42 protein-coding genes and 1 tRNA gene are annotated in these 52,845 nt (G+C 47.8%); 26 read left to right on the plus strand and 17 right to left on the minus strand.

The window, feature by feature from the left end; all coding sequences use genetic code 11:
* Window positions 1-635: 635 nt before the first annotated feature.
* Window positions 636-1,061: a hypothetical protein gene (locus GF401_18330; GenBank protein ID MBD3347016.1), complete on the minus strand. Its 426-nt coding sequence runs from the start codon at window positions 1,059-1,061 to the stop codon at window positions 636-638.
* 564 nt (window positions 1,062-1,625) lie between these two features.
* Here GF401_18330 and GF401_18335 point away from each other — a divergent pair.
* From GF401_18335 to GF401_18355, 5 genes are all read left to right on the plus strand, one after another.
* Complete coding sequence (locus GF401_18335) at window positions 1,626-1,970, plus strand: hypothetical protein (protein MBD3347017.1); 345 nt, start codon at window positions 1,626-1,628, stop codon at window positions 1,968-1,970.
* The gene (locus GF401_18340) at window positions 1,967-2,323 is read left to right on the plus strand and encodes a hypothetical protein (protein ID MBD3347018.1); all 357 of its coding nucleotides are present in this window, start codon (window positions 1,967-1,969) and stop codon (window positions 2,321-2,323) included. Before GF401_18335 ends, GF401_18340 begins: the two co-directional genes overlap by 4 nt.
* A gap of 21 nt (window positions 2,324-2,344) precedes the next feature.
* On the plus strand, window positions 2,345-3,178 hold the full coding sequence (locus GF401_18345) for a hypothetical protein (GenBank protein MBD3347019.1): 834 nt from the start codon (window positions 2,345-2,347) through the stop codon (window positions 3,176-3,178).
* A gap of 247 nt (window positions 3,179-3,425) precedes the next feature.
* Window positions 3,426-4,532, plus strand: a complete 1,107-nt coding sequence (locus GF401_18350; protein MBD3347020.1) for a hypothetical protein — start codon at window positions 3,426-3,428, stop codon at window positions 4,530-4,532.
* Complete coding sequence (locus GF401_18355; GenBank protein MBD3347021.1) at window positions 4,427-5,446, plus strand: hypothetical protein; 1,020 nt, start codon at window positions 4,427-4,429, stop codon at window positions 5,444-5,446. The genes GF401_18350 and GF401_18355 overlap by 106 nt, the downstream gene beginning before the upstream one ends.
* Before the next feature lie 157 nt (window positions 5,447-5,603).
* Here the strand turns inward: GF401_18355 and GF401_18360 are convergent, their stop codons facing one another.
* The 3 genes from GF401_18360 to GF401_18370 form a co-directional block, all read right to left on the minus strand.
* The gene (locus GF401_18360; GenBank protein ID MBD3347022.1) at window positions 5,604-6,134 is read right to left on the minus strand and encodes a cyclic nucleotide-binding domain-containing protein; all 531 of its coding nucleotides are present in this window, start codon (window positions 6,132-6,134) and stop codon (window positions 5,604-5,606) included.
* On the minus strand, window positions 6,131-7,321 hold the full coding sequence (locus GF401_18365; GenBank protein MBD3347023.1) for a transporter: 1,191 nt from the start codon (window positions 7,319-7,321) through the stop codon (window positions 6,131-6,133). The genes GF401_18360 and GF401_18365 overlap by 4 nt, the downstream gene beginning before the upstream one ends.
* A gap of 111 nt (window positions 7,322-7,432) precedes the next feature.
* Window positions 7,433-7,660, minus strand: coding sequence for a hypothetical protein (locus GF401_18370; GenBank protein ID MBD3347024.1), 228 nt, complete (start codon window positions 7,658-7,660; stop codon window positions 7,433-7,435).
* Window positions 7,661-8,119: 459 nt separating this feature from the next.
* Between GF401_18370 and GF401_18375 the strand changes: the two genes are divergently transcribed.
* Window positions 8,120-9,304, plus strand: a complete 1,185-nt coding sequence (locus tag GF401_18375) for an HD domain-containing protein (protein MBD3347025.1) — start codon at window positions 8,120-8,122, stop codon at window positions 9,302-9,304.
* A 116-nt stretch (window positions 9,305-9,420) separates the two neighbouring features.
* On the opposite strand, the gene trpS is transcribed toward GF401_18375, so the two are convergent.
* Entirely contained in the window at window positions 9,421-10,416 is a 996-nt protein-coding gene (trpS, locus tag GF401_18380; protein ID MBD3347026.1) for a tryptophan--tRNA ligase, read from the minus strand.
* A gap of 169 nt (window positions 10,417-10,585) precedes the next feature.
* On the opposite strand from trpS, the gene GF401_18385 reads away from it, so the two are divergent.
* Both GF401_18385 and GF401_18390 read left to right on the plus strand, forming a co-directional pair.
* Window positions 10,586-12,349, plus strand: a complete 1,764-nt coding sequence (locus GF401_18385) for a phospho-sugar mutase (protein ID MBD3347027.1) — start codon at window positions 10,586-10,588, stop codon at window positions 12,347-12,349.
* Window positions 12,342-14,018 (plus strand): protein kinase, encoded by a 1,677-nt coding sequence (locus tag GF401_18390; GenBank protein MBD3347028.1) that lies wholly within the window; start codon window positions 12,342-12,344, stop codon window positions 14,016-14,018. The genes GF401_18385 and GF401_18390 overlap by 8 nt, the downstream gene beginning before the upstream one ends.
* A 14-nt stretch (window positions 14,019-14,032) precedes the next feature.
* On the opposite strand, the gene GF401_18395 is transcribed toward GF401_18390, so the two are convergent.
* Genes GF401_18395 through GF401_18415 form a run of 5 tightly spaced genes read right to left on the minus strand, consistent with a single transcriptional unit; the run spans window position 14,033 to window position 20,046 of the window.
* Window positions 14,033-15,853: a hypothetical protein gene (locus GF401_18395; GenBank protein ID MBD3347029.1), complete on the minus strand. Its 1,821-nt coding sequence runs from the start codon at window positions 15,851-15,853 to the stop codon at window positions 14,033-14,035.
* Complete coding sequence (gene aroB, locus GF401_18400) at window positions 15,846-16,943, minus strand: 3-dehydroquinate synthase (protein ID MBD3347030.1); 1,098 nt, start codon at window positions 16,941-16,943, stop codon at window positions 15,846-15,848. The genes GF401_18395 and aroB overlap by 8 nt, the downstream gene beginning before the upstream one ends.
* A gap of 4 nt (window positions 16,944-16,947) precedes the next feature.
* Entirely contained in the window at window positions 16,948-18,228 is a 1,281-nt protein-coding gene (gene aroA / locus GF401_18405; protein ID MBD3347031.1) for a 3-phosphoshikimate 1-carboxyvinyltransferase, read from the minus strand.
* Complete coding sequence (aroE, locus tag GF401_18410) at window positions 18,225-19,187, minus strand: shikimate dehydrogenase (protein ID MBD3347032.1); 963 nt, start codon at window positions 19,185-19,187, stop codon at window positions 18,225-18,227. Before aroE ends, aroA begins: the two co-directional genes overlap by 4 nt.
* On the minus strand, window positions 19,105-20,046 hold the full coding sequence (locus tag GF401_18415; GenBank protein MBD3347033.1) for a diguanylate cyclase: 942 nt from the start codon (window positions 20,044-20,046) through the stop codon (window positions 19,105-19,107). The genes aroE and GF401_18415 overlap by 83 nt, the downstream gene beginning before the upstream one ends.
* 130 nt (window positions 20,047-20,176) lie before the next feature.
* Here GF401_18415 and GF401_18420 point away from each other — a divergent pair, with 130 nt between their 5' ends.
* The 3 genes from GF401_18420 (at window position 20,177) to GF401_18430 (ending at window position 22,712) form a co-directional block, all read left to right on the plus strand.
* Window positions 20,177-20,773: a helix-turn-helix domain-containing protein gene (locus tag GF401_18420; protein MBD3347034.1), complete on the plus strand. Its 597-nt coding sequence runs from the start codon at window positions 20,177-20,179 to the stop codon at window positions 20,771-20,773.
* 95 nt (window positions 20,774-20,868) lie between these two features.
* Entirely contained in the window at window positions 20,869-22,158 is a 1,290-nt protein-coding gene (locus GF401_18425) for a homoaconitate hydratase family protein (protein MBD3347035.1), read from the plus strand.
* Window positions 22,159-22,181: 23 nt separating this feature from the next.
* Complete coding sequence (locus GF401_18430; protein MBD3347036.1) at window positions 22,182-22,712, plus strand: 3-isopropylmalate dehydratase small subunit; 531 nt, start codon at window positions 22,182-22,184, stop codon at window positions 22,710-22,712.
* A 245-nt stretch (window positions 22,713-22,957) separates the two neighbouring features.
* Here GF401_18430 and GF401_18435 read toward each other — a convergent pair whose 3' ends face one another.
* Entirely contained in the window at window positions 22,958-24,061 is a 1,104-nt protein-coding gene (locus GF401_18435) for a mechanosensitive ion channel (GenBank protein MBD3347037.1), read from the minus strand.
* A gap of 205 nt (window positions 24,062-24,266) precedes the next feature.
* On the opposite strand from GF401_18435, the gene GF401_18440 reads away from it, so the two are divergent.
* The 5 genes from GF401_18440 (at window position 24,267) to GF401_18460 (ending at window position 28,860) form a co-directional block, all read left to right on the plus strand.
* The gene (locus GF401_18440) at window positions 24,267-24,995 is read left to right on the plus strand and encodes a glycosyltransferase (GenBank protein ID MBD3347038.1); all 729 of its coding nucleotides are present in this window, start codon (window positions 24,267-24,269) and stop codon (window positions 24,993-24,995) included.
* Window positions 24,996-26,627, plus strand: coding sequence for a glycosyltransferase (locus GF401_18445; GenBank protein MBD3347039.1), 1,632 nt, complete (start codon window positions 24,996-24,998; stop codon window positions 26,625-26,627).
* 97 nt (window positions 26,628-26,724) lie between these two features.
* Complete coding sequence (locus GF401_18450; GenBank protein ID MBD3347040.1) at window positions 26,725-27,531, plus strand: DUF616 domain-containing protein; 807 nt, start codon at window positions 26,725-26,727, stop codon at window positions 27,529-27,531.
* Window positions 27,522-28,160, plus strand: coding sequence for a hypothetical protein (locus GF401_18455; GenBank protein MBD3347041.1), 639 nt, complete (start codon window positions 27,522-27,524; stop codon window positions 28,158-28,160). Before GF401_18450 ends, GF401_18455 begins: the two co-directional genes overlap by 10 nt.
* A 127-nt stretch (window positions 28,161-28,287) precedes the next feature.
* Entirely contained in the window at window positions 28,288-28,860 is a 573-nt protein-coding gene (locus GF401_18460) for a methyltransferase (GenBank protein ID MBD3347042.1), read from the plus strand.
* 70 nt (window positions 28,861-28,930) lie between these two features.
* Here the strand turns inward: GF401_18460 and GF401_18465 are convergent, their stop codons facing one another.
* The 3 genes from GF401_18465 to GF401_18475 form a co-directional block, all read right to left on the minus strand.
* The gene (locus GF401_18465; GenBank protein MBD3347043.1) at window positions 28,931-29,875 is read right to left on the minus strand and encodes a hypothetical protein; all 945 of its coding nucleotides are present in this window, start codon (window positions 29,873-29,875) and stop codon (window positions 28,931-28,933) included.
* A gap of 126 nt (window positions 29,876-30,001) precedes the next feature.
* Window positions 30,002-31,981, minus strand: coding sequence for an NAD-dependent DNA ligase LigA (ligA, locus tag GF401_18470; protein MBD3347044.1), 1,980 nt, complete (start codon window positions 31,979-31,981; stop codon window positions 30,002-30,004).
* Complete coding sequence (locus tag GF401_18475) at window positions 31,974-32,960, minus strand: ROK family protein (protein ID MBD3347045.1); 987 nt, start codon at window positions 32,958-32,960, stop codon at window positions 31,974-31,976. The genes ligA and GF401_18475 overlap by 8 nt, the downstream gene beginning before the upstream one ends.
* An 86-nt stretch (window positions 32,961-33,046) precedes the next feature.
* Between GF401_18475 and GF401_18480 the strand changes: the two genes are divergently transcribed.
* From GF401_18480 to GF401_18520, 9 genes are all read left to right on the plus strand, one after another.
* Complete coding sequence (locus GF401_18480) at window positions 33,047-33,877, plus strand: hypothetical protein (GenBank protein ID MBD3347046.1); 831 nt, start codon at window positions 33,047-33,049, stop codon at window positions 33,875-33,877.
* Window positions 33,878-33,970: 93 nt separating this feature from the next.
* A complete protein-coding gene (locus tag GF401_18485; protein MBD3347047.1) occupies window positions 33,971-35,773 on the plus strand; it encodes an ABC transporter substrate-binding protein in 1,803 nt (600 codons plus the stop codon).
* Complete coding sequence (locus tag GF401_18490; protein MBD3347048.1) at window positions 35,773-36,753, plus strand: ABC transporter permease subunit; 981 nt, start codon at window positions 35,773-35,775, stop codon at window positions 36,751-36,753. The genes GF401_18485 and GF401_18490 overlap by 1 nt, the downstream gene beginning before the upstream one ends.
* Entirely contained in the window at window positions 36,750-37,826 is a 1,077-nt protein-coding gene (locus tag GF401_18495; protein ID MBD3347049.1) for an ABC transporter permease subunit, read from the plus strand. Before GF401_18490 ends, GF401_18495 begins: the two co-directional genes overlap by 4 nt.
* 103 nt (window positions 37,827-37,929) lie before the next feature.
* Window positions 37,930-38,020, plus strand: a tRNA-Sec gene (locus tag GF401_18500).
* A 144-nt stretch (window positions 38,021-38,164) separates the two neighbouring features.
* A complete protein-coding gene (gene selA / locus GF401_18505; protein MBD3347050.1) occupies window positions 38,165-39,616 on the plus strand; it encodes an L-seryl-tRNA(Sec) selenium transferase in 1,452 nt (483 codons plus the stop codon).
* Window positions 39,601-41,559, plus strand: a complete 1,959-nt coding sequence (gene selB, locus GF401_18510) for a selenocysteine-specific translation elongation factor (GenBank protein MBD3347051.1) — start codon at window positions 39,601-39,603, stop codon at window positions 41,557-41,559. The genes selA and selB overlap by 16 nt, the downstream gene beginning before the upstream one ends.
* A 26-nt stretch (window positions 41,560-41,585) precedes the next feature.
* Window positions 41,586-43,880: a hypothetical protein gene (locus GF401_18515; GenBank protein ID MBD3347052.1), complete on the plus strand. Its 2,295-nt coding sequence runs from the start codon at window positions 41,586-41,588 to the stop codon at window positions 43,878-43,880.
* Between the two features lie 117 nt (window positions 43,881-43,997).
* Window positions 43,998-46,241, plus strand: coding sequence for a hypothetical protein (locus GF401_18520; GenBank protein MBD3347053.1), 2,244 nt, complete (start codon window positions 43,998-44,000; stop codon window positions 46,239-46,241).
* Between the two features lie 49 nt (window positions 46,242-46,290).
* Here the strand turns inward: GF401_18520 and GF401_18525 are convergent, their stop codons facing one another.
* Window positions 46,291-48,429: a response regulator gene (locus tag GF401_18525; protein MBD3347054.1), complete on the minus strand. Its 2,139-nt coding sequence runs from the start codon at window positions 48,427-48,429 to the stop codon at window positions 46,291-46,293.
* A gap of 231 nt (window positions 48,430-48,660) precedes the next feature.
* Between GF401_18525 and GF401_18530 the strand changes: the two genes are divergently transcribed.
* Window positions 48,661-49,185 carry a hypothetical protein gene (locus GF401_18530; protein ID MBD3347055.1) on the plus strand — a complete coding sequence of 175 codons (525 nt, stop codon included), beginning with the start codon at window positions 48,661-48,663 and terminating at the stop codon, window positions 49,183-49,185.
* Window positions 49,186-49,262: 77 nt separating this feature from the next.
* On the opposite strand, the gene GF401_18535 is transcribed toward GF401_18530, so the two are convergent.
* Both GF401_18535 and GF401_18540 read right to left on the minus strand, forming a co-directional pair.
* Window positions 49,263-51,863, minus strand: a complete 2,601-nt coding sequence (locus GF401_18535; GenBank protein ID MBD3347056.1) for a tetratricopeptide repeat protein — start codon at window positions 51,861-51,863, stop codon at window positions 49,263-49,265.
* Window positions 51,854-52,645 carry an alpha/beta fold hydrolase gene (locus GF401_18540; protein ID MBD3347057.1) on the minus strand — a complete coding sequence of 264 codons (792 nt, stop codon included), beginning with the start codon at window positions 52,643-52,645 and terminating at the stop codon, window positions 51,854-51,856. Before GF401_18540 ends, GF401_18535 begins: the two co-directional genes overlap by 10 nt.
* Window positions 52,646-52,845 lie beyond the last annotated feature (200 nt).

Consider the following 52,845-nt stretch of genomic DNA (forward strand, 5'->3'; position numbering starts at 1 on the left):
CAGGGAGTTTCGTGTTGAGTTAGAGCAGGTGCTGAAGCGGGGGCGGGGAGATATTCGCTCTTTTGCGCGTGCGTCATTTTGCCAAAAGGCAGTCCGGCAGCATTATTATACTCTCAGGGAAGTCGCCGCATATCTTGGCGTGAACGCATCGTCGGTACTCAAGATGTGCAGGAGACAGGAGACTTAAGGCAATAAAGGCAACTCCGTCCCCAAAGCTCGTCCCCAAAGCTCTCGTCCCCAAGTCTCCTCCGTGCCGAAGATCTTCCTATGCCGATTTTTTCGGCATAGATTATAATCAAGCATTTTCCTTAGAAGGGATACAAAGCGATGGAATCCCTTTCCATATAAAGAAATTCCATACTTCGTTAAATCCAGGGGCGGAGTTAAATAATTGAATTAAGGATTTACTGTTTCATAAGAAAAGACATTACTGCCCTGCGGCAATGGATTTGGCGGTGTTTGTCTTTATCTCGGGCTCTTCTTTCAGGGAAGTCACCCCGTATCCCGATATGAACGCATCGTCGGTGCGCAAAATGTGCAGGCGACAGGAGGCTTAAGGAAATAAAGCAACCCCGTCCCTAATGCGTCCCTAATGCAAATAAATACCTTTCCATATAAAGAAATTCGGTCGCTTCTCAGCCCTTCCATGAAATAACCGTGATATTTCGCCGCCCGGGGTCCCCCTTAAACCGTCCTTTCACCTCCACTTTCTTTCCCGCTAGCCTGCTGATCGCTTTCCCGTTTTTGTTCGGAACAATAGTATATTCAACTGTTTTTCCATGCTGATCGGAAACAATCAGGCGAAAAGCACTCCTTTTTTCTGAATCCTGTAGGCTTTCTATGGTTCCGGTAACTGTAATTAGTTGTTTTTTGGTATGATACGATGATAACGTCCAGGTCCACAGGGCGATACTGCACAAAAGAAAAATTGCGACCGCTTTCATTGAGGTCGTAACGGAAGAATCGCCGTTTCGATTTTTCGATCTAAGTGATTGCTTATTAGCAGGATAAGTGCTCTTTGCAGTTGCTCCGGAACCGGCATTCTCTGCTTGAGAATTCATGGCGAACTCCTTGGTTAAGTTATTTAATTTCAGCAAGAAACTGGAATCTGGATGCTGTATGCTGGATACCGGATGCAGAATGCCGGTTGCTAAATCCATTTTCCTGCCCCACTTTCCTAATCCATTAATCCATTTTCCTGATCTATTTCCTTAATCTATTTTCCTTTTTCTTGCCCTCGCTTACTGCAAATCAAATGCCATTGTAATCAATCCCTAATCTTTGCGATAGCGGATGATTGAACAGGTTTTGATAGGCATTAATTCCGAATAGCGGCTGAAACAGGACTTAAAAGTTCCGATTTTCTGTTGATTAAATTCCGATAAGGGCGAAATACCGCAATCCCTTCCTCATCAATCACCACTAGTCCGGTCTCAATCGCGCTATGCTGAATTCCACAGTTGAATCCACCACACAACCGCTTGGTGCAGCGGTCAGCAAAAAAAAAGCAAATTCCGGATTTTCAGGCTTCAGCAAGCTCGGGACAGGAGAACTGTTGTGGTCCCTGCCGGTTTCAGAGTACAATCTACTTGACCCATCTGCCGGCTGAATCTAATTTTTAGCCTATGGAAATAGTAAAAGAAAAAATTGCAATTGCACAGTTGAAAGAAATGTCGCAAAAGATGTTCGGAAATTTAGTGAAGGCTGTGGTTGATGTAAATCGCCGGAAAATTGCCGTAGACGCCGATTTGCATTCCGATCAAGAAGCGCTGCTGCTAGAGGATGGCTCAAAACAGCAAGACATATGGGGAATAAATATTTATCCCGAATTAGATCTCACCGATCCAGGCTTTATTGAGTTCGATTCAATGATTAATTTAAGGCCATCGCAGGGAAATCGCAGTCGAGGTGTAGAAAATCCTGAAATGCAGGAAAAAATAATCAGAATTGTCCGGGATTGGATTAAATGAGCATGCAACATAAAGGGTTAATTTCCGGACGATGGTTTGAAATGCCGTTTATCGAACAGATGGCCAATATCGGCAGTGAAATTGAACGTACAATAAACTGGAAAGATAAGGGCAACCAAGAGTATTCCAATCTGGCTTTTGATCGCGTGCTCGAGCTCCTGGATTTAACTATAGCAGATCCCAAAAACGTCTCCCGTTTAAAAGAACTCGTACGGACCCGTGAAGCTCTTGCCGATTATTTTGTTTTCGATAATGAATATAACAGCACTGCACAAATCTGGAAAAATTACTTTTTCGCTTTTTCCTGGGCAGCCGCTCTCAGGCGGGAAAAGGCTTCTCAATCAGAGAGATAACTCATTGATATAAGATCAATTATGCAGGAACTCTCAAGATATGCGGGCGACGGGGGCCTTAAGGCAAAAAAGGCAACTCCGTTCCGATTGGATCTTCCTGAAGGCATCCTCACCTTTGAAACAAGCCTTCCGGCCGCGCCCGCACGAGTCAGTCATATCGTACGGAACCTGTTTCCATTCTGCGATAGGGTGAATGAGTTGGGCGCCGGTATTGCAGCGCAATTCGGGAAAAAAATCTCCTGCGGTCCCGGATGTGGCGTGTGCTGCCGGCAGATGGTCCCTCTGTCGCCGCCCGAAGCCGTGCATGTGGCCGAGGTCCTGCAATCGCTTCCCGACAAAAGAAAAGAAATTATCAGTGAACGATTTACCGCTGCCCGCACGCTGCTGAAGCAAAACGGCCTTATCGAAAAAATCATGAAACTCTATATGTGCAGCGCGTCCGATGAAGAAATCCTTGCGGTCAACCGGGAGTATTTCGACCTTCATATCACTTGCCCGTTCCTGGAAAACGGCTCCTGCAGCATTTATCACGAGCGGCCGTCACGATGCAGAGAGTATTCGGTGCTCTCGCCGCAATCTCTCTGTGAAGACCCTTTCGATACACGAATCAGGCGGCTCCCGGTCACAGTCAGACTCTGTGAATCGATTACTTATATCTGGGCCTCGCTCACCGGTAAACCACCCCGGATCATTCCGCTGATCGACGCTCCCTTCTGGATCGAGAATAATCAGGATGATCTCATGCTCACGGTGGATAATCCCGAACCGCTTATGAAAGCTGTCCTGGAGCACGCCTGCTATGGCGCAAACAAACGTGCAAAGGCCAAAATGGCGAAAATGAAATCAGGCGAATGACACTTTCGCTACAGCAGCACATAATGGCCGGTTGTATTGTTCTGCATTTTTTTGTTGATTGCATCGCTTAGTTTGCATATCTTATAATATTGTACCCACTCAAGTCCATAAGGATGATTTCTGGAGTCATTCCGGCGAAAGCTGGAATGACGAGGCGGATCCCCCTGAGTAGTTACATAACTTTTTGATATTCCGGTCCTATCAGCTATTTTTCATGATCTGTTCGATCAAGCGAAGGGATTTTTTGATGAGCAAGCGGTGCGTTGTTTTTCTGGCGATCTTAATCCTGTTTAAAGTGTCATATCCCGAAAAGAGGATTCCCGCCTTTCCCGGCGCAGAGGGATTCGGCATGTATGCAAAAGGCGGAAGGGGCGGCAAGGTCCTTTGTGTGACCAGTCTCGACGATTACGATCCCGAAAAAGAGGATACTATCCCCGGCACGTTCCGGTGGGCCTGCGAGCAGCCGGGGCCCCGTATCGTGATATTCAAAGTCAGCGGCACGATCGAATTAAAAGCACCAATCTGTATCTCGGAATCCTATATAACGATCGCGGGCCAGAGCGCTCCCGGTGACGGCGTCTGCCTGAAAAACAGCACCCTGGCGCTTCTGGGCGACCGGGAAAAAGAGGTGACCGATGTGATTGTCCGGTATTTGCGGGTCCGTCCGGGCGACAACCGCGCGTTTATCGGCGATACCACCGCCCCGGTCCGCACCGACCGCGCAACAAACGGCAATGACGGCGTCACGTTCCGCAATGTCCATAACTCGATTATCGACCACTGCTCGGTCTCCTGGGGTGTCGATGAAAATATTGAGTGCATTTGGCACAGCAAAGATGTCACGATCCAGTGGTGTATCAGCGCTGAAGGCCTCCATAAGAGCACCAATCGCAAAGGCGCGCACAGCAAAGGACTCATGGTCGGCTATCACACCACCAATGTCACGCTTCACCATAACCTGATCGCTCACTGTGTCGACCGGAACCCGTATCTTCCGGCAGACAACGAGTATCCTCATACAATCGATGTTGTCAATAATCTTGTCTACAACTGGTGGGTACGGGCCGGAATCGCCTACCCGAAAACGAACCACAACGGCAATGTCAATTTTGTGGGCAACTATTATATCATGGGCCCAACTCATGGAAAAAACCCTGCCTTACCCTCTGCGTTGACACGCGGGTTTTTGCACGAGGCAATATCGGCCCGTACCGGGTATGCGAGGACCAGGATGAATACGATGCAGTCGTGTGGGCCGGACCGCAGCAGCGCGACAGCCTGCAATATCCTGGCCGGTTCGATGCCCCCGAAGTTTCAACGCAGCATTATCTCGAGGCGTATGAATCTATCCTGAACAATGCCGGCGCAACCCTTCCACGGAGAGACTCCCACGATCATCGGGTTATCCAGGAGGTCAAACTCCGCAGCGGAAAAATTATCAGCCATCCCTCGGAAGTCAACTGGTGGCCCGTGCTCAGGCCCGCAGCGCCTCCCACAGATTCAGACAATGACGGCATGCCTGATGAATGGGAGAAAAAGCATGGCCTGAATCCGCAGGACCCCAGGGATGCCTCCGGGGACAGGAACAAGGACGGCTATACCAATATTGAAGAATGGTTGAACGGCATTGTCGAAAAACCATTTAGGTCGGAAACAAATGCAAAAATTGCGGGCAATGGGACCGATAAGAATCCGATTATTATACCACGGGCAAAAAGCGAAATGACTGTCGACGGGTATGTTGACGAGTGGAAAAAGACGCCCTCCATGCCGCTTCCGTTGCAGAAAAAGCAGACCAGCCCGTTCTATTTTGCCTGGAATGAAAAAGGATTGTACGGCGCGGCGGTGCTCGATGATTCCATTCTGCATTTGTACGATGGTGACCCGTATCTCGGCGACTGTATCGAGCTGTTTATCGACCGGAACACCGCAACCACAAAGGATACGATCTACGATGACGCTGTTCAGATAATGTTTCTCCCGACCGAAAACCTGATCGCCGGTCCTTGCTATATACATATTCCTTACAAATGGAACCAGCGTGACAAAGAGTTGCTGCAGGCCCATTGGAACTGGCATAAAGATGGTTACACGATCGAATTTTTTATCCCTGCCGGATTTTTGGAGCCGGCTAAATTAAAGAAAGGCTCAACCTTCCGTCTCAATTTCAACCGTACCCAGGATGGCGAAGCCAGGGAGCAGTTTTTCGGAGAAAACAGCAAGGTGTGCTTTTTCCCGAAACAGTGGGCGCTGTGCAGGTTGGAATGAGAGGAGCGGGAGAAGATTATTCGCAACAAGCGCTCAACGAATCCGGGAAAGAGGAAGAATGAAAAGCTAAGGATTTAGAGATTTGGGTTCCGCTCGTTCGTTCGTGCGCTCACTCTTCTTTCGTCGCGTCACCGCGTCGTCGCGTCGTTTCACGACATTACCGCTCACCCATCCCTTCACTCTCGGCCATTTCCTCAACCAGGGCATCGAAGAGGGTAATAATATCGCTGTTTGCTTTGCGGATTCTGTTACAGACAATGCGGGTTAATTCCCTTGTGACATGAAGGCCGATAGGGGGGGATTCATCGCCGAGCTTGATGAATTTTTCCCGGCTGAGAACATAGAATTCACAGTCGGTTTTGCAGATGACAGTCGCGGAGCGTTTGTCGGGATCCAAAAGGGCAATTTCACCAAAGAAGACGTTGTCTTCGGCTTTCAGTTCGATGACCGTGTAGGAGTCCCCCTGCATGGTCTTTTTTTCGATAATAACGGTCCCCGATTTAATCACATAGAGTTCATCCCCCTCTTCGCCTTCGGCAATGACGACATGATCTTTTCCTACAGAGACCGTGGTAAAGAGTTGTGCGATTTTCTCCATGGCCTCGGTGCTGTCGGCAAAGGCTTTGAACAGGGCGATGTTTTTGAGGCGGTCAATCTTTTTCTGAAAATCTTTTGATTGTGCCATCATGCATGTTCCGGTGAAGGTGAATAGGTTGTTCCCCAAATGGCGATCGCTTTGGTATATCTTTTAATATCGTAATCGTGCGGTGGATTGATTACCGGTTCATTGGCGATAAGCCCTTTGACATTTCTGAGGTCGGGGACCAGTTTGGATATGTCGGGATTTTTCTGTGCTTCCCGCAAAGCTTCTTTTTTCCGGAGCATGATATTGCCGGTGTTTTCGAGAAGTCCCACTACTTGGAGCGTATGGTTCTTTTTGAAATGTTCGATTAAATCGCCGTAGGTTTTACCGATAAGCGACTCGGGCAGATCGACTGTTTTGATACGTGCCTTGCTCTGTTTTGATAAGAGTGATTTAACAACATGAGAAAGACCTTCGCCCGAGGAGGCCGAGGCGAGCATAAAACGGGAAAACTCCCGGGAAAGCAGGATCTCATCACAATGGGAAATCTTGAGATACTTTTCGAATTTGGTGTCCAGGAGTTCGGCACACACATAGGCCTTTTTGTTGAGATTTTTAATCGACATTACTGCCATGACTGTTTTTGAATCTATCTGCTGAAGGTCGCCTTCGGTATAAAAATCGGCCATGACAAGAATCTTTGCAGCGCCCTTGATACCGGCCCGTATCAGCACCCGTTCTTCGATAAAATCCCCGTGAACATAATGGATACCTTTGAAAAAAGGTTCGCTTCGAATAGCATTGATCTCTTCGAGCGGAGCACGGTTTAGGAGAATTGTCGTTGATGGATCATGTTCGGGATTTCGTGTCAGGACTTCGCGTAATACCAAATCCATCCCCTGTTTCCAGCCGCAAACAATAAAATGCCTGGTCATGCTACTGTAATCCATGAGACCCTTTTCCTCTTTCATTTGACGTTCGAGCAAAAAAGATGCAATACGACCGGTAACCGTACCCATCATGGCGATTCCAAGAAAAATAGTAAGAATTGCAACGACCCGGCCAATCGTTGAGTTGGGCAGCCGGTCGCCATAACCGACGGTGGAAATTGTTACAATGGTCCACCAGAGGCTGTCAAAAAAGGAAACAAAACCTTCATTCCTGTTTCGTTCGATGAGAAAAACAACAAAGGAGCTGAGGAGTATAACACCGATAAAAAAGAGGATGATTTTCAGCCCCGAACTCGTTTTTACAAAGATCAGGAGCCGCTTGAGTTTCTTTTTATAGCTCATCGCCGATTCGGGCTAAAAGGAAGACTAACTGGTTGAACAGCATTGTATTACGCATAGTGAATGCGATTAAAGTATATCTTTTGGAGGCCGGAAATGCAAGCGGAGAATCTCTTAGTAAAGAGAAGGGTCCGACTTCAATGTGCTGCTGAAAACCGGAGCGATCTCTTCAACAATATTTTCCAAAACCGTATTGCTGCTGTAATAACCACTCTGAATTTTCTGTATCAAAGCATCCAGATACTCCTTCTGAGAATCGGGCTTACGCCATAGAAACCGGCCTTTGCGGACATTGGGCGATTGTAACTGAGGAGGATCTATTTCGTCCCTGAAATAATTCACGTCCCTGCTCCTTCCGGATAATGCTGATGGTGCGTTTTATTATGTAATATCGGTAGTGGAAAAAAAACTCTTTAGGAAGACATCGCACATTGCCGTTTTTTTTCTCCTTCACAAGGTAAATGCAAAAGGTATATAATGGTATAAACAGTCATAAAATCGATAGTCATCCATTTTTTGGCAAAGGCAGGGGCTCTTTGGTTAATTCAGCGATATTCACAACGTACAATATCCTCGGAGCGATTGCTCCGGCACTGAAATATAGCATCATTGGTGTACTTTTTTGTCATTTTGCATTTGATGATGAATCCAGCTCTTAATGCTTAAAAAAGCCTGTGATTCCCGGACCAAGTCCGGGATGACAGCAAAAAATACAAATGAAACACGCCACGTTTAGTTACCGAAATAATACATTCATTCATATGCATCCTAGCGCACAGCAACAGGGGTTAAGCTTTACTAATGGTCAGATATAAAATTGATGATGTTACCGACGACATGGTTCTTGCCGAATCAATATTTACTTCATCGGGAGAACTGCTCCTTGCAGCAGGTTACCGGGTTACCGAGCGATACCGGCGACGGCTTAAATCCCTTGGTTTCGGCACAGTCAAGATTATAGTTGAGGGGACCGAGGAGGTTATTCCCGAAACGATTATCTCCGAACATGTCCAGCGGGAAATGTCGGTGGCTTTCAAAAAGACCACTTCGGAGATGAAATCGCTGTTTCAGTACAAACAGCAGACCCAGAAGACTGTGCAGGACCTGATTGCCGAAAACCGCAATCACCTCGACAAGCTGATCATGAATTCCGGCATTGTCAATACGCTCGACAAGTTTATCGAAGAGATCCTTGCTCAATCGGCGGTAGTGCTGAACCTTTCGGCCCTGGCTCAGATCAATGAATCATACTTCACCCATGTAGTCAACGTGACCATTTCGGCGCTCTGCCTGGGAAAGAAATACCGGTTTTCCTATGATGAAATGAAACAGCTGGGAATGGGGGCGATCAACTATGATCTCGGGCTGGTGGCGATCTCGAAGGATATTTTAGAGAAGAATGAACCGCTCACCGATGAAGAAAAGCGCCAGTTGCAGCAGCATACGGTATACGGGCATCTGATGCTTTCCCAGAATCCATCGATACCGGCTACCAGTTCGGCGGTGTCCTTTCAGCACCATGAATATCAGAATGGGACCGGCTATCCCCGGGGATTACGGGGAGAAAACCTTCCGCCGGTAAAAGATTTTTCCAGAAAAAACATGATCCATCGCTATGCCGAGATTGTGGCGGTTGCCGACGCCTACGATATGCTGTCGAACGGAAGAAAGCATTACAGCAGAAAACATGATGCCCGCACTGCGCTCAGACGGCTGATCGAGCTGGGGGGTAATTTTCTCAATGCCGATGTAATCAAAACAATGATCACCATGATACCGCTTTACCCGGTCGGCGCCAGAATACGGGTTGTCAACGCACCGATCTCACAACTCGTGGGCTACTACGGAGTGGTAGCCAGAGACAATCACGAAAATCTCGAACATCCCCAGATTATTCTCTACGAAACAAAGCATCATCAGAAAGTAAAACCTATCCTTATCGACCTGTCAAAGCATCGGGGGTTTATTGTCGAGCTGGCAGGCTAGTGAGAGTGGGCAGAAGTCGAAGTGTAATGAAATATTAGATCCATAATCCTGTTTCATTCCCAATCCAGTATCCCCTCGCCTCGTCGCGTCGTTTTCCCCCGTGCTCTTCCCGATTTTCATCGGGACAGGCGTGCGCTCATACGCTCATTCTTCCCGATCCCGGTCAGCATCCTGACCTTCTCAAGCGTTTTCAATCCCACAGCGCGGGCTTTTTCTTTTCCCTTGATGCGGATTTCCTCAACGTAGTCGAGATTGTTTATTAATTCTTCGCGGCGCTTGCGCTGGGGGGCGAAGTATTCCCAGAGTAGAGCAAAGAGTTCCTTTTTGGCGTCACCGTAGCCATATCCGCCCCGGCGGAATTTTTCTTCCATCTCCCGGGCTTTGTTTTCATCGGCAAAGAGGCGGTAGATACCATAGATAACGCTCCGGCCGGGATCCTTGGGCTCTTCAACCGGCGTCGAATCGGTAAGAATCGACATGACCTTTTTTTTCAATTTCTTTTCGGGCGCAAAAATCTCGATAATGTTGTCGTAGGACTTTGACATTTTCTGACCGTCAACACCGGGGATTACCGCAACCGTATCCGAAATCTCGGCGTCGGGGATAGTGAACACTTCACCATAGGTCTGGTTGAATTTGATCGCCAGGTCGCGGGTGACTTCAACATGCTGTTTCTGGTCTTTTCCCACCGGTACCAGATTCGACTGATACATGAGTATGTCGGCAGCCATGAGCACGGGATAGCAGAAGAGTCCGGTGTTTGCCGGGATGTCCCTGGCCACAGCGTCTTTATAGGCATGACATCGCTGCAGAAGTCCCACTGGACAGACATTATTGAGATACCAGGTCAGCTCAGTCACTTCGGGAAAGTCGGATTGCACCCAGAAAACCGAGCGGTCGGGATCGATTCCCAGGGCAAGGAGATCGATCAGGGCAGTGGTGGTATTCTGATACAGCTTTTGGGCATCGAAAAGGGTCGTCTGACTGTGCATATTTGCGATAAAACAGAAGAGTTCGCCCCGGTCCTGGGATTCGATCATCGGTTTGATCATTCCGAGGTAATTGCCGATATGAAGCGTTCCCGAGGGTTTAATTCCTGAAAGTATGCGCATAGTATGAACTCCGGATGTATTTAATTATTTTGTATGGTTACACTGTGCCCATCGCAGCCCGAATTCACCGGTCTGCCGGCTGCCGCAATCACGTTTACTTTTTAATTTTCCAAAAATACATCATGAGACATAGATCAATTCATACTTTGGAAGGACAGGGAAAATAAAAATGGAACAATCGGAAATAATTAAAAAAGCGAAGGAATATTGTGCGGTCGAAAAGGACCCGCAGTTCAGACAGGAAGTCGAGGACCTTCTGGGTAAGGAGGATTTTGAAGCGCTTGGAGACCGGTTTTATACCGAATTGAATTTCGGCACCGGCGGATTACGGGGTATTATCGGCGGGGGCTTTAACCGGATGAATCCCTATATTGTCCAGCGGGCCACTCAGGGGCTGGCTAATTATATTGTCAAAGAAAAAGACCCGGCCCGGGCATCGGTTGTCATTGCCTATGATTCCCGCCGCTTTTCCGACCGCTTTGCTCTTCAGGCAGCCTGTGTATGCGCAGGAAACGGTATCAAAGCTTATTTGTTTACCGGACTTCGCCCGACCCCTGAGCTTTCCTTTGCTGTTCGTCACCTGAAAGCAACAGCCGGGATCGTGCTGACCGCCAGTCATAATCCTGCCCAATACAATGGATATAAGGTTTACTGGGAAGATGGTGCGCAGATTGTTCCCCCTCAGGATAAGGCAATCGTTAATGAAGTATACGATGTAACCGATATTACCGGTATGTCGGAAAAAGATGCCGTGAAACAGGGCCTCCTTGTGCATATTGACCACGAAATTGATGATGCGTATATCGAGACGATTCGTCGTCAGGCCTTGCGTCCCGATCTGATTAGAGGACGGGGAAGCGAGCTTTCGGCGGTCTATACTCCCCTTCACGGGGCAGGGCGAATGCCGCTGCAGACGGCACTCGAAAAGATGGGGATTACCGTTACCCCGGTGGAAGAACAGAAAGAGCCCGACGGCAATTTCCCGACCGTTACCTATCCCAACCCGGAAGAACCATCGGCGATGAAAATGGCCCTTGAGCTTGCCGAACAAACAGAGGCCGATCTGGTTCTGGGCACCGATCCCGATGCCGATCGGCTGGGTGTGGGCGTGCCGGTGGACGGCTCCTGGGTTCTGCTCACCGGGAACCAGTTGGGGACCCTTCTGCTCGATTATATCGTGACAACCCGAAAAGAGCAGGGAACGCTGCCTTCCAATGGTGCGTTTGTGAAAACGATCGTCACCACCGAACTCCAGCGGCTGGTGGCCGAAAATGCCGGGCTTGCCTGCTATGATACCCTTACCGGGTTTAAATATATCGGCAAACTGATCCGCGATTTCGAAAACATGGAAAAGGGGCCGGAATATGTATTCGGCGGTGAAGAAAGCTATGGTTATCTCGTGGGGACCAGTGTCCGGGATAAAGATGCGGTCTCTTCCGCGGCCATGACCGCCGAAATGGCGCTCTACTATCGAACGAAAGGCATGACCCTGTTCGACCGGCTCAATCAGATCTATGATGAATACGGGGATTTTGAAGAAATCCTTATCTCGAAGTATTTTACTGGAGAGAAAGGGGCGAAGATTACCTTATCGATTATGGATGAACTGCGCAACAATTCGCTGGCTCAGTTTGCCGGTCAGGAGGTCGTTGTGATCAAAGATTATCTTGACGGCACCACGCTGGATAAACGAAAAAATGTGAAAGAAAAAGATATAAACCTTCCTTCTTCCAATGTTTTGCAGTATTTTTTATCCGACAAGACTATTGTCAGTGTCCGTCCATCCGGTACAGAGCCAAAAATTAAATTCTATGCATCGTGCCGCAGTGAGCCGAAAATGGAATTATCACAGGCTAAAGAGGTGGTACACGGTAAGATAACCGCTGTAGAGACGGAAATCGATAACCTTATCGACCGATTGAGTCATGCCTGAGAAAAAACGGAAAACACCGGCCGAATCATACGATGCACCCGATGATGCAGCGACACCTTCGGTGTCGGACCCCTTTATCGGCAAAACATTCGGTCATTGTGAAATAATCGAGAAAATCAGTGAGGGCGGCTCCGCCTATGTTTACCGGGGCTATAATGTGCGGTTCGATCTCGACCGGGTGATAAAAATCCTGAAACCATCCCTTACCGAGGAAGAAGATTTTTATTTCCGTTTCAGGCAGGAAGCGCAGCTTACCGCCCGTCTAGACCATCCCAATATCCTTCGTGTTTTCGATACCGGTGAACAGGACGGCTATTTTTATATCGAGATGGAGTATATCCGGGGGCAGACCCTTCGTGAATATATCCAGATGAACCCGAAGCTGAATGAGCGGGAAATACTCGAGATAACTACCCAGGTCGCCCGGGCGCTCGATTATGCTCATAATGTCGAGATTACCGCACCCAACAACGAAGTCATCCATGGGATTCTTCACCGCGATCTGAAACCCGAAAATGTCATGCTGACCCAGGGAAAGCTGGTCAAGTTGATGGACTTCGGTGCGGCAAAACCGCTCAATATTACCTCAAACACGATGCAGGGGATGATTGTCGGGACCTTTCATTATATGTCGCCCGAACAACTTAAGGGCGAGGATCTCGATGCGCGGAGTGATTTTTTCTCTCTCGGGATTATCATGTACGAGCTGTGTACCGGGGTAAAACCCTTTGCCGCCGAAAATCTCACCGAACTTATCGACAAAATTACAACCTGTAAATATGCCAAACTTCGAAGTGTCCGCCCGACCGTAACGGTCCTGACCGAAGAATTGATCGATCGGCTTTTGTCGAAAAAGCGGGACCATCGGCCAAAAACGACAAAGGAGATCGAAGAGATAATCCAGATATCAGCGCAGCGCCTTACCGCCTGGAGCGAGGGACGGCGGGTGCGGGTCCCTTTTTCATTTAAACGGGCATTTCCGGCTATTTCGGCACTTTTCTCAACCCTCGCCCTGGCATTGTCGATCTATTCGGCCTTTTTTAAATCCGGTACCCCTACTAATGCCACCCTATCGTCAGCAATGAAGAATTCGGGGTCGGCGCTTTCCGGTTCCACATTGCTTGGTAAGGGCAAGGAACTCGAACGGCGGCGGCTGTGGGGTGAAGCCGTGCAGGTGTATGAATCGGTCCCGACGGTCGATGAAGGCGGGTTGGCAAACGAGTATCTCGAAGCCCAGATCAGGCTGGCCTATATCTCCTTTACCTACCGAAATCAGCTGACCAAGGCCCGGTCGATCCTCGAAAAGTTGAGGATGGAATATTCCGATCCGGCTATCGACGCCTATCTCGGGAAAATTTACATGCGCCAATCGCTGCATATCGAAGCCAAGGAACGGTTCGAGACCGCACTCTCCTCAACGAAGGGCTCGGTCATTCAGATTACCGACGAATTCAAAAGCGACCTTCTCTTCGATCTGGCAACCTCCCTCGATAAACAGTATATCTATGTCGACAAAGACCCGGGAGTGCTCATGGAAGCTATCAAGGCATGGTCTTATTTTATCGAGTTTGCAGGATGCGATTCGAAAAAGTCGAAAAATTGTATTTATGCCAAAAAGCGGATCGAGGAACTCCACAAGATCGACGAGCAGTTAAACCGGGGCAAATAGCTTTCCGGTCTTACTTACGGAAGACGCTTTTTTATTTTTTCAAATCCCTCTTTTAAATCTTCTTTTTTCTCGATTTGCGGCCGAGCCTTTTCCTGTGCTTGGTGCCAGCGAGACTCTTGTTCCTCCTGTTTTCCGGAGGTAGACTTTTTCAAAGCCGAATAACTATTGGTGAGTTCGGCGGACAACTGACTGCAGAGGTGCGTTATCTTTTCATGAAAAGCCTTCGAAAGGATTTCGATGCTCGAATCGATATGTTCTTTCAAGATAGGCAGATAAATGGTTTCATAATGTTTCCCGAGAGCTTCTTTGCTTTTAAAGCGGTCGGAAAAAGAGGTGCTCAACCGGGCGAGTGTTTCATCGGTATTTTTGGAGATGCTTTCATAGGGCGGTGAAATCTCCATGCCTTCAAGGGTGTCCTTTACCGCATCGGGGATGGTAAAGGTAACGTTAAGCAACTGCCGGGCTTTTTGGGCAATCCGTTCGAATTCCCGGCGATGGATCAGCGATGCTTTTCTGAGCGGCTTGTTGATGGCTGTTGTTACCTGTAAAACAAAAGCCTTGCTTGCCTGGGTATAAAAGGATGGATAGGATGTCGTAAGTCGGTCTTTGAGCATGAGCTTGACATTGTCCTGCTTTAAGATGTCGTGAAAAAACTCTTCGGTTTGTCCGTGAAGGCTTTGCTTCTGCTTATCGATCGTTTTGTCTAAAAATTCGGTGAGGGCCTTTTTTTCAGCCTCAACCATGGTGATCTCCGACTGAGACTGTTTTTCGATGTCCTCGACTTTTTCTTTGAGCTGCAATACAGCTTCATGAAGCTCCGATACCGGTGCACCGATTTCGGCAATTTCTTTGCCCAGAGTTGATGTGATGCCGTCGAGTGCATCGTGCAATTTTTCATTGAGGGCATGGGAAAGGATAAAATATTTATCCGCGATCATGAAATGATTGATGGCGTCGACAATCGCCTGCAAACCGCTGCGGTTCCAGGGCTGATCGGTTTCATCGCGGGCCGTCGACGATTCGCCCTGCCGGGCGTTAATCGGAAAAAGCGTGACATCGGTGGGAAGGTCGAGATGTTGCCGGACTTCGGCGCGGACAAATTTGGTGGTCTTTGTCCGTTCTTCTTCATTCAACAAATCGACTTTGTTAAACACAAAAAATATGCGGGGAACAAACTTCTGCATCTCCTTGAGAAAGGAGACTTCAATTTCGGTAATAGGCAGATCCGCGCTTAAAAGAAAGAAGGCGGCGTCGCATTCAGAGAGCAGGTCGATCGTGGTTTGCGTATTATGAATAAAGGTGGAGCCGAATCCCGGCGTATCGATAATAACCGTCCCGTTGCGCACCAGATCACTGGAACACTCTACATGCACCGATGCAACCTTATGCCGGTTTTTCGGATTGTTTTCTTCAGTGACATATTTAATAAGGAGCTGCTGAATCGCTTCACTTGAATTTTCGGCAATTTCATCGTCTTTTTCATCAGAGAAACTCACGATGCTCTTTTCTGTGCGCCCGTAGCGAATGACTGTCGGAACATTGGTGAGGGGAAGCACTGACGTAGGGAGCACTTTCACGCCTAAAAGTGCGTTGATAAAGGTGCTCTTTCCCCGGTTGAACTGCCCCAGAACGGCAAAGTGCAGCTTGCCTTTTGATAACCGCTCCCGGAGTTCTTCAATCCGCTCCGTATATATATCGTAGCTGGATGGGAGTTCTTTGCAGAGATCAACGGCCCCATTGATAATACTGTCGATTGAAACACCCTGGTCTATAGCGGTCTCGGATGAGGGAGTATGCGATGGTTGTTGAATCGGTCTGTCGTTGTTGTCAATCATTGGCCGGTTGAGTTTTAAAAATCCGGGTAAGGGTGGCTATAATAGCATTTCGGTCAATATCGCTTTTTATTATTGATTTTCCCGGAGAGGTCGGCACGATAAAGCGGATCTTTCCTCCAGAGACTTTCTTATCGGAGAACATGGCATCGTACAGGTGTTCGCAGTCAGGCGTATCAGGGAGTTCGGGCATGCCCGGCTTTTTGAGAAGAGCCTCGTATGCTTTCCGTGAATCTTCGGGTACAGTGCCGATTCGCACTCCCAGATCGCAGGCGCAGGCAATTCCCCACAGGACCGCTTCGCCATGAAGGATTTTTTCATAATTATAATAATTTTCGAGCGCGTGTGCAAAGGTATGGCCGAAATTGAGCAGTGCCCGGTTGCCCCTTTCACGCTCATCATCGGAGACAATGCGTGCTTTGACGGCTATACTGCGTCTGATACCCTCCTGCAGAATACCGGGCTTTTTTGCGATCATATCATCGTGGTGTTCCATAACAAAATCGAACATCTCTTTTCCGCCGATAAAGGCGTATTTGTATAACTCGGCATAGCCGGCAATAAATTCGCGCTCGGGGAGGGTGGAAAGATAAGCGGTATCGACCCATACCAGACCCGGTTGGTGGAATGCACCGATCAGATTTTTACCTCTGCGATGATTGACCGCGGTTTTGCCTCCCACACTCGAATCGACCATGGCTAAAAGGGTGGTGGGTATCTGGATGTATTTGACTCCCCGGAGAAAGGATGCAGCGGCAAAACCGGTGATATCGCCCACGACGCCGCCGCCAAAGGCAATAATAACCGAACTCCGCTCCAGACGGTTCTCAAGAAGCGTATCGAGGATGCCCGACCAGGTGTCGATGGTCTTGTATTTTTCGCCGTCGGGAATAGCATACACCAGCGCGTCGAGGGAATGCTGAAGCTGTTCGATCTGAGAACGGTACAGTTCCTGGATCGTCGTGTTGGTGACAAGGGCAAAACGGGCCCCGTGAAACTCTTTTTTAATTGCAACGGCCAGTTCTTTGAAGGTATCAGAACCTATAAAAACAGGATATGAACGGTCACCAAGTGCTACGACAATCTGCTGCATAAAGCTATTCTCCAATTTCTTCCAGTACTGCGCCGATATTTCTGAAGTCTTGTGCAAAGGATGGATAGGTTATTTGTGATGCTTCAGCGGTAGTGATAACCGTTTCGCCTTCGGCAACCATCCCGGCCAGGGCCAGGGCCATGACTACCCGATGATCACCATGACCGTCAACAACCGTACCTTTGAGTTTGCTGTGATGAATCTTCAGGCCATCGGGTTTTTCCTCGATCTGGGCTCCCATTTTTCTTAATTCCCGGGTGATAATTGCGATCCGGTCGCATTCCTTGATGCGGGCATGGGCGACATTGACTATTTGTGTTGTCCCCTTTGCGCAACATCCTGCAACGGCTATTGCCGGCAAAGAATCGGGCATGGCGTTCAGATCGATCGTGGTTCCCTGCAGCTCCCGCGGACCCCTGACCGTGGCCGACCCATCGTTTTTCTCAATGACAACGCCCATTGTCTGGAGAACCGTGAATATCTCTTTGTCGCCCTGGGGATCGCTGAAATCGATCCCGTCGACTGTAAGGGTTGAACCGGTAATTGAAGCCGTTACAGCAGGAAATGTCGCCGATGAAAAATCACCGGGGACAGCCCGGTTAAAACTGTTATAGCGCTGGTTCCCGGGTACGAAAAAGGTTGTATAATCCGATGATGCTTCGTAACGGATCCCCATGCTCCGGAGCCACCAGAGCGTAATGTCGATATAGGGTTTTTCGTGGGGGTTGTGCACGGTGATCGTTGTATCGTCCGAAAGAAGAGGACAGGTGAACAGAAGACTCGAGACAAACTGCGAAGAAACTCCGTCGACAGTGGTTGCGCCGCCTTTCAACGGTCCGTGAATGGTAAAGGGTATATCCCCGGTATCGCTTTCGATTTCGTAGATTGCGCCAAGGAGCGTTAATGCCTCAAGGAGCGGTTTTGCCGGACGGGACCGCAGGGAATTGTCGCCGTCAAAGCGGCGCCTGATCGAACCCAGGGCCGCCGCCGAGGTAAAAAGATTGGTTGTAGTCCCCGAATTGCCGGTATAAACATCACCGCTACCTAAATTGTAGTTTCCGCCGATGCCGTCGATTTCGAGCATTGTACCGGTGTCGTGTATCCCGGCGCCAAGGGCCTGGGCTGCATTCAGGGCGGATTTGCCGTCACCCTGCAGAAGGGGGTTGCGGATTATCGATTTTCCCTCTGCAAGGGTCGCGATTAAAAGTGCACGGATTGTATGGGACTTGGACGGCGGTATGTGAATAGTTCCGTCTAATTGTGATCCTGCCACTTTCCATTTCATTTGTGCACGACCAGCCTTTCCAGTTCTTCCATGTCGAATATGTCTTCAGGGACATTCGCTCCTGTCCAGTAGGTGAAGGACGCCAGCCCCTGGTAGAGCAGCATCCTGAGTCCGTTCTGAATGGTACACCCTTTTTCTTCAGCCATGGCTAAAAGCTTTGTTTTGGGTGGATTATAGATTGCATCAACAACAGTCATTGTGGGGTGGAGCATCTCCTTTTCCAAGGGGGAGACATCGGCGCGTGGATGCATGCCCAGTGAAGTACAGTTGACACAAAGGGCACATGGTTCCATCCGGTCTCTGAGAGAAGCGTTGGAAAAAAGCGTCCACTGAACGGGAAAACCGGTTTTCTCGGTAATTTCTTTGGCAAGGCCCCCGACCCGGTCTTCATTGCGGCCCACCAGAGTAAGGGTGGCGGGAATTTTTTTTAGGGCAAGCGAAAACCCGAGGGTACGGGCGGTTCCACCGTTGCCCAGAATAACAATATTGCCGCCCCGGGGCTCGTGCCCCATCCATCGCAGTGCACCATAAAAACCCTGCGGGTCGGTCGTGGTGCCCCAGAGTCGATCGTTGTCGAAATAGAGCGTGTTTACTGTTCCGGTTAAGCGGGAAATATCTGAAACATGGTCGCAACGTTGCATGACTGCCCGCTTGTGCGGGATCGTGACATTGGCGCCGGCAAATCCCATGACTTTCAAAGCCCCAACCGCAGTCTGGATATTTTCAGGTTTAACTTCCAGGGGTATGTAGACAAAGGGAAGGTCGAGTTTTCTGAATGCATGGTTTTGAAACACCGGCGAGACCGAATGCGCGACCGGATAACCGAACAGGCCCACCAGGCGCGTGTTTCCCCGAATTATCTGACAATCCATATACTCAACTCGCGGATTCTCTGAAGAATGCTTTGACTTTGTTTCTTCCGCTGTTTTTTGCCCGATAGAGTGCAACATCGGCCTCATCGATCATTTCCGAGGGTTCCTTGATATCGTCGCGGAAAGCGGTGACGCCAATGGAAACTGAAAGGCGGCCGCCCGGAAGGTGCTGTTCGTTAACAAAGCGGTAGTCGTAGAGCGCATTGCGGATGTTGTCGGCCGTTGTCATCGCCAGACTGAGCGACTGGTTCGGCAGCAGAATGGAAAATTCTTCTCCGCCATACCGGGCAACCGTATCGTCGGTGCTGCACACGGCATGGAGAATCCGCACTGTCTCGATCAGTGCGATGTCACCCTTGATATGCCCGTTGAGATCGTTATACATTTTGAAATGATCGAGGTCGAGCATAAGCATCGAAAAGAGATTTCCGCCGGTTTTGGCTTTAAAAAAGAGCCGCTTGATCTGCTGCTCGAAAAACTGACGGTTGTATGCCTTGGTCAGGTCGTCGGCCAGTGCACGGCTTGCCGTGTCGGCATATTCGTTGGCATCGATGATCTTCGGATGCTTTATCTTCCGTTTGATATTGGTATAATAATCGAGTGCCGCAACATGGATACCAACATTCCGTCCCAGTTTCTGGCTTATATCGTATTTATGCTTCAGGATCTCTTTCCAGTCGCGCTGGGCTTCGTTTTCAGGAAGACGGATCTGGATGAGTGCAAATATGATATCCTGGTGATAGGTGCCGGGTTGCTTATCGAGCGATAAAAGAATCTCTTCATCCTTCTCGATATGCTCTAAAAGATCGCCGCCGGCAAGCTCGATCGCCTGACTTTCGGTCAGCTTTTTCAGATTTTGTATATCGTCAATCTTCAGATTGGTGCTGTCGAGCTCTTTTTCGAGCTCCTGAAGATTAACCTCGGTGTATTTTTTGCTCTTTTCCATAAATACAAAATATTTGATATCCGGTTTTAAAACATCTCTTTTTGCCTTCGGCTTAAAAATACTATTTGCAATACTCCCCGGCGTCGTTTTTAATTTGACTTTTTCTTAAACATGTTTTATAATTACTGTAATGAATAAAGTAATACTGAATTATCCTCGGGATCACATTGGAGCTATTCTCAGGGCGTACCGGGAAAAGACCGGCAAAAATCAGAGTGATATTGCCGAAAAAGCGGGGATATCGATAAGCATGCTGAGTCAGATAGAACGGGGAAAAGTGTCGCCGTCGATTGAAACGCTGATGGGTGTCTGTTCATCCCTGGATATGGATATCGTCGATCTGTTCAGGTTTCTTTCGCCGGCCCGGACCGCGCGTATTCATCGTCCGGGAGAACGTCTGACAACGGCAAACAACGGTGCACAGTACGAACAGTTGATAACGAGTTTTGACAACGCATATCCCGCAGAGATGTTTCTTCTGGAGATTGCCCAGAGCCGTGAGGTTGAATTATCGACCGGGGGGCATGATGGTGTTGAGATGGGGTATGTTTTGTCGGGTATGGCGGTTTTGTGGGTTGGAGAATCGAAGTATGATTTGAACGTGGGTGACAGCATATCGTTTAATGCGCGACTACCCCATAAGCTGGTCAGTGGCGCCCACGCACCTTTTCGTGCGGTCTGGTGCGCAATCCCCCCGCACAAGGATTATTTGCAGGTAGATTCATGATCGGGACTGAGTGAAGGATTCGGTAACAATAGATACAACGAAACGTAATGAAAAAAAGTAGTGATACATAACCATAGTTGAAACGAGGGATACCCATGGGAAAAACGATCACCGAAAAGATTTTCCAGAAGCATGTGGTTGATGAGCCCTTTAGGGGGACAAAAATTGTCTCTCTGGATGTTGTTTTATGCCATGAGATAACCACCCCCATTGCAATTGCCGATCTGGTATGGCGTAAAAAGGACCGTGTTTTCGATTCGTCAAAAGTAAAGGCGGTCATCGATCACGTAACGCCGTCAAAGGACTCGAAGACTGCTATGCAGGCGAGGATTTTGCGCGACTGGGCGCATCGCCACAAGATTAAAGACTTTTTCGATGTGGGGTGTAACGGCGTTTGTCATGCGATCTTTCCGGAGAAGGGTTTTATCCGTCCGGGCTACACGGTAATTATGGGAGACAGTCATACCTGCACTCACGGCGCCTTCGGCGCCTTTGCCGCCGGGGTGGGAACGACCGATCTCGAGGTTGGTATCCTCAAGGGGGTCTGTTCGTTCAGGGAGCCGAAAACGATCCGGATCGATATTACCGGTAAACCGCAGAAAGGTGTTTTTGCAAAGGATATCATTCTGGAGATTATCAGGCAGCTGACTGTCAATGGTGCTACCGATCATGTGATCGAATTTGGTGGTCCGGTAGTCGATTCCATGAGCATGGAGGAGCGGATGACGCTCTGTAATATGGCTATTGAGGCCGGTGGAACATCGGGTGTATGCATGCCCGATTCCGTCACGGTCGATTATCTGTGGCCTTTCATTTCTGAAGAGTATGGAAATGACAAAGCAGCGGCGATCGCGGCGTTCCGGCAGTGGCATTCGGATGATGACGCCCGGTATGCTTCACGGCATACCATCGATGTTTCAGCGCTCGAGCCTGTTGCGACGGTTGGGTATAAACCCGATCAGGTGAAAAAACTTTCCGAATTAAGTGAGACGAAAATTGATCAGGTATATATCGGGAGCTGCACTAATGGACGGCTCTCCGATCTTCGGGAAGCCGCATCGGTGATGAAAGGGAAACCTCTTGCCCCCGGCGTTCGAGGAATCGTTTCACCGGCAACGCCCGAAATATTCAAGGCGGCCATGAAAGAGGGAATTCTTCAGACATTCATGGAATCCGGCTACTGTGTGACCAATCCTACCTGCGGCGCATGCCTGGGCATGTCCACTGGTGTCCTTGCTGAAGGCGAAGTGTGTGCATCCACAACAAACCGGAATTTCAACGGACGGATGGGTAAGGGAGGAATGGTTCATTTAATGAGTCCCGCCTCGGCTGCCGCAAGCGGTATTACCGGACACCTGACTGATCCCAGAGAAATTTTAAAGTAAGAGCATAGAGAAGGAGCGCTATTATGAAACAATTCGGCGGATCGGTACTGTTTTTAGACAGATCCGATATCAACACCGATGAGATTATTCCCGCGAAGTATTTAACCGAGGTTGCCAAGGGGGCTTTAGGGCCCCATTTGCTGGAAGACCTCAATCTCGAGGGATTCGATCCCGCGGGTGAGAATCTCAGGCAGGCACGGGTGATAATTACCCGTGAAAATTTCGGCTGCGGTTCCTCGCGGGAGCATGCACCGTGGGCGCTGGAGGTTAATGAAATTACAGTTGTGGTGGCTCAAAGCTTTGCCCGCATATTCCGCCAGAATATGTTCAATTGCGGTATGATGGCGATTGAACTACCGAAAGAGACAATCGATACGCTTTTTGATTTTAACAGAAACGGCAAAGTAGCGTGCGCAGTCGATCTTGACAATAAAAAACTTGAGTTTAACCGTGATGACGGTAAAAACATATCGGTCTCCTTTTCGCTGAGTGAATTCGATGAAGCGCTGGTGAAAGCCGGAGGATGGGTTGAGTTTGCGGATGCGAGATATTGAGGAGAGATGTGGACAGGGAGAAGAACAGGTTGAGGACAAGAAAGAGAGATAAAAGATAAGGGGAACGATTACGACAATGCTTTTTGGGTTTAATCATTTCTCATCAGTCTTGTCCAAAATAGAACGCTAATTACGCTGATCAAGCTGATATTTGCCGATCAGAAATATAAAAATATCAAAAAAAATCAGCGATAATTAGGCAAATTGGCGTCATCGGCGTTCTATTTTTGGACAGCTCTGATTTATCATGCCTGTTTTACATGAAGTGTTCGGGTGGGAAAGGCGATGGAAAGCCCCATGTTTTCGATCAGCCGCATAATGGCAAGATTTATCTCCTGCCGCACGGCAAGATGCTCCGACCAATCGGTGGTGTTGGTAAAATAATAGACAAGGATATCCAGTGATGATGCTCCGAAATCGGTGAATTTAACCATCATGAATTCCTGACTAACGTCTTCGTGAGTTGTAAGAAGTTTTTCAATGCCTTTCACCGCATTTTCCATCTGTTCGGCTGTGGTTTCGTAGGTGACACCGACCGTCATCTTTACCCGCCGTTTCGGCATGCGGGTATAGTTATCGATCGATTCGTTGGCCAGGACCGAATTGGGAATACTGATCAGAGTTTTGGGAAAGGTCCGGATCCTGGTGGAGCGGAATCCGATCTCTTCAACAACGCCTTCATTATCCTGTATCTTGATCCAGTCGCCCTTTTTAAAAGGCCGGTCGGCAAGGATCATCATTGATCCGAAGAAGTTTGCGAGTGTATCTTTGGCAGCCATTGCAACGGCAAGGCCGCCGATACCAAGACCGGCGATAATGCCTGAAACTGAGTAGCCGAGTGCCTGAATGATATAGACCATGCCGAGAATAAAGAGAAACACCTTGATTGTCTTCTGAAATATCGGCACCAATTGGTCATCAAGACGGCTGCTGGTTTTCACGATCCTGTGCAAAAGATAAACGCCCACAATGTCGATTATGCGAAAACAGAGCCAGAGCCCATTGAGCACCACACCTATTTTGATGGCAACGAGAAGGAATTTTTTAACATCAAAAGGCTCCAGCGGCAATCTGAGCACATTCGCAATAAGGAATGCGCCAAAGAGGAGAACAAAATTGCCCACCGGCCTGCTGGAGTTTTTAACAATTAAATCGTCGATCTCGGTGCGGGTTTTACGGGCAAATATAGTGACTCTGTTAAAGAGGAAGACGATAATTCGCTCGATGACAAAGGTTCCGAAAATGAGGATAAAGACGGTAATCCACTGCTGATTTTGGATAAAATCGGTGAATATTTCGGCAAATTCGGTGAATTGCTGTTTGAAGGGAATAAGGTAAATATTGAGCATAGAAATCCTACAGTGAAAGTATCCTGGAATGTGATGTTATGAAAAAATAGATTAATTCACTCTTCAATGGTTAAGCTTTGCCTCTGCACAAAACGTATATTTTTCCATATTAATGCTCATGCATTGACTAAAAACCGAGGTTCTATCGTAGTGAATATAAAACCATCAGAGCCCAATTTACCATACTTTATCGAGAGAATGAGCAATGTCTGAAGAAAACTCGTTGATAATAATTCCCACCTATAATGAGAGCGAAAATATCGGTCTTATTATTCCCGAGATATACAAGGTTGTTCCCGGCACCGATGTTTTAGTGGTTGATGATTCTTCCCCGGACGGTACAGCCAACTGCGTGAAGGCGTTGAGTGAAGAATTCAGCGGAGTCCATCTGTTGAGTCGGGCAAGAAAGGAAGGGTTGGGAAGAGCCTATATCAGCGGGTTTAAATGGGCACTTGAGCGGGATTATGAGTATATTTTTGAAATGGATGCCGATTTTTCCCATGATCCATCCTACCTTCCCAGGTTTTTAGAAGAGATTAAAAATAGCGATCTGGTGCTGGGATCACGATATAAAAACGGAGTTAATGTGATTAACTGGCCTATGAGCCGTTTGATGCTCAGTTATTTCGCCAATATGGTTTTCACCAGAATTATCGCAGGCCTTCCATTCACCGACAGTACCGGCGGATTCAAATGCTTCAGAAGGAGAGTCCTTCAGGCATTAAATCTCAACAAAATCGGCTCATCAGGATACTCCTTTCAAATTGAGGTTAATTATCTGGCCTGGAAAAAAGGCTTTCGCATTAAAGAAATCCCCATTATTTTCACCGACCGCAAGCGTGGTGAATCAAAAATGTCGACAAAGATTATTCGTGAAGCTATGCTTCTTCTCTGGAAACTCAGATTGCGGTCATTTATCCATAGGAATGGATAGTTGAATTCACAAAGCAGTCCTTCGGGCCTTATTTCGATCGTTATCGTTAATTATAAGGTGCCAACGTATCTCTACCAGGCACTTTGTTCGATAAAGCATGCAGACCGTTACGATCAAACGGAGATTATTGTTGTCGATAATGCGTCCAACGACAATTCCGAAAAACTGATTACCAAAGATTTTCCCGAGGTAAAATGGATAGCGCTGAAAAGCAATGTGGGATTCGGTCGTGCATGCAATGTAGGAGCCAGGAATGCAAAGGGAGACTACCTTCTGTTTCTCAATCCCGATACGGTCATCTCGAAAAACACTCTTGCTGCGTGTGCAGATTTTCTCGACAGTAACACAAAAGCCGGGCTGGTGGGTCCCAAGACACTCAACCCCGACGGTTCGCTTCAAATAAGCTGCCGGCGGAGTTTTCCTACTCCTATAGTTGCACTCTACCGGTTTTTGGGCCTGAGCAGGCTTTTCCCGAAGAGTAAGACCTTCGGTCGATATAACCTTACCTACATGGACCCGGATGAACCTGCGGAAGTCGATGCTGTTTCAGGTTCGTTCATGTTTATGCGCACAAAGTTATATGAAGAGATCGGCGGTTTTGACGAGCGGTTTTTTATGTACGGTGAAGATCTCGATTTGTGCGCGCAGGTGCGGAAATGGGGCTATACTGTCTGGTATTATCCGGTTACCCAGATAATTCATTTTAAAGGGAAGAGTTCATCAATACAGTCGTTCAGGGCGCGGTGGGCCTTTTACCAGGCGATGATTCTCTTCTCCAGAAAATATCGTCATACCCATGCGGCATTTTTCCCCCAGTGGCTGCTCTTTCTCGGCACCGCGCTTTTGGGAGCAATTAACATAGGGGCAAATCTTTTCAAGACATTCACCGCCTGTTTTATCGATCTCCTGATTATCAACGCCACCCTCTGGGGAGGGCTGATCATCCGTTATAAAATGACCGATATGGTCAATCCCTACATGGCGGGTAATATTCTTGTTATCCTGATAATGCATCTGCTTATCTCCCTTAGTTATATCTGGGTGATGGCGTCTCGGGGGGTGTATACCAAGGAGCGATACTCGACATCCAACACCTTTCTTTCGGGCCTGATTGCGTCGGTGCTGTTTATCGCCTGCGCATACTTTATCAAATCGATGGCATACTCACGGCTGGTTATTGCTATTGCTTCCATAGTCATATCGGTGCTTTTGGTCGCCTGGCGTGAACTTCTTCCAGGAATCGGCTCACAATTGAAACGGGTGATCGCATCGACCGGAAAAGTCATTGTTCTGGGTGACGGCCCTGTTGCTTCGAGTCTTATCGACAGTGTCGAAAAAGACAAATCCGCCACACTTCACGGTGTTATCTGGCCCTTTACAGATGCCCAGCCGGGGCAATTTAAGGGATATCCGGTTGTGGGCGGTCTCGATTCGATTGCATCAATTTTAGCCAGGGAAAAAATCGACCTTCTTCTGATCGCAACCACCGTACCCTGGTATTCTCATATCATCGAAGCCCTTTCGTCGACCCAGGTCAAGAGCCTGACTATACGGTGGGTACCTCATGAAATACTTGATCAGAAAAAAGAAGAGCTTCCCGAAACAATCCCCCTTCACGACTTCAAGGTATAGGTGCAGACCTGTAATCGCCTGGATTCTAAAGATTTCAAGTGCACAATCCGATATTTTAATGTAAGGTTGATAATGATCGTTAGAGAAAGTGATTTGTATGCAGGCAACAGGAACGCAGATAACAGATACAACAGGGATCCCTCCGGCGCCAACCGGTGAGTCGAGGATATGTCATGATGCACCCGATCATATCGTTCCCGGAAAAAACAGGAACATAATTTTTACCTTCATTTTCGGCAATTACGATACTTTGAAAGATCCGCAGGTGGTGACTCCCGGATGGGATTACTACTGCTTAAGTGACACGGGAATTTGCACCGATATCTGGAAACCGGTCAATATTGCAAAGAGGCTTGGTCATATTTCCTGCCCGAAACGCAAAGCATCACTCCTGAAAATCGAGCATCACAAGTACATTCCTCCCCAGTACGATATCTGCATTACCCTCGATGGGTCTATGCTTTTGAATGCCGACCTGAATGAGTTTATCGATAAAAACCGGAAGGATGGCTTCGACCTGATGATCGCCCGTCACCCGGACAGAACGTGCATTTATGATGAAGCGGCGGTGGTACTGCAGGCGCAGCTCGATTCGAAACAGAACGTGGTTTCCCACATGCAGCGCTATGCACTGGAGGGTTTTCCCCGTCACCAGGGGCTGTATGGCACCCGGATGATGGTGAAGAACAATAAAAGCGAAAAGCTGAAAAGGGTCTGTGATATCTGGGCCCGGGAATATCGACGGGGTTCCCGGCGAGATCAGCTCAGTATGAATTACGCAATCTGGAAAGCATCCAGGGAAGGGATAAAACTGAAAATCAAGGAATTCGATTTCAGGGACCTGTATTTTAAAAGCGGAAATTTCATAATAACCCGTCACCGGAAAATTATGCGATGGCGATAGTCTCTTTCTCCCAGAAATATATCTTTATTAAAACCCGTAAGACCGCAGGAACCAGTGTCCAGAAAACCCTTCGGCCCTTCTGTAAGGATGGTGATATTGTGACCATGCAATGGACCGATATCATGACCGGCACGCGGTGCCGGGTCGAAGAGTTCGCCTCTATTGAAGGCATCGAGCAGCAGTTTTCAGTAGACCGCAATGAGTATTTTACCTTCGGGTTTACCCGGAACCCCTATTCGCTGGCCCTTTCCCGCTATTTTTATCAGATTAAGATGAACCGGATTCCCGGACCACCATCGCCGGCATATTTCAACCGTTGGCTTGCCGATGTCTATTTCCGCGGAGAGCCGGGCTTTCCAAAGGGGAGATATGTCAAAGACAGAAGCCGTCATCTTCTTTTTGATGCAAACGTTAAGCCCACGGTGGATTTTATCGGAAAATTCGAAAATCTTCAGGACGATTTTACGACAATTACCCGGCGCCTTGCACTTCCCGATACGGAACTATCCCATGTAAATAAATCAAACCATAATAATATTCACTATCGTGACTGGTTCGACAGCCGCAGCATCTATTTGGTGCAGAAGCATTTCGATTTCGAACTGGAGTATTTTAATTATGCTTTTTAGATTGAAATGGAAGATTGGAGTGGTGGAATGTTGGAGTATTGGAATCAACAACCCTTCGATTCCACTCCTTGTTTCGTTCCAGCAACCCATTTTGGGCCTTCAGTAATTTCAGCCGGGATTGAGAAGTATGACCTGGAAACGCGGACACAATGTTAATGTTTTAGAGGAAGAGCACCATCGTATTTACGGAAGCAAGTGGGCGCTTGGGCTCGATCAGTATGAGTATCTGGTCTCCCACGGTCTGCAGCCCGGGCACCGGCTGCTCGATTTCGGCTGCGGTGCCGGACGGGCTGGAATTCATCTGATCGATTATCTTGATCCCGGCAACTATACGGGAGTTGACGGCCATGAGTCGGGTATCAACGCCTTTCAAGATTACGAAATACCCCTCAACAGGCTCGGACCAAAAGACCCCGACATCCGACTGCTCGATCTCGAAAAGGAACCCTTCGGCGAAGAGGAGGTGTTCGATTATGTTATTGCATTCAGTGTGTTCAATCACATGCGAAATCATGCCCCGGCAGCACACAATGTAAGCCGTGCGTTAAAAAATGGTGGCCTCCTGGTCGCCACCTTTGGTATTCCTCACAATTTCGGAGAGTTCGGACTTACGCTCATTAAATCAGAACGCACACAAAGCAGGCTGGTGCCCACCAAGACAATCGACTGGTTTATTCTACGGAAGGAATCGGGTGAATAACTCAGATGCAGTATATTGGGAGAAATGGTCTACACGCAAGAGAATGGCGCTCTCTTCACTTAAAAGGCCATTAATCCATATCTTCTCCCCAGTTGTTTTCTTTGAAAAGATCTAAAAACCGCTTTTCGTACAATTCGAAAAGGTTCCACCGCACGAGTTCATCTTTGAGCACCTTGGCTTTGCTCCGGTCTTGTTCGACATTGTCGAACAGACGCTCGATTTTATCCATGATATACTGGGGAACTTCCTCTTCCTTGAGGTTCAGCGATGACATTTCTTCATCGTGTTCGTGGACATTGGGGAAAAATTCTTTTATCCGGTCTTCGATGGTTTCCAGTTGCTGATCCATTTCCGAGGCAGCGCTTTTTATCTCATCAAGGCTCAGGGAAACATCAAAAATCCCTTCGAATATTTTCAGTATTTCGAGTGATGCCTTTGGATAGGTAAGATTAGTTGCATAGGATGGTATTGTTCCTAAAAGGCATGCCGCCTCGATACCCCGTGATGCTGCAACGCCCAAAAGCAGACCGTTGAGTCCGGCAATGTAACCGTCGGGCATGGGCGTGACCCCGAAATCTTCGGTAAAATCCAAAAACGATTCCTGATTACAGGCAACCATGACTTCCGAGCCCTGTTGATGACTCATGGGCTGAGCAAAGGCCGCCGAGGTAAATATCCGTTTCACCTGAAACTGGTGAGCGATATCCAGAATCGTCTTAATGATCGTAATACCTTCCTTGCCTCCAACCTGCCCGTTGCTGAGAAAGATGATCAGATTCGGATTGTGGGAGTAGTAAAAAACACTTGATGGAATCTCGGGAAACTGGGCAATACCGTCTTTAACGACAATCGAGTCGGGAATGACAAAGGGGCTCATATCGATTTCGGCAAAGGGCTTTGCATCGATCTTCCGGCGAAAATAATCCATGGTGATCAGGCCCACATTGCCCATGCCCTGCCATGCGGCGAGCATAATCGGTGGCGTATCAAACTGAATACTTTCAATCATTTTCATAGGTAAAAATCCTCTAAAGCTTATACGAAGTCTTCAATTTAATATTTTAACATCAAAAAAATATATTGTAAATAGGGACGGGCAAAAAATGGTGAGGAGGTGATGATGGGGGGGCGCTGGATTATCTCACTTAAGCATACCCAAAAATTCATCCTCACTCAAAACCTTTACCCCAAGCTGCTGCGCCTTTGTCAGTTTTGAGCCCGCGTTTTCGCCAACCACCACATAATCGGTTTTTTTCGACACCGATGATGATGCTTTTCCTGCTCGTTGTTCGATAAGCTCTTTGGCCTCTTCACGGGTGAAACGCTCGAGTGTTCCGGTAATGACGAATGTTTTACCGGAAAAAGGGCCTTCACGTTGAGATCGAGGTTTACCTTTGAGATTAAGCCCGTACTCTCGAAACCGTTCAATGAGTTCCCGGTTCTGCGGCCGGTCGAAATAGAGGCGGATACTCTGTGCCATGCGAGGCCCGATACCATCGATGGCTTCCAGTTTTTCGGCGGGTATGTCATAAAGGTCACGGATATCATCAAAATGTCGGGAGAGGATTTTTGCCGCCTGCGCGCCGACCATGCGGATTCCCAGGCCATGGAGCAACTTGTCAACCGGATTGCTTTTAGATTTTTCAAGCGCTTCAAGTACATTCTGCGCCGATTTTTCGCCCATTCGTTCGAGTGATGCCAGCCGGTCCTGTTGCAGAGTATACAAATCTGCCGGAGTATGAACCAGATCATTGTCGATAAGCTGCTTAATGAGTGCCGGACCCAGGGTGTCGATATTCATGGCGGTGCGAGACACGAAATGAGTCAGGGAGGCGAATATCTGGTCCGGACAGGAGGAGTTGAGACACCGGAGCGCCACTTCACCCTCGATTCTGTCGAGCGTCGATCCGCAGGAGGGGCATCGCCCGGGCGGTGAATAGGGTTCGGTATCAGGAGGACGTTTTTCGGTGAGTACTTTATTTACCTTGGGAATTATTTCTCCGCCCTTTTCAATTTCAACCGCGTCGCCAACCCTGATGTCAAGACGAGCGGTTTCATCGTAGTTGTGAAGGGTCGCGTTCCGGATTGTGGTGCCGGCCAGCGCGACCGGTTCCAGCCGTGCTACCGGGGTGATCACCCCGGTCCGTCCGACCCGCGAATCGAGGCCGGTCACCCGGGTTACCGCTGTTTCAGGCTGATACTTATAGGCAATTACCCAGCGGGGGCTTTTGGCTGTTGCCCCCAGACGACGCTGTTGGTCGAAATTGTCGACCTTCATAACAACACCATCCACCGGAAAATCCAGATCAAACCGTTCCCGTCCCCATCCCTCGCAGAACGCAATGACCTGTTCTGTTGTTGTAAGAACGCCCGAATTGATGATTACCGGAAATCCGATGCTTGAGAGAAACCGGATATTTTCAAAGTGACTTTTTTGATGATTTTCCGAGAGGAGATAATGGGCATAGAATGAGAGGTGCCGTCGGGCAACTTCCCTCGGATCCTGAAGTTTCAGGGTTCCGGCAGTCGTATTGCGGGGATTCTGCATCGGTTTCTGTCCACTTTCGATTATCGACTCATTGAGTTTTTGAAAATTATCGAAGGTCATGAAAACCTCTCCCCGGACCTCAAAGGATGCGGTATAATCGACCTTCAGGGGAATAGATCGGATTGTCTTGATATTGGGTGTAACATCATCACCCACAATCCCGTCACCCCGGGTTATCGCCCGTTGCAAACGACCGTTTTCATAGCGGAGAGCAGCGGCAACCCCATCGATTTTAAGCTCTCCACAAAGATTAATGGATTCGCCGGGAAGCAATTTTGAGATCCGGTTTATCCACTCGCCTATTTCATTTTCGGAGTAGGTGTTCTCAATGCTCATCATGGGGACACTGTGCCGGACCTTGGGGAATTCTTTAGTAAGGTCGTTCCCGATACGTCGGGTTGGTGAATCGGGAGACTGATACTGAGGATTTTCTTTTTCGAGACGGCTCAGTTCGGCATAGAGCGCATCGTAGTCTCTGTCGGAAATCAGCGATTCACCCCGGCCGTAATAGGCGGCATCGTAGGTGTTGATTTGCCGCCGCAGTTCGGCAATTCTTTCTTTAACATCAGACATGCACTTCAACCTCGATCTCTTCAAAGGCAAGCGCGGCCGCGCCGATTGCACCGGCGTCTTCGCCCAGCTCCGACTCAACCAGGTCGCAGAGTTCCCACAGCTGTTGCCAGCAGTATTTCGGAATATGACGAGCGACTGTATCAAGAATAATATGACCGGCTTTCATGACTCCGCCACCCAGGATAACACGGTCGGGTGAAAGGGTATTGATAATAATTCCGATAGCATGGGCCAGTTTTTCACAGGCGATTTCGTTAATATATTGTCCGAATGGATCGCTGTCTTTGGCATAATCGTACACAAGCTTTGCACTAAGCGATTCGGGTGTTTCAAGAGCAATTCTTTTAAGGGTGCTCGGTATATCGGATTCGAATTTCATGGCCAGCATTTTAGCTAAATTTACGATTCCGGTTGCCGATGCATACTGTTCCACACATCCTTTGTGGCCACAGGTGCAGGGAAGCCCATTGGGATCGACCATAATATGGCCGATTTCACCTGCCATGCCGTGGCTGCCCTTATACACTTTGCCGTTAATCACGATACCGCCGCCGATACCGGTTCCAAGGGCAAAGCAGACCATGTTTTTTATTCCTTTACCTGCGCCGTATTTCGCTTCGGCAAGGGCAGTAATGGTGACATCGTTGGTGGCAGTCGTTTTCAAACCGAATTGCTGCATGATCGGATCGTAGATATTGGTACCTTTCCATCCCGGAAGGTTTTCGGCACCGCCAAGAACCGTACCGTCGTCATCGACAAAGCCGGGAGTCCCAAGCCCTACGCCGATACAGGATTCGGAAGACCCTTCTTTTTTTAGGAGCTTTTCGATTAACGTAAGAATATTTTCCAGCACCTTTGTGCCGCCTTCCTGTCCGCCTGTGGGGACACGGGTCAGATGACGAAAGCTGCCGTCACCCTCCATGATGATCCCTTTCAGGTTTGTGCCTCCTAAATCGATACCGATTGCAAAATTTTTCATACACTCCTCACGTAATAACTTCTTTAATACACTCGAATACTAAAAAAATATGTTTCTCATACCCACAAAAAGATTATTTTTCTCAGGTGCCGACAACAATTCGAATAATTAACGACCCACCAAATGCCGCATCCTTTAATATGGCGGCGGACCTGTTTCTGTTGGAACAATGCCGTGTATCGAATATAATTTACCTTCGGGTCTATCGTTGGTCTCCACCGGCAATCAGCCTTGGTTACCGTGAAAATCCGGAGAAAACACTCGATTTTGAGGCCATGGAACGGGATGGTATCGACTGGATTCGGCGGTCGACCGGTGGACGGGCGGTGTTGCATGATGAGGACATCACCTACAGCATCATCTTTCCAAAAGGAATCACCGGGATGGGCGGGTCTATTCCTCAAACCTATAACCTGATTTCACAATGTCTACAGGACGGCTTCCGCCGCTGTGGCATTAGGAGTTCTTCGCATGATTCGGCTCCCGATATCGTTCGGGAGAGGACTGCGGTGAGGCTCCCCTGTTTTCTGGCGCCCAACCGGGATGAAATTATGGTGGGTAACAAAAAAATGGTTGGTTCCGCCCAGAAACGGACCGCCCATGCCGTGCTCCAGCATGGTTCGATCCCCTATACCGATGCATACCGGAATCTCCCGGACTATCTTCTGCTGCCGGCGGAACAGCGGAACACCCAGAAAAGAATCCTTGCCCGAAAATGTGCCTGTGTCCGGGAAATTGCCCCATCCTGCACACAAGAAACTGTTGTCGATAATCTGATTCAGGGTTTTGTGCAGACGCTGCCGTTTAATCCCCAGACAGAAAATTGGAACCGGAAGGAAAAAGAAATCATTTCGGCAATGGCCCGTAGTGATGCCTTTGCGGAAAAATGGAAATCATTACATAAGGCGCATATATAGCCGCCGGCCGGCGTGCTACTTGAAGTATATGTGAACTTTGTTATAGTTTAGTAGCAATTACTATTGCCCTGTTGATAACGAAAGGAGCACTTAATGCGCTTTAAAGGATTCGTCATAATAACTGCAGCAGCACTGATATCCCTTGTGGGGTGCGGTTCCATAAAAGATAGGAAAGCATCCAAAGTCGAGGGTATCGATTATATGGCGCTGCAGAAAAAAGCCGAAACGTTTGTTCCCGAGATCGGAACGTACGGTGGAGAGTTGATAATGTCAACAATTTCGGATCCTAAATCTTTCAACCCCATTACCGCTACGGAAACATCGACCAGTGAATTTACCCAGTATATTTATGAAGGGCTTACCCGCATTGACGGGGTGACGAGGATGCCCGAGCCCAATCTTGCCGAGAGCTGGGAGGTTTCGGAGGACGGACTCACCTGGATTTTTCATATTCGAAAAGGAGTCCTCTGGTCCGACAGCGTGCCGTTCAGCGCCTATGATGTCGAATTCTCCTTTAATGATCTGATTTACAACGAAGATATCAACCCGAACTCGGCTCGGGATATACTACTGATTGAAGGTAAGAAAATTGAAGTAACCCCGCTGGACAGCCACCGGGTAAAATTCGTACTCCCCACTCCCTTCGCTCCTTTTCTCCGCACTGTCAATGGCGGTGTGGCGCCGATCCTTCCAAAGCACCGGTATGAAAAGTTTGTAAAATCGGGGACCTTTTCCAATGCCCTTGGTATCCAGACGCCGCCCGATTCGATGGTGGGAACCGGGAAGTTTTTGCTCGATTCGTATGTTTCTTCACAAAAAGTGACCTTCCGCAGAAATCCTCTCTACTGGGAAAAAGATTCGGCCGGCAACCGGCTGCCCTATCTTGATCGCCTTGTCTATATGATTGTCAGCGATCAAAATACGGAGTTGCTCCGGTTCAAGCGGGGAGAAATCGATGTGCTTGCAGCAAAAGGGGAAGATTATCCGGGGCTGAAAAAAGAAGAGGCTAAAAGCAACTATACGGTGTTCCGTCTCGGACCGGCAACGGGAAGCAGCTTTCTCTTTTTTAATCAGAACACCCTTACCGATTCCGAAACCGGCAAGCCCTATGTGGACCCGGTCAAGCAATCATGGTTCCGCAACCCTCGATTTCGAAAAGCTGTGGCCCATGCCCTTGATAAAGAAAGCATGATCCGTATTGTCATGAACGGCCTGGGGTATCCTCAGTGGGGTCCGATGACTCCTTCTGAAGGGTATTTTTATAACCCCGATGTTCCCCGGCAGGAATATGACCTTGAGAAGGCAAAGAAAATACTTGCCGATGAAGGATTCAAGGATTCGGACGGTGATGGTATTCTCGAGGATGCTGATGGAAACACGGTCGAATTTTCCTTTATTACCAACAGTGGGAATAATGTGCGGGTAAAGATTGCCGAAATAATCCGGAAAGACCTGGAAACGCTTGGATTTAAAGTTCATTTCCAACAGATGGAGTTCAACAGTCTGGTACAGAGAATCGATAACCGTCCGTTTAACTGGGATGCTATTCTTTTAGGACTTACCGGCGGTCCCGAGCCCCATTTCGGTAAAAATGTCTGGCATTCATCCGGGACACTCCACATGTGGTTTCCCCGCCAGAAAGAGCCATCGACTGAATGGGAAGCAACAATCGACACCCTCTTTGTATCGGGAGTCAAGGAGCTTGACAAGGCTCAGCGAAAAGCGATCTATGATGAATGGCAGCGTGTTGCGGCCGAAAAGCTACCGCTTATTTATACGGTGTTGAACGAAAGAACCGTCTGTATTTCCAATAAATTCAAGAATATTAATCCGTCACCCAACGGCGGCGTACTCCATAATATAGAAAAAATCTATATCGATACCGAAAAACAGTAATGCGTGATGAAATAATCCGGAGGATGCTGATATCCATACCTCAGCTCCTCATAATGTCTTTTATTGCCTTTCTTTTTATCGATCTCGCGCCGGGAGATATCCTGGCCAAGTACCGGTTTGATCCCCGTATTTCGTCGGAGACCGTTGAAAAGATCGAGGAAAAGTATCATTTTGATGATCCGGCGATTATCCAGTTCGGTTACTGGCTGATGCGTCTGGTTCGCCTGGATCTTGGCTATTCTTTTTCCAGGGAGGCCAATGTTTCTGCGGTCATTGCCGAGCGTTTTTTAAACACCCTCACGCTCTCGTTTTTTTCGATCCTCCTGACCTGGCTCGTTGCGGTGCCGCTGGGGATCTATGCGGCGGTGCGTCAATATTCATGGGGTGACCGGATCATGTCGGTTATCTCTTATTTCGGCATGTCGCTTCCCAGCTTTTTTCTCGCCTTGCTTTTAATGTACACCGTGTATGTGGGACGTGACCTTCCGATCATATCCGCCCTGCCCATGGGGGGCATGATTTCATCGAATTACGAGCAGCTTTCCTGGCCCCTGAAAATCGTCGACCGGGCTGCGCATCTGATTCTTCCGGTGATCATCCTGACAATTCACGCCCTGGCAGGACTCCAGCGTATCAGCAGAGGGAATATGCTCGAAGAATTACGGAAGCAATATGTGATTACCGCCCGGGCAAAAGGGCTTCCCGAAAACAAAGTGATCTACAAGCATGCCTTACGGAATGCCATAAACCCCCTTATCACGTTGTTTGGTTTTTCCTTTTCTTCCTTGTTGAGCGGCGCGGCACTGGTGGAGATCATTATCAACTGGCCGGGCATGGGAAGCCTCATGCTGGCCGCGGTGCGGGCCCAGGATACGTTTCTGGTTATGGGGAGCATGCTCATGGGCGGGGTGATGCTTATTCTCGGGAACCTCCTGGCGGATATCCTTCTGGTTGTGGCCGATCCGAGGATGCGAAAATGAATGTGCTGAAAGATAAACGGATAACAAAGAAATTTCTGCGCCATCCGCTGGCAATTCCGGGCCTTGTTATTCTCTGTGTTCTTTACTTCATAATGATATTCGCCGAGTTTTTCGCGCCCTACCATTATGATAATGCCAACCGGGGTAATTCCTATGTTCCGCCCGGCAAAATCCATTTTGTTCACAATGGAGAGTTCAGGATCAGACCTTTTGTGTATCCATATACTTATACCTTTAATAAATATTACGAACGAGTATATGTGGAGGATACAAGTCGTCCATACCCGCTCACGTTGTTTGCCGAAGGGGATGAAGTAAAGTTGTGGGGAATAATTCCCCTTTCCCGTCATTTGTTTGGTGTTAAAGGAAATCCTTCCGATTGTCGTTTTTATCTGATGGGCGGCGACAGTGTCGGACGCGATCTTTTTTCACGTATCATTTACGGTGCCAGGGTATCGCTGACCGTGGGGTTTTTCGGGGTTATCATTACTTTCTTTCTTGGATTTCTGGTTGGCGGCCTGTCGGGCTACTACGGAGGCAAAGTCGACTGGGTGCTCATGCGATTTACCGAGTGTTTTATGCTGGTGCCCGGATTTTTTCTCATGCTTGCTCTCCGCAGTGCCTTTCCGATTACCCTGTCGTCGATACAGGTCTATTTTCTTATCGTTATCATCATGAGTTTTATCAGCTGGGCCGGTTTTGCACGGGTTATTCGAGGGATGGCCCTCTCGATCAGTAAGAGAGATTTTGTTACTGCGGCACGGGCAATCGGTGCATCGGATTTATCGATCATATTCAAACATATTCTACCACAGACCCTTTCCTATGCCATTGTTTCGCTCACCCTGTCGATACCGGCATATATCCTCGGGGAATCATCCCTCAGCCTTATCGGGCTTGGCATTCAGGATCCCCATGCCAGTTGGGGTAATCTGCTCAGTGCAGCAATGAATATATCCGAAATTCAGTATCATCCCTGGATACTGATACCGGGTGTTTTTATTTTCGTTTCGGTCATGGCCTTTAATTTTGTGGGTGACGGTTTGCGGGATGCGACGGATCCCAACCGGTAAAATTGTTCCCGTAGAATATATACGGAAAAGCTCGAAAAAGACGGAAATCCCCAATCGCACCGATGAAATGGCACCGTATCGTTGCGATTAGTATTTTTTATTGTAGAGGGGAAGGATCTGGTGGTCCAGCTGGTCTTCAAAACCAGTAGCGGGCGGATAAAACCGTCTGTGGCAGGTTCGATTCCTGCCCTCTCTGATTTTTTTATTTCGGTTTCCCTCGGAAATGTGTCGATTGATGCAATGCCTCTTTAAATATATCGCAGGTAATCTCCAAAAATGGAAAATCGATCGAAATAATCCGGATCATCTTCCTGATAGTAACACTGTTTTTGATTAGGATGAATAATTTTATTGTGAATTCTAATATGAATAATTTCCGCAACATTCCCAGCATCGATTCTCTGCTGAATTCCTCTGAATTGAAAGAGACAATTCCCGAATACGGCAGAGACCTTGTGCTCTATGCTGCCCGCATTGTGGTAGGAGAATTGAGAGATACTCTCCGCGCAGGTAAAAACGTTCCTTCGCCGGGTTCAATTATTACTCGAATTATCGACCGTGTCCGCACAATAGCATCGCCGTCCCTGAAACCGGTTGTCAATGCTACCGGGGTCATTCTCCACACGAATATCGGCCGCGCGCCTCTGGGGAAAGCGGTTCTTGAAGACATTGCACCGATTGTCGCGGGGTATTCGAATGTTGAGTTCGATCTTTACAAAGGACGGCGCGGAAACCGAAACGATCATCTTTCCGGGTTGTTCTCCTATTTAACCGGCGCGGAGGATGCGATTGTTGTCAACAATAATGCGGCAGGACTCATACTGGTGTTGAGTACCTTTGCAAAGAATAAAGAGGTGATTATATCCCGTGGCGAATTAATCGAGATCGGCGGTTCGTTCCGTATACCCGAGATCATGGCCGCAGGCGGGGCAAAGATGATTGAGGTCGGTACCACAAACAGGACTCGCCTTTCCGATTATGAACAGGCGTTATCTCCGGAGACGGCTTTAATTTTCAAAGCCCATCGCTCGAACTATGCGGTAACCGGTTTTACCGAAGAGGCGTCACTTACCGGGCTGGCTTCCTTTGCACACAGTAAGGGAGTGCCCTTTGTGTATGACATCGGTTCGGGGCTTCTGAGAAAGCCCTCCTGCGGGCCGGTGGAGAAGGAGCCTGATGTCAGCGACGCCCTTGCTGCAGGCGTTGATCTGGTCTGTTTCAGTTGTGATAAACTCCTTGGTGGACCGCAGGGCGGAGTAATCGCCGGCAAGTCGGAACTCGTTTCAGTCTTGAAAAAAGCGCCGCTCATGCGTGCGCTGCGGGTAGGAAAGTTAACTATTGCCGCCTTGACCAGTGCATGCAGAAATTATCTCAGTGATGAACGGCTACTCGCTCGAAATCCCGCTTTTACAATGTTTACGATGAGCAAAGAGGCGATTGAAACAAGGGCCGAAAAATTTGTTCTGGCCCTCGAAACCAAGGGCGTATCCTCCGAAATCATTCCAAGCACCGGTCAGGCCGGCGGTGGATCGCTTCCGGACGCCACATTCGACAGCGCAGCCGTTGCACTCTTTCCGCAGGGAAAAACATCCAGAGAAAAAGAAAAATTCTCCGAACATATTTTTGATTCTCTGTTACGCCTCGATCATCCGGTACTGGGCGTACTCAGGGAAGGCAGGGTTATTCTTGATATGTTGACGGTTGGTGATGATGAAATCGAGTACATTGCCGGGGCACTCACATCGGTTGTTCAGGAAGCCGGAAGGTTGTTAGCATGCCAAAACATCTGATTATGGGAACCGCCGGTCATATCGACCATGGAAAAACGGCCCTTGTCAGGGTTCTGACCGGCATTGAATGTGATACGCATAAAGATGAAAAACGTCGTGGAATAACAATCAATCTGGGTTTTGCTCATCTCGATTTGGCAAACGGCGACTCTGTCGGCATTGTCGATGTACCCGGGCACAAGAATTTTGTGCATACAATGGTAAGTGGCGCATGCGGTATCGATTTTGCGCTCATGGTGGTTGCTGCCGACAGTGGTATCATGCCTCAAACCAGAGAGCATCTTCAGATAATGGAAGTTCTCGGAATATCAAAAGGCCTGATTGCCTTGACAAAGATTGATCTGGTGGATGAAGAGGTGTATGAACTGGCAAAAGAGGAGGTGTCGGAATTTGTGGAAGGCACTTTTCTCGCCAATGCGCCTGTTATCGGTGTTTCGTCGAAAACCGGTAAGGGAATCGATGAGATCAAAGAAGGTATCGAAACCATAGCAGCAACAATACACGAACGGCTGGCCGGTGAGATTTTCCGGATGTTTATCGACCGGATTTTTACGGTGAGCGGTTTCGGTACGGTCGTTACCGGTTCGGCGTTAAGCGGCATTATTCACAGGGAAAGCAAAGCATATTTAGTTCCAGGAGAAAAGGAGCTCCGTGTTCGAAGAATCGAACGGCATGAGCAGGAAGTCGAGTCTGCCCGTGCCGGTGACCGTGCATCATTAAATCTTGTAGGATTAAATCGAGAAGAATTTCAGCGGGGGATGGTTATTTCCGATCGCCCCTTGCGTCCTACGATGCTTCTTGATGTCAAGTTGCGACTTTTTGAGTTCAGCCGGCTCTTCAATCTCTGGACTCATTCGATCTTTATCCTGGGGACCTACGAGAGCCAGGTACGCATTCATCTTATTGACAAAGACAATATGCGGGGCGGTGATACGGCACTGGCCCAGGTTCATCTTCCAGAGCCCTGTATCGCACGGGCCGGAGACCGGTTTGTTATCCGGAGTACCTCAAGCGACATAACGCTGGGTGGGGGGGAAGTAATCGATTCTGCACCGTTGCACCACAAACGGCGGCCGCAGAAACTGCTGGACGCAATCGGTCGTATCGCGGAAGGGAAACTCCCCGAACTTGTTGCCGCCGAGGTAAATAAACATGTCGGGCCGGTCGGCAATAAAACAATTGCCGAAGTATTAAATGTCGCTGCCGCCGATGTCGCGGCTATTCTCCTTGACAATCCGCCAGAAACGATCAGTGTTTACGCCGATAATGACACAGTCTATGCTGCGGGGAAAGAAACGCACGTTAAATTCAGAGAAATTGCACTCAGAAAAATCAATGCGTTCCACAAGCATAACCCTATGGAAGATAATGGCTTGTCAACCAATGAGCTTCTGGGTATGATGGGTGTCGATATACGGTCTGAAGGGGAACCCTATGTCAGGTGTATGCTCGAAGACCTGGAAAAGCAGGGATTGCTCAAGAAGGTCCGTCATACCTGGGCACGGAAAGATCATGAGGCAACGATTCCTCCCGAGAGAAGAGACCAGATTAATTTTGTCGAAAATTTCATGAAAAAACCCGGTATGAAGGTTCCGATAGTGAGCGAACTCGAAAAGGAAGCGGAAAAAAGGGGTATTGAAGAGAAATGGCTTCGACAAATTCTGAGATTCCTGGTAAAACAGGAGAAAATCTACTTTACCGAAGGCGTTTATCTTCATGCATCAGTGGTTGATCCATGCAGGGAAAAGCTTCTGAATGCTCTGGTAGATAAACCTGAAGGTGTTACGGTTGCCGAATTTCGGGATATTATTCAGGGCAACAGGAAAATATGTGTTCCCATGATTAATATTTTTGATTCAGAAGGATATACGCAGCGTGAGGATGATAAGAGAGTTATCACGAAGAAGGGAAGGCAATACATTCAGTACAAGGGGAAAAACTGAATGTAAACTCAAAAGGAGGCCTTATAATGAATACAGCGGGATTTTTCAATGATGATTATACCACCTATACAATAACATCAATGTTTCCGCCCCGCCCATGGCGGAATTACCTTTTCAATGATCGATTTCTTATCTGCTGCGATCAGTTCGGTATCGGGGGAAGCTGGGATACGAATCCCGACGGTACTCGTTCGTTCTGTGCGGGCGGCGCCGATAACCGGCTTATCTATATTCGGGATAACAATGATGGCTCCTACTGGGCTGCAAACCGGAATTACAAGCGCGAAAAATGGGAAGTATTTTTCTGTGAAGTCGGTGTGGGATATTCCAATGTAGTCTCAAAGCACAAAGGAATACGTACCTCATTCAAACTCTTTGTGCCCACCGAAGGTCTTGTTGAATGCTGGAGTGTCGAAATTGAAAATACGGGTGATTCAAAAAGGGATATCAGTTTTTATCCCTATATGGAGAGCACCATTCCCGGTATACGAATTCCGGCATGTAATGGTGCTTTTTTTGAGCCGGAAATGAATGCAATATTTCATTATAACAGAAATGTACAGAATAATATTCCTTTTCCAACCATGTTTTTCGCAGCCGAATTTACACCTGATAAGTATGATACCACTAATCGAAGATTCAGGGGTGTTTACGGCTCCAATGCTCATCCCGACACGCTTGAAGGTGATGGACAACTGGCAAGCCTGAACACGTCGTTCGATCATCTTATGGCAGCAGTCATGCAATACGATACCGTTCTGGAACCGGGAGAAAAAAAGACATTCAGATTTGTCGCCGGTCTTGTTGATGACCCCAAAAACGCACCCTCGATTGTCAACGGGAAGCTTTCTGCACACTATTACGAAGAAGAGCTGCAGAGGCTCCACAACAAAAAACAGCGATACCGTGAACGTTTCTGCATATCCACCCCTGATGATGATATCAATGCTTTCGGCAGCGTTTGGCTGAAACAACAGGTCAATCTGGGGAAAACGTTTGGCCGGGTATCAGGACTCAGGTTTCGGGATTCCATGCAGGATATCGCCGCCTATATTCCCCTCGATCCTTCCACGGCCAGGGAGCGGATCCTCCATATTTTAACCAAACAGTATCCAAACGGTAATACGCCCCGTCAGTGGATCCCCTTTGACGAACGGCTTTACCGGGACGGTTCGGCATGGATCGCTGAAACGGTGTGTCAGTATATCAAGGAAACCGGGGAATTTGATTTGCTGAAAGAAGAAATTCCCTATTTAAGGAGCGATGAAAAGGGCTCGGTACTCGACCATATGATGCGGGGACATGAATTCCTCTATAATGAAACGGGTGAACACGGTCTCTGCTTATGGGGCGAAGGTGACTGGAACGATTCGATCAATGCAGCCGGTGTACAGGGCAAAGGAGAAAGCGTCTGGCTCAGTCTGGCAACCGTGGCGTCATCCAGAATATTCGCAGGACTTCTTAGTCGAGCCGGTGACAATGAAAAAGCGACGTATATCAACGTAAAGGCCGATGAAATGCAGGAAAATATACTGAAATATTCCTGGGATGGTGAATATTTTATCTGTGGTTTCAATGATTATGGCGAGAAAATCGGCTCGAGGGAAAATGTCGCCGGCAGGATATTTCTTATATGTCAGGCGTGGGCCGTGCTTGCAGGTATTTCGGAAGGCAAGGAGGGACAGATTCTCATGGATATTGTCGAAAAAGAGATGGAATGCCCCTGGGGTTACATGCTGAGTTATCCCAGTTTTGATAATGGTCGTGACAGCAATGAGCATATCGGACGAATAACCTATATGGAAAAGGGTTCCTATGAAAACGGTTCGGTATACAATCACGGTGTCTGTTTCAAAGCTGCTGCCGATTGTAAATTAGGCCGTGGTGAATTGGCCTATAAGACAATAAAAAAGATTTTACCATCAAATCCCGAAAATCCTTCCCTGAAATCGGGATGTGAACCTTATGTTATCACCAATATGTATCTCGGTCCCGAAAATCCATGCAGGGCAGGCCATTCGATCAATCCCTGGACAACCGGGACCGCAGGGTGGCTTCTCCGATGCATTAATGAGTATATGATTGGTGTTATTGCCGATTATGACGGCCTTGCGATTCGCCCGGTGCTGAACAGTAAATGGAAAGAGATTTCGGTGCGCCGAGAATTTCGAAATGCAGTCTACAACATCAAAATCATGAATCCCAAAGGCCTGGAAACCGGCGCGCTGTGTGTTACCATGGATGGTCGCAAAATGGATACAAATATTCTACCGCCGGTTGGTGATGGTAAGGAACATGAGGTTATTGTTGAAATCGGATGATGTATAATTCGATATCAAATGAGCATATTCCGGTAATAATCCTTATATTAGTTGAATAGTACGTTATATCCAGGATCTTGCATCGGAACCTGTAGCACAATAGGCAGGGGAGAGTCGTTGATTAAGCCTTTATGTATGTTCAGCTATGTGTTTCCTGTTGTATGTCTTGTATTTTTTCAGCAGAATGAGTGCCGTGAATATTATGTTGCTCCCGGCGGCGGCAATTCCAGTGATGGCACCCTTACTGCTCCTTTCAGAACAATTGCCCGCGCGGCCGATTCGATGGAAGCCGGGGATATCTGTTACCTACGAAGAGGTATCTATCAGGAATCGATAATTCCAAAAACCTCCGGAACAGAATCGATGCCGATCCGGTTTGAAGCCTACAACAATGAAAAAGTGATTATCACTACGACCGATACGGTCACCGCCTGGGAACATCATACCGGCACTATTTACAAAGCACCGATAGCGTGGAATCTGGGACCGGGGAACAATCAGGTGTTTGCGAATGGCGAGATGATGATCGAGGCACGGTATCCCAATATTGACGAAGAATATGACTGGCAGATGAGCTGGTATGGAAGCGGGGAAAAGGATGGTCAGATATTTAACCGCAGTTGGCCGCCCGATTTACCGCGGAGTTTACTGCACCCGACCTATTTTCGTTCCGCTGGAGGATACGATGAAAAGGGGTGGTATAAGGCTTCCGATGGAACCCTGCCCATTAAAATTTTTAATCCCTTTATCTGTAACCGGGGCGAAAATTTCTGGACAGGTGCACTTTTGTGGAATCCGGGCAATTTCTGGGGAGCTGCGGGGTTGATCAAGCGTTCCACAGACATTGCCGATACGACTATTTTGTTTCTGGAAACCGACCGTTTTCGGTGGCCGGGGGCTTCTGTTATTTCGGGCGTAATGGAGCTTCTGGATACAGAGGGCGAATGGGTGATACAAAATGACACACTTTATTTCCGGCCGCCCTGGGGGATGACACCCGATGAAATGAGGGTCAGTGTTAAAAGGCGAAACAGTGTCGCCCTTCTTTCTACCAGAGAATATATCGAACTGGCGGACCTCTGTTTTCATGGCGGTTCTGCTGTTCTGGCGGAATCCCATCATTGCACAATCGATAATTGTCATTTCCGGTATGTAAGCCATTTTACTCAGTTTACTTATCGATACGATGCACTCGCTTCGGGCAGCAATACCGATAAATACAAGGGTAACAGAGGTATATACATCTCGGGCAGCAATAATGTAATAAAGAATTCTTCGGTTGTTTATTCTGCCGCCAGTGGAATTATTATTGCCGATACGGCGAATACGGTCACCAATTGCCTTATTCATGAAATCGATTACAGGGGAACCTATGCGGCCGGCGTATTTTTCACTCAACCTCACTCGCGACAATATTCAAACGGTCATGAAGTCAGTCATTGCACGATTTACAATTGCGGAAGGTCCTGTATAAATTTCCACCGGACGAACAAATACGATGCAAATATTAAACTGATGTATAATAATCTCTATGGGGCAATGTGCATTTCTCAGGACGGCGGTACGATTTATGCCGACAGTGTTCCTGCAAACAATATTGAGATCGGGTATAATTGGTTTCATAAGGTTTATACCGGGCCGGGTTCATATGTTTATTTCGATCACCGTGGAGGGCGGGACTGTAGCATACATCACAATGTTTTTTTTCGAAATCACCGTGGTCAACGGAGGTTTTTTACCTTTTCGGCGAATAATACTTTCATGTATAATAACACCTTTGTGGACCCGAATAAAGAGGTGTTTTCTCTGAGCGCACAGTTGAGAAAGTACAGGGAGGAACATCCGGGCATAACCGCCAATAATCTTGATGCATCAGAGGACCAGGCCCAATGGATGTTTGTTGATACGGTGAATATGGATTACCGCTTGCAGGAAGAATCCCCGGCAATCGATTCGGGTGTTGCCATTGCGGGAATAACCGGCAATGCGATCGGTCGTCCGGACCTGGGTGCTTACGAATATGAAGGAGAACAATGGGTTCCCGGTCATACGTGGGGTGAATCACCGGATGTTACGGAATTATGGGCGGAAGGAAAAACGGTCGGGGTACAGTATAATACGTTCTCGCCGGCTGAAAAAGTTCCCGAAATCTATTTGTGCCGGGGGCGATTGATGTTTAAAGCTGAAGGTGACACCCCATGGACTATATCACTTTTCACCTGCCGGGGAATCAGGGTTGCACGGTGGACTCGCCGGAGACCGTCGCTGCTGCCGATAAATATTTTGCCGTCCGGCATTTATACAATTTGTATTCAGAATAAAACTCGGATAATCGTTCAAAGAGCAATCCTTGTCGATTGAATGATACCGCGGTTACAAATCATCTGTTTATTTTCTGAGAAGGCCTTTATTATTCAGAAACAGAGTCGAGTGCGGCCCTTAATTTTTCGAGTGAATATGGTTTCCGGATTGCTGCAAAAAAGCCGAATTTCCGGTATTGAGCGATTTCTTCGTTTTCGGCGTAACCGCTGCAGATGATAATTTTTAAGTCCGGGTCGATTTTATGGAGTTCTTCGGCAAGCTTTACTCCTCCCATGCCTCCGGGGATGGTAAGATCTGCAAGGACCACATAGTACTGTTCATTTCCCTCTTTACGCTTGTTATAAATCCCAAGCGCTTCTTCACCATTAATTGCGGCGTCGACCTTATAGCCGAATCGCTCGAGGATTTTTTTCAGGATATTTCGTATAACATGATCGTCTTCCATAACAAGGATACGTCTTTCGTTGCCCGTCGCCCGTTCTGTTTTGTGTAATTGGTCAAGCTGTTTTTCCATGCCCTCTTCCGGAATATACACGGTAAAGACAGCGCCGACGCCGGATTCTGAAGAGACAAAAATGGAGCCGCCGTGATTTATCAATATCGAATGAGCCATTGATAACCCCAGACCACAGGCCTGTTTTTTTGTGGTAAAATAGGGTTCGAATACTTTATCGATAAATTCCTCGGGAATTCCCTCACCTTCATCTTCGATCATGATTTCAACGTAGGGGCCGGCCGGAAGATTAAGCACCGAATTTTCTTGTACATGACGGCTCCTGATTTTTACACGGACCACACCGCCTTCAGGCATAGCCTGAACGGAGTTGAGCGTAAGATTTTGAAAGACCTGTGTTAATTGCCCCTTGTCGGCCTTGACGGTAAGTTCCTGTTGTGGAAAATCAAACACCAGTTTCGCTTTTGACCCCCGGGCGGCAAAAACGCAGGCTTCACGAACAATGTCGCCGATTTGAAATGATTCATTGATCGGCATTCCACCTTTGGCAAAAGCAAGGAGCTGCTTGGTAAGGCTCGACGCATCGAGCGCTGCTTTTTCTCCCTGCCGAAGGATCTCTTCAATTTCGGGGTTGTCGTGAAGCTCCATTAATGCAAGTGAGAAACTGGCGGTGATACCGCCGAGAAAATTGTTGAAATCGTGAGCAATTCCCCCGGTTAACTGACCCAGGGCCTCGAGGTTCTGCGCCTTCTGAAGTTCCTGTTCGGTCTTGATTTGTTCACTGATATCACGTACCAGCATGATAATACCGAGTTTGCGTCCCTTGGTGGCAATTTCAGTCTGCGAGAGCAGAAGATGTCCGCTCGTAGTATCTTTCCAGAGGATAAACGGTTCATTCCGGTATTGACGGTTAAATTCATATCCCTTTATGCGTTCCTGAAGTAATCGGACCGTGATTTTATCTTTTGACTCTCCAAAAAGGGAGCAGGCGCTCGAATTTGCCTGCAGAACATCACCCCGAGGATCAAGCAGCAGTATGGCGTCGTCAATATCTTCGAATAAAACACTGAAGGATTGTTCCAGTTGTTCGATATTGGCCGAAAGCAGATGATATTTTGATACTGCATGGTAAATAAAATAGATTTGAATCAGAATTGAAAGCGATGAATAGTGGAGGGCCCGGGGAACGTTGAATAGGGAAGGCAGGATAATAACGAAAAATATCCCCCAGAAACTTGATAATAGCGCGCCAATAAACAGGAGTCCAAGCTGTTTTCCAAACAGGGTCCCCCTGTTCTTCCGCATAAAGAAATAACAAAGAAAGAGTGCATACAAGCCGGGGATTTCGACCGCAAACAGGATAAGGAGGATATATTCGAACGACAGCTCTCCTTTATATTCCAGGCCCAAATTGATAAGGTCGTTGTGTGGGTGAATGAAAAACGATAGTATGACACTTCCAAAAACGAGCGCCAACGAAAACCAGTATAAATAATTCGGCTTTTTCCCAAGAAGGGCAAAGACAAAATTAAGAAATAAAAAGCCCAGGGGGATGAAAAAGGGAGTGATAAGACATTTCACGATAGTTTCAAGAGTCGGTGTGAGGGGAGTATAGAGCAGAAAATGGATAATACCGATAAAAAAAGCAAAGAATGCAAAGAGAAGAAAAGCCTTGCTAACCGGAGTTTTTCGTCGTTGACCGTAGATATAGGCAAAAATAAACAGATTTGCCAGGGCGGGCAGAAGGGGTATGAGCGTATGGAAAGTAATCATGCTATTACCCAATAATTCAAGGGGTTATCGTTTCCGGTGTAGTAATATTGCTCTCATAATCAGGCCGGCGTCGTTATCGAATACAAAATATACATTGATTCAACACCTTTCCCGGGGAATTATTTAAATTTTTAATTAAAATATTAAATTCATGGATTTACCACTACCATCGATAAGTATTTTTACAGGAGTAATAGTTAGTATCCTCTATCCGGTTATTCTGGAGGTTTTATGAAAAAAGCACTTGGAATGCTTCTTCTTGCTCTGGCCTGTTCGCTTTCGGCTGCACCGTCCCTGGGCGTCGATTTCTATCTCAACGTCCGGGACAATGGCGACACCGATGCTGATCTCGAGATTATTCCATCGTTGATACTCATGCCCTCAAGTCGTTTTGAGGTTGTCCCCAAAGCCGGATTCAATGTGGATATGGATGAGCACGGTACGGAATTCGGCATTCTTGGAGGATGTGGTTTTTATTTTCATCTTATCGAATCCAAACCCTTTGTACTCTCATTCGGCCCAGATTTTTTTATTCCTTTTGGTTTTGGTGATGATCTTTTTAAAAGCGGCATTTTTATGGGTGCACCGGTTAATGTGGACCTTTATCTGCACAGGAGGTTTTTTCTCAGAGCTGGATTACGGGTAATATCCTTTGGAATCGATATAACCAGCCAAAATGATGAAACCGATGTGCACACGGATTTTACGATCGATTCGGTTCTGGAGCCGCTGGTGGCATTTTATTTCGAATTGTGAGATTGGAGAGGGATTGATATATCGATAGTAGGGGCGGAAAAAAAATGGGAGTGGGCTACACCCCGGCTTACCGGATGCTAGATTTTCCCCAATCCGTCTTTTTCAACCCAGCCCGATACGCCGTTGGGAAGACTGACCAGTGCCCAGTCGCCCAGCTCTTTACGTATGTGGAATTTGATGCCTTCGTGGGCAGTAAAAAGCACCTTTGATCCCTTGGGCTGATTAAGAGCATCAACAGATCGGTCAAGAACAATCGCGTAGGTGACCTTTTCGGCCTGATAGATTTTATATCCGGTTGAAATACCGGTGATAAGGGCAATTATTATCAGCAATGACGACAAATAAATAATCCACAAGCGGATATTGTGGGAAACAAATAACCCCAGGGCAAAAAGAATACTGAGAAGCAGGAGAATCCAGAATATAAGCCATAACTGGACGTTGAGTGAGAGCGCCGTATGAAGCCGCCAGAGGACGGTTTCGAGAAATCCCCGTTCGGGTTCAGGCGCCCGGTCGATAATATTGGCTGTTGCAAACTTGATGTTTGTGGTGATATCCGGATCGCCTGGTGACAGCTTGTGAGCTTTTTCATAATACAAAATGGCTTCACCCAGTTGACGGAGACGAAAATAGGCGTTTCCCAAATTGTAATAAACATCACTGTTACTGATTCCCGACTCAATAATTTTTTCGTAGTATACTGCCGCACTGTCATAATTTTTCTGCTCGTAGAACGAGTTTGCCTTTTGCACCCATCGTTCAACCGGTGCGGCATAACTGTTGGCAGCACAAAAGAGAGCCAGAATAAGGAAAACTCTTTGTACCACGCTATTTTTCTTTCCCTTCTTTGCCCGGGCTGAAGATTTTTCCAGCTCTTCAATAAATTGTCGTGTCTTTTCTATCATACTGTTTTTCGCATTGTCATCAAGTGAACCACCGCCAAAACGGTATTCGTCCAGAGATGAGATAAAGCTCGTCAAGTTATCGACAATCTCGGAGTTGATACCGCGATTTATCAGTTCGGCTCGAAGTTCGTCGAGCATTTTTCCCGTAGCGGGAAAACCGAATTTATGGGATATATACCGTTCGATTATCCCGGCAATCTTTCCCAGCACCTCGGCGTTGGAAAGCGATCCCGACGTTTGGGATACTTTTTGCAATTCTTTGTGTGCTGTGCGAAGCGCTTTCTGTTTAAGGTTACCGGCGACGTTTTTCTGTCGTTGTGACTGGACCCTGAAGAGAAGTGAAAATACCGCTATCAAAAAAGGGAGCGGATATACAATAAAAAACAGTGGCTTTCTATATGGTTTTTCGGGTTGGTTGTGAAGTTGAGTTGACGTTTTGATATATCGGATATCCCGGCCTACTTCTCTGATTTCCTCCTGGGTCAGATACCGGGACCGGGATTTGCTTTTACCTTTTCCTTTGGTAACTGCAACAGTGAGCGTGTCGGATGAAGTCGTTTTAAATGCTCGGGCGTCGGGATCAAAATAGACCAGACGTATCGGTGGAATGACTGCAGTGCCTTCCCGATTGGGTATAGCAAGATACTTGTAGGTTTTCCGGGCATAAATTCTCTGCGATGTGGTATCGACAAAGGTGTGTTTTTCCGGTGAAAAGACCTCGAACTCCGGAAGGGTCGGGATTGTGGGCTCGCCGATACTTCCCGGACGGGAATTTCCTTTAACGGCAATTTTCAGAGTAATCGCTTCACCCGCGGGAACCGATTTTGGATCAACCGATGCTTCGAGGGTGAAATTACCCACCGAACCGGTAAAGTCCGGTGGCGTTGACGGTATGCTTTTGATGGAAACGTTAAGTGAATTTGAGAGTACGCTTTTGGGTATCTGTTGAACACGGGTGCCGAAGCCGAAAAAATTCCCGTCAAAGAAATCATCAAAGAACGGGTCCCGTCGGCGTGAAGATTGAATGCGTTTCTGTTCAACGAATTCAAAAGGTATTCTGTTAATTGTGAAACTACCCGTACTGAGCGGAAAGGCCGCATAGGGGGCACGGATTACTTCATAAATTTCTCCGCCTACCCGTTCCTGGTCGCGGCCGAGTTTCTGACCGTATAGTTTGCTCAGGGAAAATACCGCTCCCAGTTCTTTATCGATCCGGTCGATAAGATCCGAAAAACCGCTCTGGGTCCAGGCCGCGGCCGAGTTGGCTTTTCGCATAACCTTAACCATCAGCAGGGTCTGCTCGCCAACGTAAAGTTCCTTTTTGTTCAGTATCAGCCGCACGATCATGTCGGGATTTTTGACAACATCTTTAGTGACGGTAATTTTGACCGGTCCGGTCGAATGGACAGTGCCGCCAATCGAAAAATTCAGTGATGGAAATGAAAAGGCGCCGGGCTTTTTGGGTACACAATGATAATGGAGATAATAGATTATCTCTTCTTTTTTAGTCATCTTACCATTAATAATCTGGATTGACGAAGTGAATCCTGAGGAGTTTTTAGTGACCTTGGCTACGGTGAAATGTTCATTGTCGGGTATTTTGGGGACCGGCAGGCTTTTATACTGCTTTGAGCTTTTAATTGAAACGGTAACGATTACCTGCTCCCCGAGAGCAACCCTGGTGCGCTCCGCCTGTGCAGAGACCGAAACAGCACCGAAAGAATCGACCACCGTAAGGAGAGCGAAAAATATCATTGCAATGATTATTCGCATGAGCACCTCTTACGTATCCATGCACTGAGTGATATTGAGATAAAATTAACTCCGGCCACCGTTGAGAAATTATGATCGTTGTTCGGGAGCAGATGATATTCTTCATTGATCCCCTGTTGCCGGGCATAATGCGTATACTTACCCGATTCACGAACACTTACCGAAGGGTCGGCGTCGCCCTGAAAAATAATAAGATCGCCTTTGAATCCGGCAAGCGCTTCGAGGGGGTTCTGATTTTTCATATCTTCGATAAAATGCATTCCCATTTCGTGGGGTCCCTTTTCATAAAAACCGTTTTGGTTGACTCCGGCGGCGACGACATTCTGTTTTCGTTCCATAAAAATTTTATGGGGTTGGGCAACTGGGGCAAGAAGAATCAATCCCCGGGCTTTGGTTTCCGCTGCGCCGAGAGCTGCAACAGCGCCGCCCAGGCTATGACCGAGAACAAAGAGAGATGCCTTCGGGTCGTGCTGCTTTATAAATCGTATCGCCGAAAAAAGATCTTCCTTCATGGTAGACAATGTCATATCCGAAAACCGGCCGTCACTTTCGCCGCATCCTCTGAAATCAAATCGTAGTGATGCAATCCCCTGTTGGGCAAGAGTTCGTGAAAATTTAACAAAAAGATACTCAGGTCCCATGCGCTGCGAAGTAAAACCATGACAAAAGACTACGTATGGCTGTTCCTTGCTGCCGGTGCTGTGCAGCGAACCCCGAAGAGTCTTGCCTTTTAATTGCCATTCAACAAATTGAAATGTCTCTTTCATCCCGTAAGCCGTCATTTTCCAGTTACTCCACTAGGAGTTCATTGTCCTTAAAATACTCAATTTCTCTACCAGTCTTTTTCCGGCTTGCCCCCTTTCATGGGTACGACTTTTCTTGGTTTGTTGAGTTTATCTTCGTCATCCGAAAACTGTTCCAGCATACGTTTTGCTTCCCGCTTCTCCTGCTTTTCTTTTTGTTCACTTGGTGAGGGTGGGGG

It is taken from the genome of Chitinivibrionales bacterium, from assembly GCA_014728215.1.
Classification (GTDB): Bacteria; Fibrobacterota; Chitinivibrionia; order Chitinivibrionales; family WJKA01; genus WJKA01.

Bases quoted from the DNA above. Each gene is read 5' to 3' on its own strand.
- GF401_18360 (MBD3347022.1), bottom strand. From the start codon at position 6,134: ATGATGGCACAATCAAAAGATTTTCAGAAAAAGATTGACCGCCTCAAA.
- GF401_18490 (MBD3347048.1), top strand. From the start codon at position 35,773: ATGCGTGATGAAATAATCCGGAGGATGCTGATATCCATACCTCAGCTC.
- GF401_18415 (MBD3347033.1), bottom strand. From the start codon at position 20,046: ATGGAAAAGAGCAAAAAATACACCGAGGTTAATCTTCAGGAGCTCGAA.
- GF401_18460 (MBD3347042.1), top strand. From the start codon at position 28,288: ATGACCTGGAAACGCGGACACAATGTTAATGTTTTAGAGGAAGAGCAC.
- GF401_18350 (MBD3347020.1), top strand. From the start codon at position 3,426: ATGAGCAAGCGGTGCGTTGTTTTTCTGGCGATCTTAATCCTGTTTAAA.
- GF401_18425 (MBD3347035.1), top strand. From the start codon at position 20,869: ATGGGAAAAACGATCACCGAAAAGATTTTCCAGAAGCATGTGGTTGAT.
- GF401_18530 (MBD3347055.1), top strand. From the start codon at position 48,661: ATGAAAAAAGCACTTGGAATGCTTCTTCTTGCTCTGGCCTGTTCGCTT.
- GF401_18390 (MBD3347028.1), top strand. From the start codon at position 12,342: ATGCCTGAGAAAAAACGGAAAACACCGGCCGAATCATACGATGCACCC.
- selB (MBD3347051.1), top strand. From the start codon at position 39,601: ATGCCAAAACATCTGATTATGGGAACCGCCGGTCATATCGACCATGGA.
- ligA (MBD3347044.1), bottom strand. From the start codon at position 31,981: ATGTCTGATGTTAAAGAAAGAATTGCCGAACTGCGGCGGCAAATCAAC.
- GF401_18485 (MBD3347047.1), top strand. From the start codon at position 33,971: ATGCGCTTTAAAGGATTCGTCATAATAACTGCAGCAGCACTGATATCC.
- selA (MBD3347050.1), top strand. From the start codon at position 38,165: ATGAATAATTTTATTGTGAATTCTAATATGAATAATTTCCGCAACATT.
- GF401_18330 (MBD3347016.1), bottom strand. From the start codon at position 1,061: ATGAATTCTCAAGCAGAGAATGCCGGTTCCGGAGCAACTGCAAAGAGC.
- aroB (MBD3347030.1), bottom strand. From the start codon at position 16,943: ATGCAGCAGATTGTCGTAGCACTTGGTGACCGTTCATATCCTGTTTTT.
- GF401_18430 (MBD3347036.1), top strand. From the start codon at position 22,182: ATGAAACAATTCGGCGGATCGGTACTGTTTTTAGACAGATCCGATATC.
- GF401_18345 (MBD3347019.1), top strand. From the start codon at position 2,345: ATGCAGGAACTCTCAAGATATGCGGGCGACGGGGGCCTTAAGGCAAAA.
- GF401_18440 (MBD3347038.1), top strand. From the start codon at position 24,267: ATGTCTGAAGAAAACTCGTTGATAATAATTCCCACCTATAATGAGAGC.
- GF401_18515 (MBD3347052.1), top strand. From the start codon at position 41,586: ATGAATACAGCGGGATTTTTCAATGATGATTATACCACCTATACAATA.
- GF401_18365 (MBD3347023.1), bottom strand. From the start codon at position 7,321: ATGAGCTATAAAAAGAAACTCAAGCGGCTCCTGATCTTTGTAAAAACG.
- GF401_18375 (MBD3347025.1), top strand. From the start codon at position 8,120: ATGGTCAGATATAAAATTGATGATGTTACCGACGACATGGTTCTTGCC.
- aroA (MBD3347031.1), bottom strand. From the start codon at position 18,228: ATGAAATGGAAAGTGGCAGGATCACAATTAGACGGAACTATTCACATA.
- GF401_18495 (MBD3347049.1), top strand. From the start codon at position 36,750: ATGAATGTGCTGAAAGATAAACGGATAACAAAGAAATTTCTGCGCCAT.
- GF401_18525 (MBD3347054.1), bottom strand. From the start codon at position 48,429: ATGATTACTTTCCATACGCTCATACCCCTTCTGCCCGCCCTGGCAAAT.
- GF401_18455 (MBD3347041.1), top strand. From the start codon at position 27,522: ATGGCGATAGTCTCTTTCTCCCAGAAATATATCTTTATTAAAACCCGT.
- GF401_18395 (MBD3347029.1), bottom strand. From the start codon at position 15,853: ATGATTGACAACAACGACAGACCGATTCAACAACCATCGCATACTCCC.
- trpS (MBD3347026.1), bottom strand. From the start codon at position 10,416: ATGCGCATACTTTCAGGAATTAAACCCTCGGGAACGCTTCATATCGGC.
- GF401_18540 (MBD3347057.1), bottom strand. From the start codon at position 52,645: ATGACGGCTTACGGGATGAAAGAGACATTTCAATTTGTTGAATGGCAA.
- GF401_18385 (MBD3347027.1), top strand. From the start codon at position 10,586: ATGGAACAATCGGAAATAATTAAAAAAGCGAAGGAATATTGTGCGGTC.
- GF401_18535 (MBD3347056.1), bottom strand. From the start codon at position 51,863: ATGCGAATAATCATTGCAATGATATTTTTCGCTCTCCTTACGGTGGTC.
- GF401_18465 (MBD3347043.1), bottom strand. From the start codon at position 29,875: ATGAAAATGATTGAAAGTATTCAGTTTGATACGCCACCGATTATGCTC.
- GF401_18340 (MBD3347018.1), top strand. From the start codon at position 1,967: ATGAGCATGCAACATAAAGGGTTAATTTCCGGACGATGGTTTGAAATG.
- GF401_18420 (MBD3347034.1), top strand. From the start codon at position 20,177: ATGAATAAAGTAATACTGAATTATCCTCGGGATCACATTGGAGCTATT.
- GF401_18335 (MBD3347017.1), top strand. From the start codon at position 1,626: ATGGAAATAGTAAAAGAAAAAATTGCAATTGCACAGTTGAAAGAAATG.
- GF401_18450 (MBD3347040.1), top strand. From the start codon at position 26,725: ATGCAGGCAACAGGAACGCAGATAACAGATACAACAGGGATCCCTCCG.
- GF401_18435 (MBD3347037.1), bottom strand. From the start codon at position 24,061: ATGCTCAATATTTACCTTATTCCCTTCAAACAGCAATTCACCGAATTT.
- GF401_18475 (MBD3347045.1), bottom strand. From the start codon at position 32,960: ATGAAAAATTTTGCAATCGGTATCGATTTAGGAGGCACAAACCTGAAA.
- aroE (MBD3347032.1), bottom strand. From the start codon at position 19,187: ATGAGGCCGATGTTGCACTCTATCGGGCAAAAAACAGCGGAAGAAACA.